The sequence below is a fragment of the Metapseudomonas otitidis genome, from assembly GCF_900111835.1.
Classification (GTDB): domain Bacteria; phylum Pseudomonadota; class Gammaproteobacteria; order Pseudomonadales; family Pseudomonadaceae; genus Metapseudomonas; species Metapseudomonas otitidis.
In genome coordinates, this window is record NZ_FOJP01000010.1 from 54,597 (window position 1) to 110,457 (window position 55,861).

51 protein-coding genes and 1 pseudogene (2 of these 52 only partly in view) are annotated in these 55,861 nt (G+C 67.9%); 18 read left to right on the forward strand and 34 right to left on the reverse strand.

The window, feature by feature from the left end:
- Both BM198_RS14145 and BM198_RS14150 read right to left on the reverse strand, forming a co-directional pair.
- Positions 1–728, reverse strand: a pseudogene (locus tag BM198_RS14145) (sterol desaturase family protein) (it extends 158 nt beyond the left edge of the window).
- A gap of 155 nt (positions 729–883) precedes the next feature.
- Positions 884–1,144, reverse strand: coding sequence for a YebG family protein (locus BM198_RS14150; RefSeq protein ID WP_069559413.1), 261 nt, complete (start codon positions 1,142–1,144; stop codon positions 884–886).
- Positions 1,145–1,401: 257 nt separating this feature from the next.
- On the opposite strand from BM198_RS14150, the gene BM198_RS14155 reads away from it, so the two are divergent.
- Positions 1,402–1,893, forward strand: a complete 492-nt coding sequence (locus BM198_RS14155) for a phosphate-starvation-inducible protein PsiE (protein ID WP_074970753.1) — start codon at positions 1,402–1,404, stop codon at positions 1,891–1,893.
- A 6-nt stretch (positions 1,894–1,899) separates the two neighbouring features.
- Here the strand turns inward: BM198_RS14155 and BM198_RS14160 are convergent, their stop codons facing one another.
- Positions 1,900–2,223 carry a DUF3509 domain-containing protein gene (locus BM198_RS14160; RefSeq protein ID WP_044404397.1) on the reverse strand — a complete coding sequence of 108 codons (324 nt, stop codon included), beginning with the start codon at positions 2,221–2,223 and terminating at the stop codon, positions 1,900–1,902.
- Between the two features lie 226 nt (positions 2,224–2,449).
- On the opposite strand from BM198_RS14160, the gene BM198_RS14165 reads away from it, so the two are divergent.
- The 6 genes from BM198_RS14165 to BM198_RS14190 all read left to right on the forward strand — a co-directional run bounded on the left by BM198_RS14165 (position 2,450) and on the right by BM198_RS14190 (position 8,578).
- Entirely contained in the window at positions 2,450–2,944 is a 495-nt protein-coding gene (locus BM198_RS14165; RefSeq protein WP_074970997.1) for a sigma-70 family RNA polymerase sigma factor, read from the forward strand.
- Positions 2,941–3,894, forward strand: a complete 954-nt coding sequence (locus tag BM198_RS14170; protein WP_074970754.1) for a FecR domain-containing protein — start codon at positions 2,941–2,943, stop codon at positions 3,892–3,894. Before BM198_RS14165 ends, BM198_RS14170 begins: the two co-directional genes overlap by 4 nt.
- A 105-nt stretch (positions 3,895–3,999) precedes the next feature.
- Entirely contained in the window at positions 4,000–6,429 is a 2,430-nt protein-coding gene (locus tag BM198_RS14175; protein ID WP_052807567.1) for a TonB-dependent siderophore receptor, read from the forward strand.
- A gap of 18 nt (positions 6,430–6,447) precedes the next feature.
- Positions 6,448–6,744 carry a DUF3649 domain-containing protein gene (locus tag BM198_RS14180; RefSeq protein WP_044404391.1) on the forward strand — a complete coding sequence of 99 codons (297 nt, stop codon included), beginning with the start codon at positions 6,448–6,450 and terminating at the stop codon, positions 6,742–6,744.
- Positions 6,741–8,258, forward strand: coding sequence for a PepSY-associated TM helix domain-containing protein (locus BM198_RS14185; protein ID WP_074970755.1), 1,518 nt, complete (start codon positions 6,741–6,743; stop codon positions 8,256–8,258). Before BM198_RS14180 ends, BM198_RS14185 begins: the two co-directional genes overlap by 4 nt.
- Positions 8,258–8,578 (forward strand): DUF3325 domain-containing protein, encoded by a 321-nt coding sequence (locus BM198_RS14190; protein ID WP_341865217.1) that lies wholly within the window; start codon positions 8,258–8,260, stop codon positions 8,576–8,578. Before BM198_RS14185 ends, BM198_RS14190 begins: the two co-directional genes overlap by 1 nt.
- Positions 8,579–9,014: 436 nt before the next feature.
- On the opposite strand, the gene BM198_RS14195 is transcribed toward BM198_RS14190, so the two are convergent.
- From BM198_RS14195 to BM198_RS14210, 4 genes are all read right to left on the reverse strand, one after another.
- On the reverse strand, positions 9,015–11,558 hold the full coding sequence (locus BM198_RS14195) for a TonB-dependent receptor (protein WP_074970757.1): 2,544 nt from the start codon (positions 11,556–11,558) through the stop codon (positions 9,015–9,017).
- 107 nt (positions 11,559–11,665) lie between these two features.
- Positions 11,666–12,628 (reverse strand): FecR domain-containing protein, encoded by a 963-nt coding sequence (locus BM198_RS14200; RefSeq protein ID WP_074970758.1) that lies wholly within the window; start codon positions 12,626–12,628, stop codon positions 11,666–11,668.
- Positions 12,628–13,137 (reverse strand): sigma-70 family RNA polymerase sigma factor, encoded by a 510-nt coding sequence (locus tag BM198_RS14205; RefSeq protein ID WP_044404380.1) that lies wholly within the window; start codon positions 13,135–13,137, stop codon positions 12,628–12,630. The genes BM198_RS14200 and BM198_RS14205 overlap by 1 nt, the downstream gene beginning before the upstream one ends.
- Positions 13,138–13,361: 224 nt before the next feature.
- A complete protein-coding gene (locus BM198_RS14210) occupies positions 13,362–14,234 on the reverse strand; it encodes a helix-turn-helix domain-containing protein (RefSeq protein ID WP_074970759.1) in 873 nt (290 codons plus the stop codon).
- 147 nt (positions 14,235–14,381) lie between these two features.
- Between BM198_RS14210 and BM198_RS14215 the strand changes: the two genes are divergently transcribed.
- Together BM198_RS14215 and BM198_RS14220 are read left to right on the forward strand one after the other, a co-directional pair.
- Positions 14,382–15,287, forward strand: coding sequence for a DMT family transporter (locus BM198_RS14215; RefSeq protein WP_044404373.1), 906 nt, complete (start codon positions 14,382–14,384; stop codon positions 15,285–15,287).
- On the forward strand, positions 15,284–15,601 hold the full coding sequence (locus BM198_RS14220) for a cupin domain-containing protein (RefSeq protein WP_074970760.1): 318 nt from the start codon (positions 15,284–15,286) through the stop codon (positions 15,599–15,601). Before BM198_RS14215 ends, BM198_RS14220 begins: the two co-directional genes overlap by 4 nt.
- Here BM198_RS14220 and BM198_RS14225 read toward each other — a convergent pair.
- Complete coding sequence (locus BM198_RS14225) at positions 15,598–16,416, reverse strand: AraC family transcriptional regulator (RefSeq protein WP_074970762.1); 819 nt, start codon at positions 16,414–16,416, stop codon at positions 15,598–15,600. The genes BM198_RS14220 and BM198_RS14225 overlap by 4 nt on opposite strands.
- A gap of 144 nt (positions 16,417–16,560) precedes the next feature.
- Between BM198_RS14225 and BM198_RS14230 the strand changes: the two genes are divergently transcribed.
- On the forward strand, positions 16,561–17,439 hold the full coding sequence (locus BM198_RS14230) for a DMT family transporter (RefSeq protein ID WP_074970764.1): 879 nt from the start codon (positions 16,561–16,563) through the stop codon (positions 17,437–17,439).
- Positions 17,440–17,571: 132 nt separating this feature from the next.
- Here BM198_RS14230 and BM198_RS14235 read toward each other — a convergent pair whose 3' ends face one another.
- The 17 genes from BM198_RS14235 to yaaA all read right to left on the reverse strand — a co-directional run bounded on the left by BM198_RS14235 (position 17,572) and on the right by yaaA (position 38,231).
- Positions 17,572–17,811, reverse strand: coding sequence for a hypothetical protein (locus tag BM198_RS14235; RefSeq protein WP_074970766.1), 240 nt, complete (start codon positions 17,809–17,811; stop codon positions 17,572–17,574).
- 606 nt (positions 17,812–18,417) lie between these two features.
- A complete protein-coding gene (locus tag BM198_RS14240) occupies positions 18,418–18,786 on the reverse strand; it encodes a hypothetical protein (protein WP_074970768.1) in 369 nt (122 codons plus the stop codon).
- Entirely contained in the window at positions 18,783–19,622 is an 840-nt protein-coding gene (locus BM198_RS14245) for an SDR family oxidoreductase (protein ID WP_074970770.1), read from the reverse strand. The genes BM198_RS14240 and BM198_RS14245 overlap by 4 nt, the downstream gene beginning before the upstream one ends.
- A gap of 39 nt (positions 19,623–19,661) precedes the next feature.
- Positions 19,662–20,126: a multidrug transporter gene (locus BM198_RS14250; protein WP_044411784.1), complete on the reverse strand. Its 465-nt coding sequence runs from the start codon at positions 20,124–20,126 to the stop codon at positions 19,662–19,664.
- Between the two features lie 183 nt (positions 20,127–20,309).
- On the reverse strand, positions 20,310–21,758 hold the full coding sequence (locus tag BM198_RS14255; protein ID WP_074970772.1) for a mannose-1-phosphate guanylyltransferase/mannose-6-phosphate isomerase: 1,449 nt from the start codon (positions 21,756–21,758) through the stop codon (positions 20,310–20,312).
- Between the two features lie 283 nt (positions 21,759–22,041).
- A complete protein-coding gene (locus BM198_RS14260; protein ID WP_074970773.1) occupies positions 22,042–22,686 on the reverse strand; it encodes an alginate O-acetyltransferase AlgF in 645 nt (214 codons plus the stop codon).
- Positions 22,687–22,742: 56 nt separating this feature from the next.
- Entirely contained in the window at positions 22,743–23,876 is a 1,134-nt protein-coding gene (locus BM198_RS14265) for an alginate O-acetyltransferase (protein WP_044411776.1), read from the reverse strand.
- A gap of 13 nt (positions 23,877–23,889) precedes the next feature.
- Positions 23,890–25,446 carry an MBOAT family O-acyltransferase gene (locus BM198_RS14270; protein ID WP_074970775.1) on the reverse strand — a complete coding sequence of 519 codons (1,557 nt, stop codon included), beginning with the start codon at positions 25,444–25,446 and terminating at the stop codon, positions 23,890–23,892.
- 173 nt (positions 25,447–25,619) lie between these two features.
- Positions 25,620–26,726 carry a mannuronate-specific alginate lyase gene (locus BM198_RS14275; RefSeq protein WP_074970777.1) on the reverse strand — a complete coding sequence of 369 codons (1,107 nt, stop codon included), beginning with the start codon at positions 26,724–26,726 and terminating at the stop codon, positions 25,620–25,622.
- Positions 26,727–26,740: 14 nt separating this feature from the next.
- Positions 26,741–28,171 carry an alginate O-acetyltransferase gene (locus tag BM198_RS14280; protein WP_044411767.1) on the reverse strand — a complete coding sequence of 477 codons (1,431 nt, stop codon included), beginning with the start codon at positions 28,169–28,171 and terminating at the stop codon, positions 26,741–26,743.
- Between the two features lie 13 nt (positions 28,172–28,184).
- Entirely contained in the window at positions 28,185–29,744 is a 1,560-nt protein-coding gene (gene algG, locus BM198_RS14285) for a mannuronan 5-epimerase AlgG (RefSeq protein ID WP_074970780.1), read from the reverse strand.
- A 26-nt stretch (positions 29,745–29,770) separates the two neighbouring features.
- Positions 29,771–31,222 carry an alginate export family protein gene (locus tag BM198_RS14290; protein WP_074970782.1) on the reverse strand — a complete coding sequence of 484 codons (1,452 nt, stop codon included), beginning with the start codon at positions 31,220–31,222 and terminating at the stop codon, positions 29,771–29,773.
- 10 nt (positions 31,223–31,232) lie between these two features.
- Positions 31,233–32,606 (reverse strand): alginate biosynthesis TPR repeat lipoprotein AlgK, encoded by a 1,374-nt coding sequence (gene algK, locus BM198_RS14295; protein WP_074970784.1) that lies wholly within the window; start codon positions 32,604–32,606, stop codon positions 31,233–31,235.
- A gap of 11 nt (positions 32,607–32,617) precedes the next feature.
- Positions 32,618–33,784: an alginate biosynthesis protein Alg44 gene (locus BM198_RS14300; RefSeq protein ID WP_044411755.1), complete on the reverse strand. Its 1,167-nt coding sequence runs from the start codon at positions 33,782–33,784 to the stop codon at positions 32,618–32,620.
- A 25-nt stretch (positions 33,785–33,809) separates the two neighbouring features.
- The gene (gene alg8 / locus BM198_RS14305) at positions 33,810–35,291 is read right to left on the reverse strand and encodes a mannuronan synthase (RefSeq protein WP_044411752.1); all 1,482 of its coding nucleotides are present in this window, start codon (positions 35,289–35,291) and stop codon (positions 33,810–33,812) included.
- Positions 35,292–35,401: 110 nt separating this feature from the next.
- A complete protein-coding gene (algD, locus tag BM198_RS14310; RefSeq protein ID WP_044411749.1) occupies positions 35,402–36,712 on the reverse strand; it encodes a GDP-mannose 6-dehydrogenase in 1,311 nt (436 codons plus the stop codon).
- Between the two features lie 739 nt (positions 36,713–37,451).
- Positions 37,452–38,231: a peroxide stress protein YaaA gene (gene yaaA, locus BM198_RS14315; RefSeq protein WP_044411746.1), complete on the reverse strand. Its 780-nt coding sequence runs from the start codon at positions 38,229–38,231 to the stop codon at positions 37,452–37,454.
- 180 nt (positions 38,232–38,411) lie between these two features.
- Here yaaA and BM198_RS14320 point away from each other — a divergent pair, with 180 nt between their 5' ends.
- From BM198_RS14320 to moaE, 6 genes are all read left to right on the forward strand, one after another.
- Positions 38,412–39,596, forward strand: coding sequence for a tetratricopeptide repeat protein (locus BM198_RS14320; RefSeq protein ID WP_044411744.1), 1,185 nt, complete (start codon positions 38,412–38,414; stop codon positions 39,594–39,596).
- Positions 39,597–39,664: 68 nt separating this feature from the next.
- Positions 39,665–40,792, forward strand: coding sequence for a polysaccharide deacetylase family protein (locus BM198_RS14325; protein WP_074970786.1), 1,128 nt, complete (start codon positions 39,665–39,667; stop codon positions 40,790–40,792).
- Between the two features lie 311 nt (positions 40,793–41,103).
- Positions 41,104–42,495, forward strand: a complete 1,392-nt coding sequence (locus tag BM198_RS14330; protein ID WP_044411740.1) for a PhoH family protein — start codon at positions 41,104–41,106, stop codon at positions 42,493–42,495.
- A gap of 119 nt (positions 42,496–42,614) precedes the next feature.
- On the forward strand, positions 42,615–43,085 hold the full coding sequence (gene moaC, locus BM198_RS14335) for a cyclic pyranopterin monophosphate synthase MoaC (protein ID WP_044411737.1): 471 nt from the start codon (positions 42,615–42,617) through the stop codon (positions 43,083–43,085).
- 2 nt (positions 43,086–43,087) lie between these two features.
- On the forward strand, positions 43,088–43,336 hold the full coding sequence (locus BM198_RS14340; protein WP_044411734.1) for a MoaD/ThiS family protein: 249 nt from the start codon (positions 43,088–43,090) through the stop codon (positions 43,334–43,336).
- A gap of 1 nt (position 43,337) precedes the next feature.
- Complete coding sequence (gene moaE, locus BM198_RS14345) at positions 43,338–43,799, forward strand: molybdopterin synthase catalytic subunit MoaE (protein WP_044411731.1); 462 nt, start codon at positions 43,338–43,340, stop codon at positions 43,797–43,799.
- Positions 43,800–43,802: 3 nt separating this feature from the next.
- Here the strand turns inward: moaE and BM198_RS30160 are convergent, their stop codons facing one another.
- The gene (locus tag BM198_RS30160) at positions 43,803–43,967 is read right to left on the reverse strand and encodes a hypothetical protein (RefSeq protein WP_167368467.1); all 165 of its coding nucleotides are present in this window, start codon (positions 43,965–43,967) and stop codon (positions 43,803–43,805) included.
- A gap of 293 nt (positions 43,968–44,260) precedes the next feature.
- On the opposite strand from BM198_RS30160, the gene BM198_RS14350 reads away from it, so the two are divergent.
- Positions 44,261–45,037: an ABC transporter substrate-binding protein gene (locus BM198_RS14350; RefSeq protein ID WP_074970788.1), complete on the forward strand. Its 777-nt coding sequence runs from the start codon at positions 44,261–44,263 to the stop codon at positions 45,035–45,037.
- A 287-nt stretch (positions 45,038–45,324) separates the two neighbouring features.
- Here the strand turns inward: BM198_RS14350 and BM198_RS14355 are convergent, their stop codons facing one another.
- The 8 genes from BM198_RS14355 to BM198_RS14390 form a co-directional block, all read right to left on the reverse strand.
- A complete protein-coding gene (locus BM198_RS14355; RefSeq protein WP_044411726.1) occupies positions 45,325–45,966 on the reverse strand; it encodes a helix-turn-helix transcriptional regulator in 642 nt (213 codons plus the stop codon).
- Positions 45,967–46,042: 76 nt separating this feature from the next.
- Positions 46,043–47,167, reverse strand: coding sequence for an NAD(P)/FAD-dependent oxidoreductase (locus BM198_RS14360; RefSeq protein WP_074970790.1), 1,125 nt, complete (start codon positions 47,165–47,167; stop codon positions 46,043–46,045).
- Positions 47,164–48,120 (reverse strand): ornithine cyclodeaminase family protein, encoded by a 957-nt coding sequence (locus BM198_RS14365; protein ID WP_074970792.1) that lies wholly within the window; start codon positions 48,118–48,120, stop codon positions 47,164–47,166. Before BM198_RS14365 ends, BM198_RS14360 begins: the two co-directional genes overlap by 4 nt.
- Positions 48,121–48,293: 173 nt before the next feature.
- Complete coding sequence (gene rhlB, locus BM198_RS14370) at positions 48,294–49,790, reverse strand: ATP-dependent RNA helicase RhlB (protein WP_044411796.1); 1,497 nt, start codon at positions 49,788–49,790, stop codon at positions 48,294–48,296.
- Positions 49,791–49,885: 95 nt separating this feature from the next.
- Positions 49,886–51,049, reverse strand: a complete 1,164-nt coding sequence (locus BM198_RS14375; protein ID WP_074970794.1) for a dipeptidase — start codon at positions 51,047–51,049, stop codon at positions 49,886–49,888.
- A 68-nt stretch (positions 51,050–51,117) separates the two neighbouring features.
- Positions 51,118–52,056 carry a GGDEF domain-containing protein gene (locus tag BM198_RS14380; protein ID WP_044411717.1) on the reverse strand — a complete coding sequence of 313 codons (939 nt, stop codon included), beginning with the start codon at positions 52,054–52,056 and terminating at the stop codon, positions 51,118–51,120.
- A gap of 232 nt (positions 52,057–52,288) precedes the next feature.
- Positions 52,289–54,196: an acyl-CoA synthetase gene (locus BM198_RS14385; RefSeq protein ID WP_074970796.1), complete on the reverse strand. Its 1,908-nt coding sequence runs from the start codon at positions 54,194–54,196 to the stop codon at positions 52,289–52,291.
- A gap of 26 nt (positions 54,197–54,222) precedes the next feature.
- Positions 54,223–54,882 carry an alpha/beta hydrolase gene (locus BM198_RS14390; RefSeq protein WP_074970798.1) on the reverse strand — a complete coding sequence of 220 codons (660 nt, stop codon included), beginning with the start codon at positions 54,880–54,882 and terminating at the stop codon, positions 54,223–54,225.
- 464 nt (positions 54,883–55,346) lie between these two features.
- Here BM198_RS14390 and BM198_RS14395 point away from each other — a divergent pair, with 464 nt between their 5' ends.
- Positions 55,347–55,861: the 5' portion of an amino acid ABC transporter substrate-binding protein gene (locus BM198_RS14395; protein ID WP_074970800.1), read on the forward strand. The gene runs 514 nt beyond the window's last position; the window shows 515 of its 1,029 coding nt (coding positions 1–515); its start codon is at positions 55,347–55,349; its stop codon lies off the right edge, out of view.

A 55,861-nucleotide genomic window follows, 5' to 3' on the forward strand; every position in this document is an offset into this window, starting at 1 on the left:
CGGTGCCGAGCAGCCTGTCCCAGACGCTGAGGAACAGGGCGAAGTTCACGTCGCCGGCGCGGCCGTACTTCATGTGGTGGAAGCGGTGCACCGGTGCCCAGGCGAACAGGTGGCGCAGGGCGCCGATGCGCATGTCGACGTTGCTGTGCTGGAGCAGCAGCTGGAGGGTGATGGCCAGGGCGAGGAGGGCGGCGACCCGTTCCGGCATGCCCAGCAGCAACAGCGGCAGGGTGCCGGCCAGGGCTTCGCAGCCCAGGTGCAGCGGGTGCTTCATCAGGCCGTTGAAGCCGTACATGCGCTTCACGCTGTGGTGTACGGCATGCAGGCGCCAGAGAGCGCCGACACGGTGGCTGGCGTAGTGCATGAGGGTGATGCCCAGGTCGGCGACGATGATGGCAACCAGCAGTTGCAACGCCAGCGGCCAGTGATGGGGCCAGAGCCCGGCCTCCGGCAGCAGCGCCGCACTCAGGGGGGATCACCAGGATGCCGAGGCAGTTGAGCCCTTCGTTGACCACGGCGTGCAAGGCATCGCGCAGGCGATCGCGGTGGCTGCGGTTCCAGTCCCGCTCGTAGGGCAGCCAGGCTTCCGCGATGAAGGAGACGGCGATGGCCGCCGGCACCAGGGCCAGCAGCCCGGTTAGCGGCAGGCGCTCGCTTATCCACAGAGCCAGGGCGAGGAAGCCGAAGAGAAAACCGGGGGCGTAGAGGCGGGCAAGCAGGAATCGCATGGCGGAAGCTCCTTGGTCGAGGGGCTTCCAGCGTGGCGGCCGGTGGTCACCGGGGCTTGAACAAACGGCGCAAGGTGCCGGCGCGGAATAAAAAAAGCCCGCCGGGGCAGCGGGCTCGGTGCAGGACGGGCATCGCCTGCAAGCGGGGGAATCGGTCACTGCGCCTCGGCAGACTCCAGTTCGGCCAGGGCGTCGGGTTGGTTCTTGAAGGCGCGGGCGAAGATGTCGCGGTTGCGGGCCATGTAGATGCCGAGGTCTTCGACCTGCTGCTCGCTGAGGGAGGGCACGGCCTTGTGCAGCACACCGGCCAGGGATTCGGCCAGCTCCAGCATCTTGTCGTAACGATCCGCTTCGGCCTTATCCATGAACAGGCGCTCCGGATCGCGGCTGCTGCGGTACACCACTTCGACGGCCATTCATCACCTCTCACCTTTGCAAGCGTCAATATGGAAATACTGTATGTGCATACAGTATTTGGGGCGTTCCCTTTCGTCAACGATTTCTTTCATAGCCCAGCCTTAGGCTTCGCGCTTGCCGACCTGCGACAACCTGTCCCGTGGCGCAACGTCGCACCTTGGCATCTCATCCGCTGCCGTGGCCTCGCTCGTGCATGGACGAACCGTCATGCACAGGCGCCACGCTAGGCCAACCAGACGTACCGGGGAGTAATGACGTGAAGATCAAATGGGCGGAAGCCTTGCGCGAAAATATGCACGGCCTGGCCGAGTCGCTGGGCAACCTGCTGGTGGAGGCATTCCACTACCTGGCGCTGTTCGCCATCGGCGGGATCACCGCCTGGGCGGCGGTGGTGGCGTTCCTGGGGATGGTGGAGAAGGGGCACATCACGGTGGATGACATCCTGCTGCTGTTCATCTACCTGGAGCTGGGGGCGATGGTGGGGATCTACTTCAAGACCAACCACATGCCGGTGCGCTTCCTGATCTACGTGGCCATCACGGCACTGACGCGCCTGCTGATCTCCGACGTTTCGCACCACAACCGGCCGGACGAGAGCCTGGTGTACGTCTGCGGTGCGATCCTGCTGCTGGCGCTGTCGATCCTGGTGGTGCGCTATGCCTCGTCGCGCTTCCCGGCGGTGGCCAGCGAAACCACCCACCCGCGCCGGCAACTGCTGGATTCGCGGACCCTGGACGACGAGTCCTGATCGGCCTCAGTAACCCGCGCCCAGGCTGCCGCCGGTGCCGCCCACCCGTGGGCGGGCCAGCGGTGGCAGGGGCTTGCCGCTGGTCATGGCGGTGAGCATTTCGCTGACGTTGCCGCCTTTTTCGATGGCGATGCCGAAGCGGATGCTCTCGATCACCCGCTGCAGGCGCTTCGGGTCGTTGCGCTGGGCGGGGCTGATCATCCGCCGGGCCACCACGCCGCTGTCGTCGGCGAGGGTGAGCATGATGTTGCCGTCGAGCCGTTCCAGGCTGAGGTTGACCCGGTAATCGGCCTGGAAGGCATCGGTCAGGATCTGGAAGGGGTTGTACATGGTGAGCCACCTGGTTGATGCACTGGATCGATTGACTGGGGTGGCCGTTGCAAAGTTCGAACCGATTGGACGAACGGAAAGCCGGTTTCACGACGCCTGTCGCAAACGGCAAACCTCGGGTCGCGCGGCCCGGCGGCACTTGCGCTGGGGAAGGGCGGCGTGACAGCATTCGCAACTGCAATTATTTCGCATTTGCGTTGGACGCCCGCCGAGGTCAGCCGTGTCGCTGCAACCTACCTCCCCCATCACCGAGCTCTACCGCGGTCACCACAGCTGGCTGCTGGGCTGGCTGCGGCAACGCCTCGGCTGTCCGCACAACGCCGCCGACCTGGCCCAGGACACCTTCGTGCGGGTGCTGCAACAGCGCGAGTCCCGCGAGGTCCGTGAGCCGCGCGCCTTCCTCGCCACCATCGCCCGGGGCTTGCTGGTGGACCATTACCGCCGCGCCAGCCTGGAGCGCGCCTACCTGGAGGCGCTGGCCAGCCTGCCGGAGCACGAGGCGCCTTCGCCCGAGTCCCGCGAACTGATTCTGGAAACCTTGCTGGAGATCGACCGCCTGCTGGATGGCCTCAAGCCCCGCGTGCGCGAAGCCTTCCTGCTGTCCCAGCTCGATGGCCTGACCTACCCGCAGATCGCCGCGCGCCTGGGGCTGTCGGTGAGTTCCATCCAGCAGTACATGACCCAGGCCCTGACCCATTGCTACACGGCGGTCTATTCATGAGCGCACTCGACCCCCAGGTGGTGGAGCAGGCCATCGCCTGGCGCGTGCGCCTGGCTTCCGGTACCTGCGCGGCCGAAGCCTTCACGGCCTGCCAGCAGTGGCGGAGCGCGCATCCCGAGCATGAACTGGCGTGGCAGCGGCTGGAGGCCCTGGGTGGGCGCTTCGCCGGCATCCCCGCAGCCCTTGGCCACGCAGCGCTGGAGGGCGCCCGGCATGACCCGCAGCGCCGTCGGGCGCTCAAGGCCCTGGCGATCCTGCTGGCCGCTGGTGGCGCCGGCGTGCTGGGCGTCCAGGGGCCGTCCGCCTTCCAGCCCTGGCTGGCCAACCTGCGCACCGGCACCGGTGAGCGCCGTTCCGTTGGCCTGCCGGACGGTGGTCGGCTGCACCTGAACGCCGGCAGCGCCGTGGACATCGACTACGACGCCGACCGTCGCCTGCTGCGCCTGTACCAGGGCGAGATCCTCGTCGAAACCGCCGCCGACCCCTCCCGCCGTCCGTTCCTGGTGGATACCGGGGCCGGCATGCTGCGGGCCCTGGGCACCCGGTTCCTGGTGCGCCAGCGGCCGGACCGCATCCAGCTCGCCGTGTACGCCGGCGCGGTCGAAGTCAGCCCCCGAGAAGGCAGTGCCCGGGTCCTGAAGGAAGGCTGGCAGAGCCAGTTCGACGCCCACGGCATGACCGAGCCCCAGCGTGCCGAGGCGGACCGCGCCGGTTGGCTGGACGGCGTACTGGTGGCCAGGGATATGCGCCTGGACGAGTTCGTCGCCGAATTCGACCGCCAGCGCCACGGCGTGCTGCGCTGCGACCCGGCGGTGGCCGGGTTGCGCATCTCCGGGGTGTTTCCCCTGGACGACAGCGAGCGTGCCCTGGCCGCCGTGGCCCGCACCTTGCCGGTCCAGGTGGTGTACCGCACCCGCTGGTGGGTGACCCTGGCCCCTGCCAGCGCCTGAGTGCCTGGCTGGCTGAAAATAATTCTCATGAAGTTCTGCAGGTTTTCCGAACTCGTTCGGCCTCCCTTCGCATCCCCATTCTTCATGGCTTTCGAAGGACCCAACATGGCCGTTCAACGCTCCCCGGAATCCCTTGCCCGCGCCGTGCGCGCGGCCCTGCTCAGCCTCAGCCTGCCGCTGGCGGCATTGCCCACCCTGGCGCTCGCTGCCCCGGTCGCCCAGGAGTACCGGGTCCCCGCCGGTTCGCTGGACAGCGCCCTCAATGCCTTCGCCCGCCAGGCCGGCGTACTGCTGAGCTTCGATCCGGCGCTGACCGCAGGCCGGCGCAGTTCTGGCCTGCAGGGGCGCTATCCGGTGGAGCAGGGTTTCGCCCAACTGCTGGCCGGCTCCGGCCTGCGTGCCCACCAGATGGCCGATGGCGGCTATCGCCTGGAGCCGGCCCCGTCCGACGACGGGCAACTGGAGCTGGACAGCCTAAACATCACCGGCAGCTCCGTGGGCGACACCGCCGTCGGCCCGGTGGGCGGCTATGTGGCCAAACGCACCCGCACCGGCACCAAGACCGACGCCTCGATCCTCGAAACCCCGCAGTCCATCACCGTGATCAGCCGCGAGCAGATGCAGGCCCGCGGCGTCGCCACGGTGGAGGAGGCCCTGCGCTACAGCCCCAGCGTCAGCACCCCCTACGGCTACGACCCGCGCTACGACTGGATGAGCCTGCGCGGCTTCGACGCCAAGGGCTCCACCTACCGTGATGGCCTGATGCTCAACCGCAGCACCTACGGCCTGGCCCGCCCCGACGCCTACCTGCTGGAGCGCGTGGAAGTGCTGCGTGGCCCGGCTTCGGTGCTCTATGGCCAGAGCGAGCCCGGCGGCATCGTCAACCTGGTGAGCAAGCGCGCCCCGGACACCCCGCTGCACGAAGTGCGCGTGCGCGCCGGCAGTGATGACCTGGGCGAGCTGGCCGGGGATTTCGGCGGCCCCCTCGATGATCAGGGCCAACTGCTCTACCGCGTCACCTTCCTCGGCAATGACGCCAATGGCCAGGTGGACAAGACCGGCAACCAGCGCCAGGCCCTGGCCCCGACCCTCACCTGGCGCCCAAGCGACGACACCGAGCTGACGTTGTTCGGCATGTACCAGAAGGACGAGGGCGACTTCGCCTTCAGCCGTCGCTTCTCCCCGGTGCTGATGAGCGCCTTCCGCCTGCCGGCCAACCGCGACGACGATTTCTACGAGGGGGAACCGGGCTTCAACCGCTTCTACCGTGCCTACACCTCCTTCGGCTACGAGCTGTCCCACCGCCTGAACGACAGCTGGACCTTGCGGCAGAACCTGCGCTACGAGCGGATGAACTTCGACTACCGCTACCTCAACAACAGCGGCGTCTCCTTCGCCGGTACCACCCTGTCGCGCACCGCCAACGACAAGGACGAGCAGTTCGACGGCTGGACGGTGGACAACCAGGCCCAGGTGAACTTCGACACCGGCCCGCTGGCCCATACCCTGCTGATGGGCCTGGACTGGCGCCGCGTCTCGGCCCACGAGATCAGCCGATTCGGCAGCGCCCCCAGCCTGAACCTGCTCAACCCGGTGTATGGCCAGACGGTGCCGTGGCCGGCCAAGGATGCCGACAACGACATCACCCGGCGCCAGACCGGTTTCTACGCTCAGGACCAGATCGCCTTCGACGACCATTGGCACCTGCTGCTGGGGGGGCGCTACGACCTCGCCCGCAGCGAGACCGAGAGCAACCTCAACGGCTCGCGCACCAGCCGTGATGACGAAGCCTTCACGGGCCGTGTCGGCCTGGTCTACGTCGCCGACAACGGCCTGGCGCCCTATGTCAGCTACAGCGAATCCTTCAACCCCAGCACCTCCAGCGACCCGCTCAGCGGCCGGCCCTTCGACCCGGAAACCGGCAAGCAGTACGAGGTGGGCATCAAGTTCCAGCCCGAGGGCGCCCGCAGCTTCGTCAGCCTGGCGCTGTTCGACATCACCAAGCAGAACGTCGTCAGCACCAACCCCAACAACCCCAACGAGCGTCGCCAGGTCGGCGAGGTGCGCAGCAAGGGCCTGGAGATCGAGGCCCTGGCCAACCTGGCCGACGGCCTCGACCTGACCGCCAGCTACAGCCGCACCAATGCGCGCATCCAGAAGAGCGTCAACGCCTGGGAAGAGGGCGCGCGCCTGCAATTCGTGCCCCGCGAGCAGGCCGGCCTGTGGCTGGACTACACCCTCCAGGGCGGCCCCCTGGCGGGCTTCGGCGTCGGGGGTGGTGCACGCTACATCGGCGAGACCTCCTTCACCGGGCAGAACCCCTTCTTCGGGCTGTACGGCCCCCGCGTGCTCGAAGTGGAAACCGGTGGCTACACCCTGTTCGACGCCAGCATCCACTACCAGCTCGACGGCCTGCGCCTGGCCCTCAACGCCAGCAACCTCGCGGACAAGGAGTACGCCAGCTCCTGCGACGCCCAGGCCTGCTACTACGGCTACGGTCGCACCCTGACCGCCAGCGCCACCTACAACTGGTAACCCCATGAAAGGAACGACGTGAGCAACGCCACCCCCTCCACGCGCCGGGCCGTCGCCTCGCGCGTGCTGGCGGCGGTGATCGGCGGATACGCGGTGGCCTACCTGGCCACCGCCTTCCTCACCGTCCACCTGCCGCTGGCCCGTGCCGACCGTGTCACCTTCGCCAGCCTGGGCTGCTTCGCGGTGTACACGGCGGCGATCCTCTATGCCTTTGGTGCCCGCTCGGCCTGGCGTGCCTGGCTGGTGCTGGCGAGTCTGGCCCTGCTGCTGGCCCTCGCGGCCTACCTGCCCGGTGACTACGGAGTGCGTCCATGAGCCTGCGACAATCCATGGCCGGCCTGCACACCTGGGGCGGGCTGCTGCCGTCCTGGCTGCTGTTCGTCATCCTCTTCGGCGGCAGCCTCGCCTGCTTCGACAAGGAACTGGAGCGCTGGATGCGCCCCACGCTGCAGGCGCCGGGCGAACAGGCGCTCTCCCTCGACCGGGTGCGCGAACTGCTGCTGGCCCAGGCCCCTGATGCCCATGCCCTCTGGGTGCGCCCGCCGAGCGAGCGCGAGCCATTCTGGTGGGCCGGCTACGAGCCGGCGGACGAAAGCGAGATCCGCCGCTTCGCCCTCGACCCCGCCACGGGCGAGGTGCTGCCGGACACCCTCGGCGGTCGCTTCTGGTTCACCCTGCACTACGACCTCCACGCCGGCATGGTCGGGCTGTACATCGTCGGCCTGGCCGGCCTGTTCATGCTGGTGGCGCTGGTCAGCGGCATCATCATCCACCGGCGCTTCTTCAAGGACTTCTTCACCCTGCGGCCCAAGGCCAACGGCCAGCGCGCCTGGCTCGACGCCCACAACCTGTTCGGCGTGCTCGGGCTGCCGTTCCACCTGCTGATCGCCTACACCGGGCTGGTCATCTTCGTCGTCTACTACATGCCGGCCGGTATCCAGCGCGCCTATGGCGGCGACGCCAAGGCCTTCTTCGGTGACGTGCTGGGCCGCTACGAACGCGAAGCGGTGCAGCGCCCCGCCCCGCCGCCGGCGTCCCTCGATGGCCTGCTGGCGGATGCGCGACAGCGCTGGGGCGGCGGCGAGCCGGGCTGGATCAGCGTCCACCACCCCGCTGACGAAGCTGCCGTGGTGGACATCCGCCGCAGCGATGCACGGCGGGTGGCGGGCTTCCAGTGGACCCTCTCCTACGACGCCGGCAGCGGCGAGCTGCTGCACGAGCAGAAGCCCTACCTGGCCGGTTATCGCAGCTACACCTGGCTCAGCAACCTGCACATGGCCCAGTTCGGCGGGCAGATCGTCCGCGCCCTGTACCTGCTCCTGGGGCTGATGGGCTGCGCCATGGTGGTGGGCGGCCTGCAGGTGTGGCTGGCCAAGCGCGAGGCACGCGGCAGCCGGGGCATCGGCCTGGTGCGTGCGCTGAACGTTGCGGTGATCGGTGGCCTGCCCATCGCCAGCCTGGCGCTGCTCTGCGGCAATCGCCTGATTCCTGCCGACCTGGCCGAGCGTGCCAGCGCGGAAGCCTGCGTCTTCGTCGGTGCCTGGCTGCTGGTAGCGACCTGGGCGGTGCTGCGACGCAACAGCGGCCGGGTGGCGCGCGACCTGCTCGCCGTCTTCGCCCTGCTGGCCCTCGGGCTGCCGCTGCTCAATGCCTTCACCGGTGACCAGGCCAGCCTGCTGGCCACCGTCGGCCGCGGCGACTGGGCGCTGGCGGGCATCGACCTGAGCCTGCTCGGCTGCGGGCTGCTCTGCGCGGCGCTGGCCTGGCGCACGGCAAGCGAGTGCCGGGCTTCCGAGCCGTACCTGCAGCAGACAGGGGAGCGCGCGTGATGTTGCTTGGATTCGCGTTCTGCTACCTGGCCATGACGGCGCTGAGCCTGGCCATGGCCCGCCACCACAAGGCGCTGTTACAGGGGGCGCTGTCCCAGGCGCGGGCGCGCCTGCTGCGCGGCGTCGCGGTGCTCGCTTTCGGCGTCGGCCTGGTGCTGGCGGTGAGTGACCAGGGCGGCGAGATCGGCACCATCCTCTGGCTCTGCCAAGTGATGCTCGCCGGCCTGCTGGTGGCGGCCCTGCTGGCCTGGCGCGGTCGTTGGGTGCTGCCGGCAGCCGTCCTGCTGCCGTTGGGGAGTGGGGTGCTGGCGCTGCTTTGATGGTCTGCCGCTGGCGGGCCTGCGGCCCGCCGGGCGACTGAAGTCGCCCCTACAGGGATGGCGCGGTGGGCAGATGCTTGGCCCACGCAGAGGTTGTCGCTGCGCAGGGTGGATGGCGCGCTTTCCATCCACCAACAGTGTTGCAGGCGGCTCCGGCGGTGGGCTGAAGCGGAACGCCGCCCGGCCCACCCTACCGCCCCGGTACGGCTTTTCCGTGGGGCGGTTTCAACCGCGAAATCTCCGTGCCACATCCATCGCGAATGAATCCGCTCACGCCCGGCACATCGCGTCCCTGGGCGTAGGGTGGATGGCGCTCTTTCCATCCACCAAGGGCGTTCGCCGTGAGCCCACAGGGTGGACCGATGAAACGCGGTCCACCCTGCGCACCGAGGGGCGATGTAGCCCGGGCTTCAGCCCGGGGACGGGGCCAGGCGGCTCAGAACTCGACGCTGTAGCTCAGGCTGTAGGTGCGGCCACGGCCGTGGTAGTCGAACAGGTCGGCGGTGGCGTTGGTGCCGTAGAACACCTGGGCGCGCTGGCCCCAGACGGTGGTGTAGTCCTTGTCCAGCAGGTTCTGGATGCCGAAGTTGAGGGTGCCCACCGGCAGGGCCTGGCTGCCCAGCAGGTCGAAGGTGGTGTAGCCGTCGATCCTGTGGTCGTTGCCGTCGAAGGTGCCGTTGGCCAGGACGTTGCCGTCGTCGCTGAGGTTGAAGCTGCGCACCGCCTGCAGGCGCAGGCTGGTCTCGCCGTCCTGCCAGCCGGCGAAGGCGGTGAGCTTGGACGGGCTGGCGGCGGTGACGTCCTGCTTCTGCCAACGGTCCGCGATCTTCTGCTGGGAGCGGATGGCCAGGGCGCTGGCGCCGATCTGCCAGTTGTCGTCCAGCCAGTAGGTAGCCTGGCCTTCGAGGCCGTAGTTGCGCTTCTTGTTGCTCAGCTGCTCCACCAGCAGGGTGGTGCGGTTGTAGGTGATGCTCTTGTCCGACCAGGCATAGAAGGCCGCCAGCTGGGCGTCCAGGCCGTCGGCGTAGTGGCGCCAGCCGAGTTCCACCTGCTTGGTCTTGATGCCGTCGAGGGCGGAGTCCTCGACGTTGACGTGGCGGCCCAGGCTCCAGTGGTTGCCCACCCGGGTGTAGCTGCCCTGGCCGTAGTACTTGGCCGGGTCGGGCAACTCGAAGCCCTCGGAGTAGTTGGCCCAGACCTGTTGTGCCTTGCTCAGCTTGTAGACGGCGCCGACGTTGTAGAGGTCTACCTGGTAGTCCTTCGAGCCGCCGGGCACGGCGTCGGCGCTGCTGCCGTTGCCCTTGCTGATCTGGATCTGCTGGGCGGCGGCGACGAAGGAGCCGACGTCGTTGCCGATGCGCTGGTGGCGCACGCCGGCGGACAGGGTCAGGTCGTCGGTGGCCTTCCAGCTGGCCTGGGCGAACAGCGACTTGCTGTCGGTGTCGATGCCCGGGTAGCGGCCGACGCGGGCGTACTCGTCGGCCACCAGCCCGCCGGTGTTGGCGGCGGTGTTGAGGTTGAACAGGGACTGGTCGGAATCGAAGCTCTCCCACTCGAAGTCGGCGCCGTAGGTCAGGCTGACGCGATCCCATTCCTTGACCAGCACGGACTTGAGGCCGAAGTAGTCGGTGTCCTGCTGCGAGGCGGAGTAGTAGGAGCGGTTGGTGTCGATGGCGCCGTTGGTGAAGGTGATGGAGGGGTAGGGCTGGAAGGCCATCTCCTCGCTGCGGTAGTAGGCCTGCAGGTAGAAGTCGTGGCCGAGCACTTCCGGCACGTGCCAGGTGGCGTTGAACTGCTGGCGCTCGGTGTGCGGTTCGCGGTCGAAGCTGGCGCCGCCTTGCACCTCGAAGGGGGACTGGCCGCGCAGGCCCTGGAAGTCGCGCCCCAGGTTCACGCCCTTCTTGCCGTCGTAGCCGGAGTCGTACCACTGCATGCCCAGGTTCAGGGTCTGGCCGTTGTCGAAGGCGAAGTCCAGGCTGCCCATCACGTCCACCGCCTGGTTGTACTGCAGGTCGGTCTGGGTGATGTCGAGCATCACCTGGTCGCCGTTGCCGTCGTAGGCGGCGCCGTTCTTCTGGTAGGCCACCGAGACGCGGCCCTTGACCTGCTCGCTGCCGCCGCTGACCGACTGGGCCACGCGCCAGTCGTGGTCCTGGTGGGTCTCGAAGCCGCTGCGCACGCCGATTTCGCTGGTGAAGCGCGCCTCGCCCGCCTCGGCGCGCTTGGTGACGATGTTGATGATGCCGCCGGTGGCGCCGCCGCCGTATACGGCACTGGCACCGGAGAGCACTTCGATGCGCTCGATGTTGAACGGGTCGATGGAGTCGAACTGGCGGCTGATGCCCCGGGAGCTGTTCAGCGAGACGCCGTCGATCATCACCAGGGCGCTGCGGCCGCGCATGTTCTGGCCGTAGTTGGTGCGGCCCTGGGGACCGATGTCCAGGCCCGGGATCAGTTGGCCGAGGGCTTCCTTGAGGGGCACGCCGCCCTTGGTCTGCTCCTGCAGCTGGTGGCTGTCGATCACCCACACCGTGCCTGGCAGCTCGCTGATGCTCACCGGTGCACGGGAGCCGACCACCACCTGGCGGTCGATCTCCAGGGCCAGGCTGTCGTCGGCATTGCGCAGGCTGAAGCCGCCGTCGCTGGCTTCGGCACGCAGGCCGCTGCCCGCCAGCAGGCGGTCGAGGCCCTCGGCCACGCCGAACTCGCCCTTCAGGCCCTGGGTGCTGCGGCCCTGGGTCATTTCCGGGCTGAAGGCCAGCAGCACGCCGGCTTCGCGGCCGAAGCGGTTGAGCGCGGGCTCCAGGGCGCCGGCCGGGATGTCGAAGGCCTGGCGCTGGTCGGCACCGATCACCGCATCCTGGGCGCTGGCGACGGTGGGCAGCCCGGTGGCGGCCAGGCTCAGGCCCAGCAGCAGCGGTTGCAGGGCGCGGGCCAGGGGCGTGCGGGTGAAGCGGCGGAGGGTCGGGTCGGCGTTCATGGCGGCACTCGTCGAGAGAGGGAAAGGGGTTCTGCCTTCCCTGTCACGCGAGGCCGGGAAAAAGGTTCAGGTCGGTGGAGATTTTTTTCACAGGGCCGATGCGCGGCTCAGGAGGCGGCCCTGGGGTGCACGCTGATCCAGTAGCGGGTGACGCTGCGCACCTCCACCGGCAGGGTGCGCGGCAGCAGGGCGAGGATGCGGTCGGTGTGGTCCAGCGGGTAGGTGCCGGAGAGGCGCAGGTCGGCGATGGCCGGGTCGCAACCGATGCGCCCGTGGCGGTAGCGGCCGAGTTCGGCGAGGAAGTCGCCCAGGCGCATGGAACTGGCCACCAGCATGCCGTTGATCCAGGCCACGCTGTTCTCGTCCACCGCCTGGGCCGCCCCGCTGCCACGGGCGTCGAGGACCAAGCGCTGGCCGGGGTGCAACGCCAGGCGCTGGCCATGGCTGAACACCTGGGCATCGCCGGCGAACAGGCTGACCTGGCTGCGGCTGTCCTGCAGGCGCACGGCGAGGCGACCGCCGTTGAGCAGGACCAGCCCCTGGGGCGTTTCCACCCGCAGCGGGCGTGCCTCGTCCACCGCGTTCACCAGCATCTCGCCCTGGCGCAGGTGGAGCAGGCGCTGGCGGGCGTCGAAGCGGATGTCCAGCGCGCTGTCGGTGTTCAGCGACAGGGTCGAGCCATCGTCCAGGGTCAGGTGGCGGCGCTCGCCCACGGCGGTGCTCTGGTCGGCGCGTAGCGCCAGCATCGGGGCGCTGTCCCGCATCGCCAGGGCACCGCCACCGGCGATCACCAGCAGGGTGAGCAGCTTCAGCGCATCACGCCGGCCGCGTGAGGCCGGCGCATCCAGCGCGGCGAGGGCGGTGGGCGTGTTCAACCCGCGCAGTCCCCGGTTGACCGATTCGATGCGCTGCCAGGCGCGCTCGTGCTCCGGGTCGGCGGCGCGCCAGCGTTGCCAGTCCTCCTCGCGCTGGCGCGAGGGCGTGCCGTCCTGCAGCTCCACCAGCCACTGCACCGCCTGGGCGGCGACGGCGGGGGCGATGCGTGGCTCGCCGCTCTTGCGCAGGGCCATCAGAGGCACTCCGCGAAGTAGCAGCGCTCGGCGGCCTTGGCCATGTAGCGCTTGACGCTGGAGAGGGAAAGGCCGAGCTGCTCGGCGATCTCGGCGTAGGTGCAGCCGTCCACCTGGGCCAGCAGGAAGACCTTCTTGGCCTGGGGCGGCAGGCCGTCGAGCAGGCGGTCCAGTTCCACCAGGGTCTCCAGGATGATGGCGCGGGCTTCCTCGCTGGGGGCCTCGTCCTCCGGCAGCGCGGCGAGGGCCAGCAGATAGGCGCGCTCGATGTCCTGGCGGCGGTAGTGGTTGGCCAGCACGCGCTTGGCGAGGGTGGTGAGGAAGGCCCGGGGCTCGAGGATGCGGTGCGCCTCGCGCCCCAGCAGCACCTTGAGGAAGGTGTCCTGGGCCAGGTCGGCAGCACTCTGCGGGCAGCCGAGCTTGCGTTGCAGCCAGTGCCGGAGCCAGCCGCTGTGGTCGCTGTAGAGCTTGTGCAACGCCTGCTCGGGGGCTGCCGGGCTGTGGGTCAAGGAAGGCTCCGGGAAGGTTCGGAAAGCGATTAAATAGGAATGCTTCGCATTCTATTTGTGCCGAGGGGCGTTACGCAATGCGCTGGGCCATCCGCAGCGAGGCCTCATCCTCCAGAGGGAGTCGCGGAGCCCGTGTGGGAGCGGTTTCAACCGCGATGGCGCTTGCTGCCGTAGCCCGGACTTCAGTCCGGGGTTGCCGAGGGCCGGTCCCGGGCTACGGGGATTCAGCTCATGGCTGCGCGGTATTCGCCGGGTGTGCCGCCGAGTGCGCGGCGGAAGCGGTTGCTGAAGTGGCTGGCGCTGGAGAAGCCGCAGGCGAGGGCGACGTCGCCCAGGGGCAGGGTGGTGCGGGCCAGCAGGTGGCGGGCGTGGGCCAGGCGGCGGGCGAGGACGTACTGGTGCGGCGGCAGGCCGAAGCTTTCGCGGAACATCCGCGCGAAGTGGTACTCCGAGAGCGCCGAGAAGGCCGCCAGCTCGCCCAGGCTCAAGGGCTCGGCCAGGTGCTCTTCGATGTAGGCCATCAGCCGCTTGCGCAGGGCCGGGGCGAGGCCGCCCTTGAGCTGCGGGCCCTGGCGCAGCCCCACCTGGGTGAGCAGGGCGTGGTTGAGCATCTCGTGGGCGAGGCTGGTGGTGAGCAGGCGCTCCCCCGGTTCGTGCCAGTCCAGCTGGACCAGGCGCTGGAAGCGCAGGACCTGCTCGGGGTCGTCGAGGAAGGTCGCTTCGCGCATCTCCAGCTCGCGGGGTTCGCGGTCCAGCAGGGTGACGGCGGCGTGGGCGAACTGCTCCGGCGGGATGTACAGGTGGGCGAGGCGGATCTCGCCGTTGACCACCCAGGACGAGTCGTGCCCCGCCGGCATGATGCACAACTTGCCCGGTGCGCCCTTGGTGTCGGGGCGTTCGCGGCGGAAGGTGCCGGTGCCGCCGGCCAGGTAGCAGGACAGGGTGTGGTGGCTCGGCCCTTCGTAGTCGCGGGCGTCGTGGTGGTTGCTCCACTGCGCGGCGGCCAGGCCGTCGCCCAGCTCGGTGCAACGCTCCAGGCGGGCGTTGGGCGAACTGGCCATCGACTGGAAGACCTGGTGGTGCAGCAGTGGCGACATGGACAAAGCCTCCGTGGGACGAACGCCATGCTAGCGCGGGCGTGGTGTGCGAGGCAGCGGGGCGCGGTGGATAAGCGCAAGTTTTTGCAAGCCGGCCGACGGGCTGCGCGGGAGACTGGCCACTCGACGCACCACCGGAAGACCGCCATGAACCTCTCGCTGTACCTGCTCACCGTGCTCATCTGGGGCACCACCTGGATCGCCATCAAGCTGCAGATGGGTGAGGTGGCCATCCCCGTGTCCATCGCCTACCGCTTCGCCCTGGCGGCCGTGGTGCTGTTCGCCATCCTGCTGCTCAGCCGTCGCCTGCAGAAGCTCGACGGCCGCGCGCAGGCGATCTGCCTGGCCCAGGGGCTGTGCCTGTTCTGCGTCAACTTCATGTGCTTCTACACCGCCAGCCAGTGGATCCCCAGCGGGTTGATCGCCGTGGTGTTCTCCACCGCCACCCTGTGGAACGCGCTGAACGCGCGGGTGTTCTTCGGCCAGCGCATCGCTGCCAACGTGCTGGCCGGCGGCGCACTCGGCCTGGCCGGGCTGGCGCTGCTGTTCTGGCCGGAGCTGGCCGGTCACCAGGCCAGCCGCGAAACCTGGCTGGGCCTCGGCCTGGCGCTGCTGGGCACGCTGTGCTTCTCCGCCGGCAACATGCTTTCCAGCCTGCAACAGAAGGCCGGCTACCGGCCGCTGACCACCAACGCCTGGGGCATGTTCTACGGCGCCTCGCTGCTGACCCTGTGGTGCCTGGCCAGCGGCACGCCCTTCACCCTGGACCTGAGCCCGCGCTACCTCGGCTCGCTGCTGTACCTGGCGATCCCCGGTTCGGTGATCGGCTTCACCGCCTACCTGACTCTGGTGGGGCGCATGGGGCCGGAGCGCGCGGCCTACTGCACGGTGCTGTTCCCGGTGGTGGCGCTGAACATCTCGGCCTTCGCCGAGGGCTATGCCTGGACCGCCCCGGCGCTGCTCGGCCTGGTGCTGGTGATGGCCGGCAACCTGCTGGTGTTCCGCAAGCCGAAAGCGCCGGTGGCCGCCGCGCCCCTGGGGAGCCGGGCATGAGCCAGCGCGTGGTACGCAGCCGCGACTTCACTGCCGAACGTGCCTGGGGCGCGCTGGACATCGCCAACCTCGACGGCACCACGGTGCGCCTGCACTGGACCGACCAGCCGTACATCTGGCACGTCAACGACGGCAGCGAAGTCTTCGTGGTGCTCGATGGCGAGGTGGAGATGCGCTACCGCGAGGGCGGCGAGGAGCACGCGGTGCTGTTGGGCGTGGGCGACCTGTTCCACGCCGGCCCCGGTTGCGAGCACGTGGCGCATCCCTGTGGGGCGGCGCGCATCCTGGTGGTGGAGCGCGAGGGCAGCGTCTAGCCGCGCAGTGCCCGTGCCAGCACACCGGGGGTGTAGCCGTAGGCACGGGTGAAATGGCGGTTGAGGTGGCTCTGGTCGGCGAAGCCGCAGGCGAGGGCGGCCTGCACCGGCGACTCGCCCGCCAGCAACTGGCGGTGGGCCTTCTGCAACTGGCGTTGCAGGCGGTAGGCGTGGGGCGGCAGGGCGGTGGCGGCCTTGAAGGCGCGCAGGAAGTGATGGGGGCTGACGCCGGCATCCCGCGCCAGTTCGCCGAGGCTGACCCCTTCCTCCGGCGCTTCGTCCAGGCGCCGGATGGCCCGGGCCACGGCGCCCGTGGGCAGGCGTGGCGGGTCGGCGCGACGTGCCTCCAGCAGCGCCCCCAGCACCTGCAGCAGTTCCTGCTCGGCCACCTCCCACCAGGGCTCGTCGGCCGGCCCGGTGAGGGCCGCGTGCAGGGTGAGGAAGGCCTGCCGCGTGGCGCTGCAGGGCAGCACCGGGTGGGCCAGCTCGACGCCGGGGCTCTGGTCGAGCAGCCCGGCCGCGCGGGCGATCAGGGCGCTGTCGAAATACAGCATGCGCCAGCTGCGCGGGGCGTCCGCCACGGGGCGGCCGTCGTGCACTTCGTTGGGGTTCACCGAGATCAGGCTGCCCGGTTCGGCGCGCACCTCGCCGCGGCCGCTGGCGGAGTCCTGGGCGCCGTGGAGGATGACGCCGATGCCGAAGCCGTCGTGGGTGTGACGGCCGAAGGCGCGTTGCGAGGTGGCTTCCACGGCCAGCACGCCGGCCAGGCGGCTGGGCTGGATGTCGAAGGCTTCGGTGTGCGTCCCGCCGGCCATGCGCGGCTCCCGGTCGTGTGCGAGGCCGCAGTATAGCCAGGGTGGGCACGGGCCCTGGCAGATCAATTTCGTTCAAGAACCGGGGCGGCGGATGCGCCTGAATGGGGCCTCGCAATCCAGCGAGAGGCTATTCGGGAGGTTGGGGTGTCGAGACGTGCGCAAGGCTATCTGCTGCTGTCACTGGCGATGATGACGGTGGGCACCACGGTCATCGCTTCCAAGGTTCTGGCGGGCAGCGTGCCGCCGTTCCAGGCCACCGCGCTGCGCTTCGCCCTGGCCCTGCCGGTGATGCTGTGGCTGCTGCGGCGCCAGGGCGCAGCGTGGCCGCGCCTGGGGGCGGGGGACCGCGTGTTGCTGGTACTCCAGGCCGCCGCCGGCAGCGTGGGCTACACGGTGCTGCTGGTGATGGGCCTGGCCCACCTGCCGGCGGCGGATGCGGGGGTGATCATCGGCACCTTGCCGGCGGTGTCCGCGCTGTTCTCGGTGCTGGTACTGGGGGAGCGGCCGGGGCTGCGGCAGGTGGCCAGCGTGGCCTTGGCGACCCTGGGGGTGATGGCGGTGGCCTGGAAGGCCAGCGGGCCGGGCAGCGGGTTCGGGATGCTCTGCGTGTTCGGCGCGGTGCTGTGCGAGAGCGCGTTCATCCTGCTCAACAAGCGCATGCGCCAGCCGCTGGGCGCGGTGCAGCAGGCCACGGCCATGGTCGTCCTCGGGCTGCTGGTGTCGGCGCCGGCGGCCCTGCTGGAGGGGCCGTTGGCCTGGCCTGCGCCGGCATCCCTGGGGGCGCTGGCGTGGTACGCCTGGGTGCCGACGGCGGCGGGTTTCCTGCTCTGGTACGCCGGCTCGTCGCGGGTCAGCGGCGGGGAGGCGGCCACCTTCACGGCGGTGGCCCCGCTCACGGCAGTGGCGCTGGCAGCCGTTCTGCTGGGGGAGCCGCTGGGGCTGTCCCAGGGGCTGGGGATTGGGGCGGTGGTCCTGGCGATCCTGGTGCTGGCCGCGCCGTTACGCGACACGGCCAGCCGCTAGCGCTCCACGCAGGTTCATCGCTGCCCGTTCCGTAGCCCGGGCTTCAGCCCGGGAGCGGTGCCGGGTGTTCCCGGACTGAAGTCCGGGCTACGGTCGGGTGCTGGCCTTGGCATTGCCCGGCATGGCCAGCCACTAGCCGCTGGCTTCGTCGGCCTTTTTCGCTCCGCGCAGGTTCATTGCCGCCAGGCACAGTTGCAGGACGATCAGCGCCCAGGCGTGGGCGTGCAGGCCCCAGGCGATCCACAGGGCGTTGCTGGCCAGGAACACCCAGAAACCGATGTGTCGCCGGGCGGGTGTCTTCGAGCCGATCAGCCAGGCGGCGGCCACGGTGACCAGCATGGCCGGCCATTGCAGCAGGTCAAGGTAGTCCATCGAATCCCCCCTTGTTCTCCTGTTTAGTGAGGCAGCGGGGGTGACGGTTCCGACGTTTTCACGGCGCATGGGGTGGGCTTCCATTCGCGTGCCCAGGAATCCCGAAGCCCTTCGTCCGTAGCCCGTCACGATGGGCTTCGCACAGCTCAGCCCATCCTACGGACGGAGCGGGCCGTAGGATGCGGTGAGTTCGGCGAACCGCATCACTGGCGGGGATGCATGAGACCCCCAGCGGCCCATGAGCCCGTCACGATGGGCTTCGCACAGCTCAGCCCATCCTACGGATGGAGCGGGGCCGTAAGATGCGGTGAGCTCGGCGAACCGCATCGCCGACCGGGATGCATGAGACCCCAGCGGCCCATAAGCCGGTCACGATGGGCTTCGCACAGCTCAGCCCATCCTACGGATGGGGCGGGGCCGTAGGATGCGGTGAGCTCGGCGAACCGCATCACCGACCGGGATGCATGAGACCCCAGCGGCCCATGAGCGCGTCACGATGGGCTTCGCACAGCTCAGCCCATTCTACGGATGGAGCGGGACCGTAGGATGCGGTGAGCTCGGCGAACCGCATCGCGGTGATGAGGACCGAGCGAGGCGCAACGCGGGTCAGCGGCGGTGCAGGAGCACGAGGCCGGCGAGGACGGGGTAGCAGAGGTAGTGCAGGACGAACAGGGCGATGGCCATGGGGCCGGGGGCGTTCTGCAGGGTCATCATGCCCAGCAGGCCGAGGTAGAGCACGCCGAGCAGGGCGCCATAGCCGAGGACGATGCGCCAGGCTTCGCCCCGGGTCGGCGGGCGCTTGTACAGCAGGCGGAAGGCGAGGGCGATGAGCAGGGCGGTGACGCCGGCGATCACCAGGGTGGCCAGCAGCCCGCCGAGGTGCACCAGGCTGCGCAGGGCGAGGTTGAGCAGCATGGCCAGGGCCACGCCGCCGATCACCACGTAGCGCAGGACCAGCGGGCGGGGCGCGTTCACGAGCGCTCCAGGGCCACGTTGAGGCCGAAGCGTTTCTTCAGCACCGCTTCCAGCAGGCCCTTGGGCACCAGGCTGGCCAGCAGCGGCAGGGCGCGGCTGCCGTTGCCCAGGCGCAGCAGGCGCGGGCGCGGGTGGTGCTGGATGGCGTTGAACAGGTCGCGGGCGAATTCGGTGGCGGGGGTGGGGTTGTCCTGGGAGGCGCGGGCCCGGGCGCGGATGCCGTCGCGCAGGGGCCACCAGGGCGAGCCTTCGGCGATCAGCGATTCGGCTTCGCGGCTGGCGTTGGCGCCGAAGCTGGAGGCGATGGCGCCGGGCTGCACTTCCATGACCTCGATGCCGAAGGGCGCCAGTTCCAGGCGCAGGGCGTCGGAGAGGGCGTGCACAGCGGCCTTGGAGGCGCAGTAGGCGCCGGCGAAGGGGGTGACCAGCACGCCGGAGACGCTGCCGATATTGACCACCAGGCCACGGCTGGCGCGCAGCACGGGGAAGCAGGCGCGGGTGAGGCCGACCAGGGAGAACACGTTGGTCTCGAACTGCCGGCGCAGGCCCTCGGTGCCGCCGTCCAGCAGCGGGCCCATGGCGCCGTAGCCGGCGTTGTTGATGAGCACGTCGAGCCGACCCGTTTCCTGCTGCAGGCGCTCACCCAGGCGCGCCACGGCGGCTTCGTCGTTGACGTCCAGCTGCACGCCGGTGAAGCCGGCGACGTTCAGGGCGTCCACGTCGTTGGCCTTGCGGGCGCAAGCCCAGACGCTGTAGCCGGCGGCCTTGAAGGCGTCGGCCAGGGCCCTGCCGATGCCGCTGGAGCAGCCGGTGATGAGGGCAACGGGTTGGCTCATTGCGAATTTCCTTGTTGGTCTTGTTGTGGTGGAAGTCGATCAGTCGGCGAATCTGCCATGCAATCGTTCGGCGCGGAACTCCAGCGTGTCGGCTCGATAGCCACGGCGCAGCGGCGGCAGCGGCAGGCAGTCCTGCCAGTCGGCACCGGCCTGCAGGCGCGGCGGGCCGAGGCTGCGCTCGGCCTCGTAGGGGGATTCGGCGAGGTTGAGGTCGTCGCCCGGGCGGTAGGCCTGCACGATCCAGGCGAGGTCCAGCAGGGTGGTGCTGCTGCCGTTGTGCACGCTGATCTTCAGCGGGCGGTCGGCGGGGCACTGGTCGGGCTGGTAGGCGAGGCGGACGTCGAGGCGGGCCAGCTGTTCGTTCACCAGGCGCTCTTCCCACAGCACCCAGGCGGCCATGAGCCCGATGACCAGCACCGCAGCCAGGGAGATGGGCAGCGCCTTGGTCGGGTGGCGGATGACCAGGATCAGCCAGGCGAAGAGGAGGATGGCGCCGAGGAGCATGAGGAGGGCCCATGACGGAAAGGCTGCAATGCTAGCGCAATCCGTGATCAGGCAGGGGTAAAAGGCACGGGGCCGTTGGCCGTTCCTGGCCCGGGCCCCGTGAGGCGGTGCGCGCGGCGGCACCCGCTGGCACAGGCGCCGGGAGCCTCCCGATGGGGGAGGGAGGCTCCGGGGCGTGGCCCCTCAGCGCGCGGTGGACACCTGGCTGACGCGCACGCCGCTGTCACTGCGGCCGTAGACGTCCTCCAGGCGTTCGATGTCGTCCTCGCCCAGGTAGCTGCCGGACTGCACCTCGATGATCTCCAGGGGGATCTTGCCGGGGTTGGTCAGGCGGTGCACCGACGTCATGGGGATGTAGGTCGACTGGTTTTCGGTGAGCAGGAAGGTCTTGTCGTCACAGGTCACCTCGGCGGTGCCGGAGACGACGATCCAGTGCTCGGCGCGGTGGTGGTGCATCTGCAGCGAGAGCTGGGCGCCGGGCTTGACGGTGATGTGCTTGACCTGGAAGCGGCCGCCCATGTCCACCGAGTCGTACGAGCCCCAGGGGCGGTACACGGCGCAGTGGTTCTGGGTTTCCGCGCGGCCCTGGGCGTCGAGGTCGTTGACCAGCTTCTTGACGTCCTGCACGCGGTCGCGGTGGGCGATCATCATGGCGTCCTTGGTCTCGACCACGACGATGTCGTCCAGGCCGATCACCGACACCAGCTTGCCGTTGCCGTGCACCAGGCAGTTGCGGCTGTCGTGCACCACCACGTCGCCCTTGGTGACGTTGCCCTGGGGGTCCTTGTCGTGGACTTCCCAGATGGAGCTCCAGCTGCCGACGTCGTTCCAGCCGGCGGAGAGCGGCACCACGCAGGCGCGGGCGGTCTTCTCCATCACCGCGTAGTCGATGGAGTTGTCCGGGCAGCAGGCGAAGGTGGCGGCGTCGATGGTGACGGTGGTGCCTTCGCGCTGGCTGCGTTCCAGGGCCAGCAGGCAGGTGTCGTAGATGTCCACGTCGTGGTGCTTGAGCTCGTCGAGGAAGCGGCTGGCGCGGAACAGGAACATGCCGCTGTTCCAGAAGTAGTCACCGGCCTCGACGTACTGCTGGGCGCGCTCGGCGTCGGGTTTCTCGACGAACTGGGCGACCCGGCTGATGCCCTCGGGCAGCTCGCCGCTGGCCTGGCCACGGATGTAGCCGTAGCCGGTCTCGGGGCGCAGGGCCGGCACACCGAACAGCACCATCTCGCCCTTCTCGGCGGCGATGGTGGCCAGGGCCAGGGCCTGCTGGAAGGCGCGCTGGTCTTCCAGCACGTGGTCGGCGGGCATCACCAGCATCAGCTCGTCGCGGCCCTCGGCCAGCAGCTGCATGGCGGCGATGGCGACGGCGGGCGCGGTGTTGCGGCCGAAGGGTTCGAGCAGCATGGCCTGCGGGGTGACGCCGATGCTGTCGAGCTGCTCCTGGACGATGAAGCGGTGGTCCTTGTTGGCCACCAGCACCGGCGGCTGCATGCCGTCGAAGGCCAGGCGCTGCAGGGTCTGCTGGAACAGGGTCTTCTCACCGGTCAGGGCGAGGAACTGCTTGGGGTACTGCTTGCGCGAAAGGGGCCAGAGCCGGGAGCCGCTACCGCCAGAAAGGATTACAGGGATCATGGTGTTTCTCCTAAGAAGCTTGTCTGTTTGTGAGTAGTTGCTGCTCATCACATCGATCACTGAGAACATGCCCAAGACCTGCTGCGCGTCGGGTCTGCTGCGTTGAAAGCTCACTCGGAATGCTCATTTACAGCTCGTAAACTGCGCGTCCTCGCAAGCTTTCGCCTTGCATCCCTCTAGCTCGCTAGGCCTTGGGCATGTTCAAACCTCTGTCTTGTAGTCCCACTGTCTCGTGCGGCGGGTACGAAGCGTGGCCCGGGGCCTGGGCCCCGGGCGGGGCGGATCAGGACTCGGCGGGGCGCTTGACCCAGACCGGGGAGAGCTTGCCGCCGCTGCCGGTGATGTAGAGGCAGACGACTTCGCCGCGCTGCAGCGAGACCGGCTTGAGGTCACTGACCTTGCGGGTGCCGTCGAACAGGGCGAGGTTGACCTTCACCGGGTTGATCTCGCGCTCGCCACGGCCCTGGGCGGCCACGTCCTCGACCACGGCGGTCTTGCCGTCGGCGGTCTTCAGGGTGAGCTTGGCGCCGGAGAGGTTCTGCACCCGCAGCAGGGCCTTCTGCTTGTTCTTGAAGGCCGGCTCTTCCACCAGCTTGGGCTCGGCGCCCGGCTGGCTGACCAGGGTGTAGTAGCGGTCGGACTCCAGTTTCACTGGGACGCTGGCGCTGCCCACCTGGGCGTTGTAGTTGCCGGCCGGCAGGAACTTGAAGTCGCTGGAGCCCAGCGGGGCGACGTCGTTCAGGGCGGTGTTGCCGACGCTGACGTCCAGTTCGCTGGCACCGGCGTTGTAGGCGCGGACGAAGGCCGAACCCTTCGGCGCCTGCGGGCCGTAGAGGCCGCCTTCATCGGCCAGGGCGGAGAAGGCGCTGACGCCCAGGGCCAGGGCGCAGGCGTACGACGTCCAGGTGCGTTGCTTCTGTCGGTTCATGGTGTTTCCTCCTTTGGTGCAATGCGCATGGCGCTTGGGACCCGAAGGCCCGTTCGTTAATGGGTGGCGGCGACGCGCTCGCCGGGGGCGCCCTTGCGCAGCTGGGCGATCCACTGCGGGTCGAACTCGCTCAGGTCGTTGGGCATGGGCAGGTAGCGCTCGGGGAATTCCCAGATCACCAGCTCGGGGGCGGCGTCCTTCAGCTCGTCGCTCTTGAGGTACTTGAGCATCGGCAGGATCGGGCCGTGGCCGTCCTCGGCGTGGTTCACCAGGTCGCGCTGCAGGGACTGGCGCAGGGCGCCGGCGAAGTTCCAGTTGGGGTTGGCGCTGTAGCTGGTGCCCACCAGGGCCACCGGCACGCTGCTGTCACCGAACAGGTCGCCGGATTCCTCCTCGCCTGCGGCGCGGGTCTCGCGCTTCTGCAGGGTGTCCGGGGCGGGCATCAGGTCGGCGAACAGCGGGTCGAGCGGCAGGAAGCGGGTCAGGTCGCCCTTGTAGTCCTCGTTCTTCACCGCTTCGGTGACGAAGGCCTGGTCGCTGCCGGAGAGGCTGACGCGCTCGCGCACCACCTGGCCCAGGCGCTGGGCCACCACTTCGGCGCCCTGGGGCGTCCAGTGGGTGTCGGTGCGCAGGAACACCTGGCCGTTGTTCTTGGCCTGTTCCAGCGGGCCGAGCAGGTCCGGGGCGATGATCCCGGCCTTGCGCACGGCGCCACGGAAGTGGGCGTAGAGGTCCTGGCGCAGGGCGGTGGGGCGGGCCTCGCCGACGTGCTCGGGGTAGATCCGCGACTTGGACGGGACGATGGCCAGCACCAGCTTGATGCCCCGGCTGTCCAGCTCGTCGCGCACGCCCTGGATCAGCGCCAGGTTCTCCTGCAGGTGGCGCTCGCCTTCGGCCACCGGGTCGAACTCCTCGTCGGAGAACAGCCAGCCGTCCTGGCCGATCACCACGCCCTGGCGGCCTTCGCCGAACAGGCCGTAGTCCACCAGGGCCCAGAGGTTGGTGCCGATCTGCTTGATGGGGAATTCATCGTCGTAGTGCTTCTCGAAGGCGTGGGCCAGCTTGCCGTTGAGCACGGTGGTTTCCTTGGCGACGCTGAAGCCGACGATGCCGCGCATGGACCACAGGCTCAGGGCCAGCAGCATGCCGGCGAAGGCGACGATGTAGAGGGTGTTTGCAGTTCTGCTCATGTGTGCGCTCCCTTCAGAACTGGAAGTAGAGGAAGGGGGAGAAGCTCTGCGCCGAGAGCTTCAGGATCGACGCGGCGAACAGCAGCAGCAGGGCGACCCGGGTGGCCAGCACCGGCAGCTGGGTCATCCAGGTCTGTTGCCAGACCAGAGCGCCGCTGGGGGAGTAGGCGATGGCGGCCGGGTCGTCGGCAGCGGCCTGCGGGCTGCGCGGCTGGGCGGTGGCCGGGCCGTTGGCGTCGACGTGTTCGTCGGCACGGGCCTTGGGCGCGCCGGTCAGCGGCTTGGCGTGGAACTGGCGGATGCCGAACCAGGCCAGCACCACGTAGGCCAGCACCAGGGTGGCGATCTGCAGGCTGGTGAGCTGGGCGCGGTTGAGTTCGGAGAGGCCCCAGTCACCGAAGCTGAACATGGCGGCGTACATGCGCCAGGCGACGTCGAGGTTCTCGGCGCGGAAGATCACCCAGCCGATCACCACCAGCAGGAAGGTGAAGGCCCAGCGCAGCGGGTTGATCACCTTCGGCGCGGCGTCCACGCCCAGGGCGCGCTCGATGGCCAGCCAGGCGCCGTGCCAGGCGCCCCAGATGATGTAGGTGAAGTTGGCGCCGTGCCACAGGCCGCCCAGCAGCATGGTGAGGAACAGGTTGCGGTAGGTCTGGAAGGTGGTGCCGCGGTTGCCGCCCAGGCTGATGTACAGGTAGTCCCGCAGCCAGGTGGAGAGGCTGATGTGCCAGCGCCGCCAGAACTCGGTGATGGACTGGCTGATGTAGGGCTGGTTGAAGTTCTCCATGAAGCGGAAGCCCATCATCAGGCCGAGGCCGATGGCCATGTCGCTGTAGCCGGAGAAGTCGAAGTACAGCTGCGCGGTGTAGGCCAGCGCGCCGAGCCAGGCGTCGCCCGTGGTGGGGTCGGAGAGGGCGAAGCAGTGGTCGGCGATGGGCGCGATGCTGTCGGCGATGAAGACCTTCTTGATGAAGCCCTGCATGAACCGGGTGCAGCCCTCGGCGAACTTGTCGACGGTGTGGGTGCGGTGGTTGAACTGGTCCACCAGGTCGCGGAAGCGCAGCACGGGGCCGGCGATCAGGTGCGGGAAGATCGCCACGAAGGCGGCGAAGTCCACCAGGTTGCGGGTGGCTGGGGTGTCGCCCCGGTACACGTCGATGATGTAGCTGATGGACTCGAAGATGTAGAACGAGATCCCGATCGGCAACAGGATGTGGGTGATGACGAAGGGCTCCATGCCGAACTGGGTGAAGATCGCGTTGAAGGTCTCCACGCCGAAGTTGGCGTACTTGAAGTAGCCCAGCACGCACAGGTCCACCGCGACGCCGAGCAGCAGCCAGCGCTGCGCGGGCTTGGTGCGCACCCCGGCGGCGCCGATGCGCAGGCCGATCCAGTAGTTGAACACCGTGACGGCGGCGAACAGAGCCAGGAAGTCGATCCGCCACCAGGCGTAGAACACGTAGCTGGCGATGAGCAGGAGCAGGTTTCGATAGCGTGTCCCGACCAGGTAGTACAAGCCGAGGAAGATCGGCAGGAACAGGAACAGGAACACGTTTGAAGAAAAGACCATCCGAGTCTCTCCACTTGTACGTAACTTTCTGGGCCGCCGCCGGACGTTCCAGCCCGGTGTGCGACCCGCCATTCCCTCCCCAGGGTGTGGCGTTCAAATCCTTGCGCCGCCGCGTCTGCTGCGCGGTCGGTTCGTTGCGTCAGGTGGCTCCCCCGGTGGGGGAGGGCACCGGATCAGCTGCCGCTGCCGCCCTCCTTCTTCGGGTGGAACACCTGGGTGATGTCGCCCCCCAGGCGGAAGGTCTTGTAGGGGGCCATGGAGTCCTTCCAGCGCAGGGTCTCGGGCTTGCAGCCGTAGAGGGCGCACCAGGGTTCGAGCCAGGCGAACTTGGCGCGCTTCTCCAGGTCCTCCATGTCCTGGTCCTTGCCGGTCCTGTCGTCGAAGGGTTCCTGGTCATCCACCCCGGCGATGACCTTTTCGCCGAGACGGCGCAGGGCGCCGTCGTTCTCGTTGCGCAGGTCCACGCCGTTGGCCTGGGCGAAGGCGGCGATCATGGCCAGCGGCGGCAGGCTGTAGTTGTGGTAGGCCAGGGCACGCTGCTCGCGCTTGAGTTCGTTGGGCAGGAAGCCGTCCTTGTCCACCTGGCTGGCGGCGACGCGGAACTGGGCGACGGACCAGTCGAAGAGGTCTCGGCGGTTGGTGGCGACGGCAGTGGCCATCACCGACCAGGCGGCCCAGTAGGAGTGGTTGTTGATCTTCTTCAGCGGCAGGCCGCTCCAGTCGTGCACCGTCTGGTCGGCCAGGCGCGAGAACCAGGACTCGATCTGCTGGCTCTGCTGGGTGTAGCCGGCCAGCGGGTGGGAGTTGGAGAACTTCAGCCGCAGGTAGGCCGAGGACAGGCTGCCCAGGGCCCATTTGCGGATGGACTTGCCGGTGTGGTTGTACTCGGTGCTCTGCAGGGCGTTGGCCTGAGCCCAGCTGCCCATCCACTGCAGGGCGCACTCCAGTTGCGCGCGCTGGCCATCGCGCATGTACGCCATGACCATCTTGTTGACCCCGCGCTCCATGCGGGTGATGTCGGCGGTGCTGTCGCGGAAGGCCCGTTCCGCCGTGGGGTTGAGGGTGGCGCGGGCCTGGTTGGAGCCCTCGTACTTGCTGCGGAACTCCAGCTTGCCGGTGTAGGGCGGCGGCGGGGCTTCGCAGCTGTCGGCCTTGTGCTCGTCGACCTCCACCGGGGCGTAGTAGCCCGAGGGCGGGACCAGGTCGCCGGCGTGGGCGAGCGGGCCGAGCAGGGCGCCGCTGAACAGGCAGGGGGCGAGCAACCGGAGTCGGGGTTTCATGATGACCTCCTTCCTCACTCGGCCTTGGCCGCGAGGTGTTCACCCGAGTGGCCTGGGCGCTTGCACAGGGTCACGTCGACGCTGAGGTTCTCAGGCATCTCTTCGGGGCTGTGGATTTCCAGGGCGAGGACGTTGAGGTCCCGCCAGTCGGGGTCGTTGCGCAGTTCGAAGGCGTAGCGGCCGCCGGTGTCGACGCGGTCGCTCTGTTCGATCTTGAAGTTCTCGCGGCGGCCGTTGAGGTACCAGACGGTGGCCTTGGACTCGTGAACGGTCGGGTCGCTGAAGGTCAGGTCCACCTGGTAGTCGCCGCCACGGATGTCCTTGATCGGCTGGTTCTGGCCGTTGACGAAGACTTCGTTGGCGCCGGGCTTCATGCGCACCTTGCGGTGCATCACCGCCGGCTGGCCCTCGCAGCCGTTGTTCACCAGCGGCAGGGCCTGGCGGTAGAAGCTCTTCTGCGCCATGTCGTAGTGGGTGGCGAACTCCCAGATGATGATCTTGGGCGGGTGCTCGTGGAATTCCGGGCTGCTCATGTACTGCAGCAGGGCGCTGTCGAAGCCGCCGCCGCTGACCGCCATGTTGAGCACCTCGGCGCCGCTGTGCTGCTGCAGGAAGCCGGCGAAGTTGTAGGCCGGGCCGCTGTTGCTGGTGCCCACCAGGACGATCTGCGGGTTGGATTCGTCGCCGAACAGGGCATCGCCGGCGGCGCCGTCGCCCGAGGCTTCGGTCTCGTAGCGGTCGACGTACTGGGTGGCGTAGGTGGTGCCGCAGAGCTGGCCGGCGGTCTTGTGCAGGGTGCCGGCCTTGGGCAGCAGGCCGACGACCTTGCTGTCGAAGGTCTTCTTGGGGATCTCGTCGAAGCCGGGCATCTGCTTCAGCGTCTCGGCCACCAGTTTGGCGGTGCGGTTGGCGCCGGCCGGGGTCCAGTGGTGGTCGGCCTTGAAGTAGTAGTCGGTGTCCACGCCCTTCTCGTCGAACAGCGGCGAGAGGTCGGTGACCCAGATGCCGGTCTTGCGGAAGTCGTCCACGGCCTTGAGGTAGTTCTTCTTCGCCAGGTCGTAGTCGAAGCGGGCCTTTTCCGCTTCGGTGAGCTGCTCGCGGTTCACCAGGCCACGGGTCGGCTGGTAGACCACCATCAGCTCGACGCCCTTGGCCTTGAGCGCGTCGCGCAGGCGCTTGAACTCGCTGTAGCCGAAGGCGCTGGTGCCGAAGTCGGTGCGCAGGTCGTAGCGGGTGCGGAACAGCCAGTCGCCACGGCCCTGGACCAGGGCGGTGAAGAAGCTCAGGTACTTGGTGTTGTACACGCTCGGGTCCTGGGCGACGGCGCACAGGGGGCCGGTGCGCTGCACGCTGTACTCGGGCGCGGCCCAGGCCCCCTGGGACGCGGCCAGCAGGGCAGCGGCGAGGGTGGAGGGGGCGAGCCATTTCATGGGGTGTCTGTGCATGGTGGTGTGTGCCTCAATCCTGGAGTTCGGCCTGGCTTTCGACGGGGTCGATGAGCACCGCTTTGTTGCGGCGCACCATCAGGTCGAGGATTTCCTCCTGTTTCTCGCCCAGTACGCCGGCGAAGCTGATGCCGGTGGATTTGCTCGGGGCGAGCATTTCCACGCGGTACAGCTCCACGGAGAGGGGGGAGTCGATGGACAGGGGCGAGGAGCCGTTACCGGCGAGCTTGCCGCCGACCACGATCATCGAGACCTTGGTGTCGAAGGGGTCCAGCTCGATGTCGCGGTCGGTGTTGGACAGGTCCTTGATGTGCCCGTAGACGCCGGTCAGGCCGTTGGCCATGGACAGGTTCTCGTACAGGCGGATGTTGACGCTGTTGCGCAGGCGGATGCCGTGGCGCTGGTTGCCGACGATCTTGTTGCCCCACAGCAGGTTGTTGGAGCTCTCGTAGAGGGTGATGCCGTCGGAATGGTTCTGGTAGACCTCGTTGTAGGCCACCAGGTTGTTCACCGAGTTGCGGTCGATGACGATGCCCGACAGTTTGTTGTCGTAGGTCTTGTTGTTGATGATCCAGCTGTCGTCCACCTCGCGGGAGATGATGATGCCGTGCTTCTTCCTGGTGCCGTGGACGGTGTTCTCGGCGATGACCAGGCCGTGGGAACGGTCGTGGGGGTCGATGCCGTAGACGATGTTGTCGCGGTAGGTGTTGCCCTTGATGACCACGTCGCGGGCTTCGTAGCAGTAGAAGCCGTACCAGTGGTCGACGAACTCCGAGTTCACCAGCCAGCCGGTGGGTTCCGGGCGCTTGAGGCGCTCGTGCATGCCGGGGGTGTACTGGGTGATGGAGACGCCGTAGGACTTGGAGTTGTCGTAGCCGAGGCTGGTGACGGTGCTGTCGGCGATGTACAGCTCGCTGCCGCCCCAGGAGACCAGGAACGGGCGGAACTCCGAGGGCTTGCGGAACCAGGCCGGGGTGTCGTCCTGCTCGCGCCAGGCCGTCAGCCTGGTGCCGGTGATGAACAGCTTGCCGTCGTTGACCAGGAACGCGCCGCGCTCCTGGGACAGGCGGAAGTCACGGATCTCTTCGCCGATACGCAGGCTGGCGCCCTGGGCCACCACTACCGGCAGGCGGGCGATGTAGACGCCCGGTGCGGTTTCGGCGAACTGGCTGTCGGGCAGGGCCTTGGCCAGGTCGGCCGGGGTGACGAAGCCGCCTTCGATGAAGATCGCCTGGGGCATGCCGCGCTGGCGGCTGACCCATTCGCGCATGCGCTCGTTGCCGCCGATGAAGTCCTTCAGGGCGTCCTGCTGGAGCATGCGCCGGACCACCACCTTGCCGGCGGTGCGGCGGTCCACCTTGGCCTCGATGGCTTGGCGGGTGTAGCCGGAGAGGTCGGGCAGCTCGGGCGGGTCCAGGTGGAGCTGGTCCACCGGGGCGCTGGTGACGGTGTAGTTCTTGGTTTCCTTGAGGCCCTTGGCCGGCTCGGCCGCGTGCACCCACGGGGCGCTGGCCAGCAGCGCGCCGAGCACCAGGCCGCTGAGCGGCCGGGGGGTTGCGAGGAGGTTGGGCATGGCTGTTCTCCCTGGGCTCGCTGGCATCAGAAGCGCCAGATGAAGTCGACGAAGGCGCGGTGCATGAGCGAGTCGGTGCCGCTGCCGTAGGCATCGCCCGGCTTGAACACGCCGCCACGGAAGCGCACGAGGGCGGAGGCGTCGTCCAGGTGCTCGGCCATCCCGGCGGGCAGCAGGCCCTGGCGGAAGTAGCGGGTCACCACCAGGTCGACTTCCTGGCCGATGTCCTTCTCGCCGTCCTCCAGCGGGGCGGTGATGCCGGCCTGGCCGACGTCCTGGTTGTCGTCCACGCGCCAGAAGCGGTGGTAGACGAGGCTGGCGTCGTAGTCGTCGTGCAGCTGCCAGGAGGCGAAGGCGGTGGCCACCTGCAGGTTGCTCAGCTCACCGCGGAAGGCTTCGCCGAAGCGGTGCATGCGGGCTTCGGTGCCGGTGAAGTTGGAGCGGTTGCTCTCCATGCCGGTCTGGCGGAACTGGCGGGAGCTGTCGTCGTCACCGCCGCCGCTGCCACGGGCGTAGGCGCCGCCGACCTTCCATTGCTCGGAGAGGTTCCAGCGCAGGCCGAGGTCGACGCCCCAGGCGTTGACGTCGACGTTGCGCGAGCCGTTGGCGAGGCGCTGGTCACCGACCACGCTCTGGGTCAGTTCGTCGGTGTCGCCGGTGAGCCAGGTGGCCTGAGCCCAGTAGTTCAGCGGGGCGGTGGAGCGCCGGTCGAAGAAGCCGCCGTCGGCGTCGATGCCGACCCAGGTGAGGTCGCCGGTGTAGCGCTTGTCCAGGGGCTCCACCACCTCGCCGGCGTCGGGCAGGCTGCCGTTGTCGCGGCTGTGGTGGACCTTGAGGCCGACCCAGTGGCCCGGTGCCCACTGGGTGGCGATGTCGCCGAAGACGTGCTGGCGGTCCTTGTCTTCGGGGGCCAGTTCGTCGAGGTCGGTGCGGTATTCGCTGAAGCGTTCGGCGACGCCGACGTGGGCGGTCAGCAAGGTGGTGTCGAAGCTCCAGCGCAGGGCTTCGATGTTGGTGTCCCACCAGGTGCCTTCGGCGCTGCGCACGCGCTGGCGGCCGAAGCGCAGGTGTTCGCCGGGGTAGGCGGTGAGGCCGCCGTAGTCGACCCAGAATTCGCGCAGGGCGAGGTAGCTCTTGTCCGGCTGGCGGCCGTCGTCGCGCGCGCCCTGTTCGCCGTCGGTGTCGCTGGATTGCAGGGTGTCGGTCTCGACGATGTCGGTGGCGCTGACCGCCTGGCCCATGGCGAAGGCGCTCCAGTCACCCCGTTCGGCGTAGACCCAGGGGCGCAGGTCGATACCCACGCCGCTGACGTCGCCGCCCTTCTGGGTGCCGAGGTCGCGGTCGTCCTCGGACTGGGCGGTGATCTTGATGTCGAGGCCGAAGTTCTTGTCGCTCATCTGCACGGCGAAGGCGCTGCTGGTGGAAAGAAGCGTGAGGCCCAGGCCGAGGCTGGCGGTCGTCCAGAGGTTGAATTTCATGTCGGTTCCTTCAAGGGGTCTGCATGGCCTGCATCTGCGTGGTGTCCTGCAGGGCGACGCCGCGGAACTGGCGTTCCTCGCGCAGGCGCTGTTCGGCGCGGGCACGGTCGGCGGGGCTCAGCTGCTGTTCCACGGTCTGCGCCAGTTCGATGGCCTGCGGGGTGTTCTTGGGCAGCGCCAGTTGGCTGAAGACGTAGGCGTTGACCAGGTCGGGGCGGATGCCCTTGCCCTGGGCGAACAGTTGGCCGAGGGCGTAGTCGGCGTTGATCTGGCCGTTGCGGGCGGCGCTCAGCAGGTAGTCCAGGGCCTTGTCCGGGTCGATGTCGCCGAGGTAGCCACGGATGTAGATCTGCCCCAGCAGGTAGTTGGCGGTGGGCTCGGTGGCAGAGGCCTTGAGCAGGTGGCGCTCGGCTTTCACCGGGTCCAGGGGGACCAGCTTGCCTTCGTAGTAGAGGCGGCCGAGCAGCAGTTCGGCGCGCGGCTGGGCGGCTTCGCGGCCGTGGTCGAGGTACTCCATCATCTTGTCGATGTCGCCCAGGCCCGGGTACTCGTAGAGCAGCTTGGCGAGGCTGACCCAGGCCGGCGGGTAGGCCGGGGCGATGCGTTCGAGCATGTCCTGGGACTTGCCTTCGTCAGGCTTGCCCAGCTCGGCGTCGGCCAGCACCTGGGCCACCGAGTCGACGCGCTGGGCGGGCAGGGTGCCGGCGGCGTAGCGGGCCATGACCTGCTCCACCAGGGCCTGGCGCTCGTCGCCCTTGCCCTGCTTGCTGTAGACGGTGGCCAGTTCGACGTAGCAGGCGTCGGCCTGCTGCAGGTTGCGGGTGCAGATGTCCTCGATCTCGGCCAGGTGCTGGTCGTAGGTGCCCTGGGTCCGGTAGTAGAGGATCTGCGCCAGCTCGGCCTGGGGCTGGCCGTCGGCGCGCCACTGGGCGATGCGCTGCTGCACGTTCACGCCGGGGAAGTCCTGGGGGAAGGTGAGGTAGAGCATCACCAGGGGCAGCAGGCTGTTGGGCTCGCCGGCCTTGTAGGCGTCTTCCAGCAGCTGGGCGGCTTCCTGGCGTTCGGCCGGGGTGCCGTCGGGCTTGCGCGCCAGCAGCTTGCCGAGGCGGGCCTTGGCGCGCGGCGACTGGTCCATGGCCTGGCGGTAGGTCTGCTCGGCCTGGCGCATCTGCTCCGGGTCGCCACTGTCCACCTGCAGGTCGGCGAGGCCGACCTGGGCGTTGACGTAGCCGAGCTCGGCGAGCTGGCGGAAGTTGCGCTCGGCGGTGGCGGTGTCGCCGCGCTTGAGTGCTTCGCTGGCCAGCCGCTGGTCGGGCAGGCCGGCGCAGCCGGCCAGCGCGACGGCGACGCCGAGCAGCAGGGTGCGGGAGGGAAGGGTCGCCACGGGTGTCCTCCTCAGAAGCCGGCCGCCAGGGCGCGGTTGATCATCCAGTCGAAGGAGGGACCGCGGTCGATGCTGACTTCGACGGGCTGCCCGGCGAGCTTGCTGTCCAGTACCTGGTCGGGCTGGATGACGACGCGGATGTCGGAGGACAGGCCGCTGTCGATCAGGCTGGAGCTGATGATCTTGCCGTGGCGCGGGGTGTCTTCGCCGGCCACCTGGAAGGTGACGCTGGCGCCGGGCTTGGCCTGGGCGAAGTTGCGGTAGGGGAAGCGGGCGCTGACGGTGGCTTCGAAGTCCTGGGGCACCAGTTCGAAGATCACGTCGCCCTTGCCGGCGAACTGGCCGTCAGCCACCAGCTGGCGGGCGACCTTGCAGTTGCAGGGGCTGGTGAGGGTGCCCTTCATCTGCTTGCCGAACAGTTCCTCGACGTTGGCGGGGGCGAGCTGGTCGTCGGTCAGGTGGCCCTTGAGCATCTCCAGCATGGTGGCGGAGAAGGAGGCGATCGGGGCGCCCTTCTGCACCACGGCGCCTTCGCCGCCGATCAGGCTCTGCACGGTGCCTTCGCGGGGCATGGTGACCTGCATGGCGGGCACGGCGACCATGCCGGATTCGGCGTGGGTGACGAAGTACAGGCCGTAGAGCGATTTGAAGATGAAGCCGAAGGCGGCCAGGCCGACGAGGAACAGGCCGGCGCTGAAGGTGACGGCGCGCAGGCGGCCGAACATGCCCATGCCGCCGCCGCTGCCGTTCTTGCGCGGCTTGGTGAAGTTCTCGCGCTGCAGGGTGTTGAGGATGTCGCCGGCGCTGACCACTTCGCCCGAGAGGTGGGCGCTGATGAGGTAGCGCAGGGTGGCGATGTCACGCGGCTTGAGGTTGTGGAACTGGCAGCCGGCGCGCTCCTGCTGGGGGTCGAGGAAGCGCACCTGGAACTCGACGTCCAGGCCGAGGCTGAGGTTGTCCACCTGGAACTGCATGCGGCCCTGGTGGTAGTCGCCCACCTGCACCTTCTGCCCCGGTTCCACCTGGAAGGCGAACCCGCCGGCGGAGAGGTCGAGCAGGCGGTGCTCGACGCGCTCCTTGCCCACCAGGTAGCGCACCTTGGCCGGGAGCTTGACCCGGGCGTGCTGGCGCTGGGCTTCGGATTCGTGCACCACATTGACGTTGACGGCTGTATTCATGGTCTGGATTTCCTATCGGGTTCGGTCACACGAACGCCATCAGCGTGGCTACGAAGACGCTGGTGGCGGTGAAGGTCATGGCACGGGAAGACCAGGTGTTGAACCAGCGGGTGAAGCTGGCCAGGTCCCGGTTGAGCTTGGTGTTCTGGCGCGTCCAGGACTGCTGGTCCAGGCGGAAGAAGACGTAGATCTTCACCAGCGCGCCGACGATCTGGTTGTAATAGAGGATCAGCGGGTAGGCCGGTCCTATGGGGTGCCCTGAAACGCTCAGCAGCAGGGTGAGGATGAAGCGGGTGAGGCCGATCCACAGCAGGTACACCAGGAGGTAGGCGATGCTGTACTTGAGGCTGGCGATCACCGCGACGGCCAGGCCCAGCAGGCAGGTCCACATGGACACGCGCTGGTCGCTGAGCACCAGGGTGGTGAACCAGCCGAGGCGACGCGGGCCGAGGGCCAGGGCGCGGGTGTTCTGCCGCAGGTTGTTGCCGTACCAGCGGAACATCAGCTTGCGGCTGGCCTTGATGAAGCTCTTCTCCGGCGGGTGCTCGACGGTGTTGATGGCGGCGTCCGGCACGTAGAAGGTGTCGTAGCCCAGGCGCATCAGGCTGTACCAGCTGGACTTGTCGTCACCGGTGAGGAACTGGAAGCGACCCAGGCGCCAGTGGTCGAGGTGGTCGCTCTCCACGTCGGCGATGAAGCCGGGGTCGGTGACCACCTTGGCGCGGAACACCGACATGCGCCCGGTCATGGTCAGCACGCGCTTGGAGAGCGCCATGGAGCACATGTTGATGTGGCGCTGGGCGAAGCGCAGCTTGTGCCATTCGCTCATCAGGTAGCTGCCGCGGACCTCGCAGAACTCGTTGGTGGTGAGGCCGCCGACGTTGGGGAAGTACTTGAACCAGGGCACGGTCTTCTTCACCACGCCCTGGGTGAGCACGGTGTCGCCGTCCACCACGGCGACCACGGCGTCGTCGTCGGGCAGTTGCCGGGAGATGGCGCGGAAGCCGTAGGCCAGGCCGTCGCGCTTGCCGGTGCCGGGGATGCGCACGAAGTCCAGCTTGACGCGCTCCGGCGGGGCCAGGCGGTTCCACTGGTTCTTGATCAGCAGCTCGTCGGAGAGTTCGACGATGGAGCAGACCACGGTGGTGGGGTAGCCGCAGTCGATGGCTTCCTGGATCACCGAGCGGTAGACCATGGCGGTGGTCAGGGCGTCGATGCGGAAGCTGGTGACCAGCAGGTAGACGTGGGACGGGTCGGCCGCTGCGCCGAGCTTGCGCACCTGGCGGCGCTGCCAGGGGTAGACGACGTAGAGGAACAGGGTGCCGCGCAGGAAGTGCAGGGCGCCCATGGAATAGCGCCAGATGCCGACCACGCCGATGAGCAGCAGGAAGTGCTTGGACTCGGGATCGAACACCGAGCGGGGCAGCGCCAGCGCGAGCAGCATCAGGCCCGTCAGGAAGAACAGCCAGCCGGCTGCCTCGGTGAGGCTTCGCTTGAGCTTGTCCATTGATTCATCCATTCCTTCGTGAACGCTGGACGGACCTCGGGCGTGGGCGCTGCTTGTCATTGTTTCGCTCGCCCAAGGTGCGTCATCGCGTTGCGCTGAAGCGGTCGCGGTTACCAGCAGATGCCTTCGGCGTTGCCGTGGCTGGCCTTGGGCATGAAGCCCACCAGGTCGATCACGTGCTTGCCTTCGGGGGCGCGCTGGGCAAGGGGGGCGAAGAGTTCGTCGCGGTTGCCCAGGACGATCACGTCGGCGTTGTCGACGACGCCGTCGAAGTCACTGTCGAGCAGGGACGAGACGTGGGGGATCTTCGATTCGATGTAGTCCTTGTTGGCGCCGTGGACGCGGGCGTATTCGACGTTGCGGTCGTAGATGCGCAGGTCGAAGCCCTTGCCGATGAGCATTTCGGCCAGCTCCACCAGGGGGCTCTCGCGCAGGTCGTCGGTGCCGGCCTTGAACGACAGGCCGAGCAGGGCAACCTTGCGCTTGTCCTGGGCGGCGATGATGTCGAAGGCCTTCTGCACCTGGGCCGAGTTGCTGCGCATCAGCGAGCCGATCAGCGGGGCTTCGACGTCCAGGGAGCTGGCGCGGTAGCTGAGGGCGCGCACGTCCTTGGGCAGGCAGGAGCCGCCGAAGGCGAAGCCGGGGCGCATGTAGTACTTGGAGAGGTTGAGCTTGTGGTCCTGGCAGACCACGTCCATCACTTCGCGGCCATCGACGCCGACGGCCTTGGCGATGTTGCCGATCTCGTTGGCGAAGGTGACCTTGGCGGCGTGCCAGACGTTGCAGGTGTACTTGATCATCTCGGCGACCTCGATGTCCTTGCGGATGATCGGGGCGTCCAGTTCGCGGTAGAGGGTTTCCAGCAGGTCGCCGGACGTCTTGTCCAGCTCGCCGATGACGGTCATGGGCGGGAAGTCGTAGTCCTTGATGGCGGTGCTTTCGCGCAGGAACTCGGGGTTCACCGCGACGCCGAAGTCGACGCCGGCCTGCTTGCCGGAGCAGTCTTCGATGATCGGGATCACCACGTTCTTCACGGTGCCCGGCAGGACGGTGCTGCGGACCACGACGGTGTGGCGCTCGGCCTTGTCGCGCAGGGCGAAGCCGATCTCGCGGCAGACGCCTTCGATGTATTCCAGGCCCAGGTCGCCGTTCTTCTTGCTCGGGGTGCCGACGCAGATGAAGGACATGTCGGTATCGCGTACGGCGGCGGCGACGTCGGTGGTGCCGCGCAGGCGGTTGGTCTTCAGGCCCTGCTGCAGCAGCTCTTCCAGGCCCGGTTCGACGATGGGGGATTTGCCTTTGTTGATCAGGTCGATCTTGGTGCTGGAAACATCCACGCCGACAACTTCATGACCACGAGCGGACAGGCAACCGGCACATACTGCACCGACGTAGCCCAAACCAAAGATGCTGATACGCATCGCTATCACCTCATTCCATTTAGTACGTGTTAATAAGTGGCTTATTAGCCACGGCCGTTTCTGCAGTTGTCACCAAACAGCAACTTTCTACTGCGTGCAGGCATGACGGATACCGGGCACCGAAACTGCGGGTACCTGAAGCGGAGCCTGTAATGACGCTGGCTCCAGAGAGTCCTGGACTGATCACCTCAACGGCTCTGGCCCTTGGTTTTTATGTCACTCGTCGAAAATGGCGTTGCACTCCTTGTTCAAGTGGAACTTTCCGTTACGCATAACTACCCCCTCGGAGTGCTCCGATAGCGGGGGCAGTTTTCATAGTCAGTAAGAAACGGAAATATGAAGAATTATGTGTCGCGGTTTATGAGTGTGGGGCTGTTTGGATAGTTCCGGCCATTCGTCAATATTTTGCGGCGTTTCACTTTTTCGATGAACGGCAAGTTTGGCATCACAATGATGGCAAAGTTTGCTTACTTCTAACTTGCGAAAAAGTTCAAACTTTCAAACGCCAGGCGTGGCGCGGGTTTGCGCTGTAGGGCGCGTGCTAGAGGGCGCGGAGGAAGTTGGAAAAGTATTCGCTGGTAGGCCGCTACCGTTATTGCACGGTGATATCAAAATCTGCCGGCAAGCGGTGAAGTGGGAAGTGCGTTGGGCGGGATGGTTATAAGACCCTTCATCGGGTCGGGGGCATAAGCGGGGGGTAGGCACGTGCCCCTCCGGGGAGGAGGGGCGAGGGGGCGGGTCAGTCCTGCGGGGTGTCGCGCAGGAACACCAGCTTGTTCTCGCTGGAGGCTTCGGCGGCGAAGCGGTAGCCCTGGTAGTCGAAGTCCTTCAGGCCCTGCGGGTCGGTGAGGCGCTCCTTGATCACGTAGCGGGCCATCAGGCCGCGGGCCTTCTTGGCGTAGAAGCTGATGATCTTGTACTGGCCGTTCTTCAGGTCCTTGAATTCGGTGTCGATGATGCGGGCGTCCAGCACCTTGCGCTTCACGGCGCTGAAGTACTCGTTGGAGGCCAGGTTGAGCAGGACGTTGTCGCCCTGTTCGGCCAGGGCTTCGTTGAGCCAGGTGCTGATGCGCTCGCCCCAGAAGGCGTAGAGGTCCTTGCCCCGGGCGTTGGCCAGCTTGGTGCCCATTTCCAGGCGATAGGGCTGCATCAGGTCCAGCGGGCGCAGCAGGCCATAGAGGCCGGAGAGCATGCGCAGGTGGCGCTGGGCGAAGTCGAAGTCGGCTTCGGCGAAGCTTTCGGCGTCGAGGCCGGTGTAGACGTCGCCCTTGAAGGCCAGCAGGGCCTGCTTGGCGTTCTCCGGGGTGAAGTCGGGGTGCCAGCTGCCGTAGCGCGCGGCGTTGAGGCCGGCGAGCTTGTCGGACAGGTGCATCAGCTCGGCGATGTCGGCCGGGGCCAGGGTGCGCAGCTGCTGGATCAGCTCCTGGGCGTGGTCCAGGTGGCGGGGTTGGGTGTAGCGGTCGGTGACCGGTGGGGTTTCGTAGTCCAGGGTCTTGGCGGGCGAAATCACCATCAGCATCGGCTTGTCTCCTTCGGCAATGGCGCGATTGTAGGGACTTGCCCGGGCAGGCTCCACCTATCGCCCCGATTGAGCGGGCAGGGGGCATGCCCCGCGTCACACACCGGGCCGGGAGGCTGCGCTATAGTGCGCTCCCCTGCGGCCCTGGCCGCCCATTCCCCGACTGACAAGGAGGTCGTTGTGAAGACCCTCTCGCGTATCGCACTTTCCCTGCTGTTCGCTTCCGGTGCCGTGGTGGCCCAGGCCGCGCCGGTCTCCATCGAGGTGCTGAGCGCCGTGGTGAAGGACGAGAAGATTGCCGGCGCCGAGGTGCTGCTGCAGAAGAACGGTGCCCAGACCGTGACCGGCCGCACCGATGCCCAGGGCCGCGTGACCCTGGACAGCAGCTTCGCCGATGACCCGGAAAGCCTGGTGATCGTGAAGAAGGACGGCTACTCCAACCTCGTTGCCAAGTGCCCGTGCACCGGCATGACCTATGCCATCAGCCCGGTGATGAAGGACCTGGACGGCTTGCGCATCGTGCTGAGCTGGGGCGAGAAGCCGGAGGACCTGGACTCCCACATCGCCTACCCGGGCAATCACATCTACTTCGCCGAGAAGGAAGGCACCGACGCCGACCTGGACGTGGACGACACCGACAGCTACGGCCCGGAGACCATCACCCTGCACAAGAAGCGCTACGGCGAGACCTACGTCTACGCGGTGCATGACTTCACCAACCGGGACAACCCGTCCTCCAAGGCACTGGCGGGCAGCCAGGCGAAGGTGTTCGTCTACGTCGGCCAGTCCCTGGTGCGCACCTACTACGTGCCCAAGGAGCAGCGCGGCAACCTGTGGAAGGTGTTCCGCATCACCGCATCCGGTGACTTCCAGGACATCAACACCCTGGAGGGCAGCCAGGCGAAGGACGCGGCCTACGTGCTGGGCGACATCGAGCCGCTGCTCAACGAGGGCCGCAGCGTGGCTGCGCAGGCGGCTTCCCAGGCTGCACAGGGCGATGCCAAGGCGCTGAACCGCAAGGGCGAGGCGGCCTACCACGAAGGCAAGCTGGACCTGGCCATCGACTTCTACCGCCAGGCCATCGAGCTGGATGCCAACTACGGCCAGGCCTACAGCAACCTCGGCCTGGCCTACCAGAAGGCCAACCGCACCGCCGAGGCCATCTGGGCCAACCGCAAGGCCATCGCCCTGGCCACGGGTGCCAACGCGGCCACCGTGCGCGCCAGCTCCTACTACAACATCGCCCGCATCTACGAGGCGGCCGAGCAGTACGACGATGCCCTGCGCCACTACCACCTGGCCAAGGAGCAGAAGGCGAACCCGGTGTACGACAAGGCGATCCAACGGGTTCAGGACCGCCACTGATCCCTCCCTGCTGACAGCGCGCCCCTTCGGGGGCGCGTTCGTTTCCGCCGCCGTGAACGGAGAACGCCATGTTCCGTACCCTCGCTTTCGGTGCCGCACTGCTCGGCGCCACCTTCGCCCAGGCCGCCGGCCCCAGCCGCATCGCCCTGATCGACCGCTCCACCTGGCCCGCTGCGCTGGATTCGCCAGCGGCCTTCGATGACGCCTCCCGGGGCGAGATTCTGGTCTTCGCCCAGACCCTGCTGCAGAGCGAGGGGCTGGACGCCGCCGCCTGGCAGCAACGCCTGGGCCTCAAGGCGGTGGACCTGGACGGCATCGCCACGGTGCGCAAGCGCTTCTGGGCGCGCCTGGCGGAGAACTACCGGCTGGCCAGCCAGGGCTGTGACGCCACGCGGCCGTTCTGCGAGCCGGCGGCTGACGAGGCGGCGCTGCGCGAGCGCGCCCGGCGCTTCGAGGTGACGCCGGATTCGCCGTTCTTCGCCTGGTCCGAGGCCAGCCGGGGCTTCCACCTGCGCTACCTGGACGAGCAGATGCGCCTGGCGGCGCTGTTCCCGCGCATCAGCAGCGAGATCGGCCTGTTCTCCGAGCAGGAGCGCAACGGCGATGAGCTGAAGGACCGGCAGTTCCTGCTCACCTTCGACGATGGCCCGACGCCCCGTGACGGCCTCAGCGATCGCCTCACCACCTGGCTGCGCGAGCAGCACATGAGCGCGACCTTCTACGTGCTGGGGCAGGGGTTCCAGACCCGCCTGGGCAAGTCCTCGCCGGAGGCGATGCGCCAGCTCTACGCCGGCCAGTGCGTCGGGCTGCACGGCTGGGAGCACAAGTCCCACAGCAGCTGGGACCAGTGGCAGGACTCGGTGGTGCGGGTGCGTGACCTGGTGGCCCGCACGCTGCCGGACAACGCCGTGCCGCTGTTCCGCCCGCCCTATGGCCAGCGTCGTGCCGACAGCGGGGCGTTCTTTGCCGCCCAGGGGCTGACGGTGGCGCTGTGGAACATCGACTCGCAGGACTGGAACGCCCGCATCAGCGGCGACGAAGCGGCGCAGCGGGTGCTGAACCTGATGCTGCTGTGGCGCCGGGGCGTGGTGCTGTTCCATGACATCCACCCGAAGGCCCTGGCGGCGGTGCCCTGGCTGAAGGACCGGACGGCCCTGGCGGGGGTGGACTGGATGCCGTGCAACACCTACCGCTGAGGGCAGCGGAGCGGCGAGGGCAGGGGGGACTTCGGACTTTAGCGGCGCCCCTGTCCGGCGCCAAGGGTTATTCGTCGAGGGATAAAAAAAGGTTTTTGCGGACCAAAAAGTTCTTTTTTCTGTCATCTCTCTTGGGTTATTAACGAATCAGACCGCCGAATCCTGAGGACAGGGTGGCGGCCCCAGGCCCTCATCCTCCTCATGGAGTCCCTGGCTCCCGGCATGACCCGGGCAGGCAGGGCGGCAGTCCTTCCTCGGCGGAGCGCCGTACCGGCATTCCGTCGCCCGGACCGACAAGAAGGTGACCGAGTATGGATGACCACGGACGCGCCCGCTCCACCGCTCCAACCCTCTACGCCCTCGATACCAACGTTCTGATCCACGATCCCAACGCCCTCCTCAACTTCGAAGAACACCACGTGGCCATCCCCATGACGGTGCTGGAGGAACTGGACAAGCTCAAGAGTGGCAAGCAGGGCGTGGCCGCCGAATGCCGGCAGGCCATCCGCCTCATCGACAAGATCCTCGGTGGCGCGACCCCCGAGGAGGTGGAGCACGGCGTACCGATCCAGCGCGAGAAGAGCGGCCCCTGCGGCTTCCTCTCGATCCTCATGAGCAAGAGCGCAGCCCCCATCACCTGGCTGCCGGACAACCTCAACGACAACCGCATCATCAACCAGCTGGTGGAGCTGAAGACCCGCCGGCCCGGCCTGTCCGTGGTGCTGGTCACCAAGGACATCAACATGCGCCTGAAGGCGCGCGCCTGTGGCATCGATGCCGAGGACTACCACACCGACCAGCTGGTGGACGACGTGTCCCTGCTGTCCCGTGGTTATCACGACATGCCCGGTTCCTTCTGGGAGCGCGTCAGCAAGGTGGAGACCCGCCAGGACCACGGCCGCACCTGGCACCGGGTGCAGCTCACCGACAACCTGCCGGCGGTGCACGTCAACGAGTTCATCGTCGACGAGCAGGGCTTCGTCGGCTGGATCAAGGGCATCCAGGGCACCGAGCTGACCATCCTCGACCTGCACCAGGAGCCGTTGTTGCACCAGGAGGCCTGGGGCCTGCGCCCGCGTGACGTGTACCAGGCGCTGGCGCTGTACGCGCTGCTGGACCCGGACATCCACCTGGTCAACCTGTCCGGCGCCGCCGGCTCGGGCAAGACCATCCTGGCGCTGGCCGCAGCCATCGAGCAGACCATGGTGACCAAGCGCTACCGGCGCATCATCGCCACCCGCAGCGTGCAGGGGCTGGACCAGGAGATCGGCTTCCTGCCCGGCACCGAGGCCGAGAAGATGGAGCCCTGGCTGGGCGCCATCACCGACAACCTCGAAGCCCTGCACATGGATGACGAGAGCACCCACGGCAGCGTGGACTACATCCTCAGCAAGGTGCCGCTGCAGTTCAAATCGCTGAACTACATCCGCGGGCGCAGCTTCCAGCAGAGCCTGATCATCATCGACGAGTGCCAGAACCTCACCCCGCACCAGATGAAGACCATCATCACCCGCGCCGGCACCGGCTCGAAGGTGATCTGTCTGGGCAACCTCGCGCAGATCGACACCCCCTACCTGTCGGCGCCCAGCTCGGGCCTGACCTACCTGACCGAACGCTTCAAGGACTTCCCCCACGGCGTTCACATCACCCTCCAGGGCGTCCCGCGTTCGGTGCTCGCCGAATACGCCGAAGCCCACATGTAGCCGCCGTCGCCGCCGGGCGCTCACCCGCCCGGCGGCGAAAGCGCGACCGCCGCCGGCTCTTCTGTATACAATTCGCCTCCTGCGGCCCGCTTCCGCCGGGTCGCCCGAGGAGACTTGCAGTGCTGACCCATCTCGATTCCCAAGGCCGCGCCAACATGGTCGACGTCACCGAAAAAGCGGTGACCGCCCGTGAGGCGACGGCCGAAGCGCGGGTGCGCATGCGCCCGGAAACCCTGGCGATGATCCAGGCCGGCGGCCACCCCAAGGGCGACGTGTTCGCCGTGGCGCGCATCGCCGGTATCCAGGCGGCGAAGAAGACGTCCGACCTCATCCCCCTCTGCCATCCGCTGATGCTCACCAGCGTCAAGGTGGAGCTGGCTGCCGAAGGCGATGACGTGGTGCACATCGTCGCCCGCTGCAAGCTGGCCGGGCAGACCGGCGTGGAGATGGAGGCCCTCACCGCCGCCAGCGTCGCCGCGCTGACCCTCTACGACATGTGCAAGGCCGTGGACCGTGGCATGACCATCGAGTCCGTGCGGCTGCTGGAAAAGCTCGGCGGCAAGAGCGGCCACTACCAGGCGGAGGCGTGACCATGATCCGTGTGCAGTACTTCGCCCGTTACCGCGAGGCCCTCGGCCTGGATGGCGAGCAACTGGCCTGGGACCCGGCCTTCGCCCGCCTCGACGACCTGCGCCAGCACCTCGCGGCGCGCGGCGGCGTGTGGGCGGTGCTCGACGAGCAGAACCTCATGTGCGCCCGCAACCAGGAGCTGTGCAGCCTCGACGAGGCGCTGGCCGAAGGCGACGAAGTGGCCTTCTTCCCCACCGTGACCGGAGGCTGACATGGCCATTCGCGTGCAGAGCGCTGCCTTCGACCCGGGCGTTGAACTCAATGCCCTGCACGCCGCCAACGTCGGTGTCGGTGCGGTGGTGGGGTTCGTCGGCTACGTGCGGGACTTCAACGACGGCCAGGACGTGGCCGGGATGTTCCTCGAACACTACCCGGGCATGACCGAGAAGGCGCTGCAGAAGATCGCCGACGAGGCCTCGGCCCGCTGGCCGCTGCTCAATATCGACATCCTCCACCGCATCGGCCGGCTGGAGCCGGGCGAGCCCATCGTCTTCGTCGGCACCGCCAGCGCCCATCGCCAGGCCGCGTTCGACGCGTGCAACTTCGTCATGGACTTCCTCAAGACCCGCGCGCCGTTCTGGAAGAAGGAAGACACCCCCGACGGCCCCCGCTGGGTCGAGGGCCGCTGCAGCGACCAGGCCGCCGCGAAGCGCTGGGATACCCCCGAGGGCTGAGGCTCAGCCCAGCTCGATGTACATCTTGAAGACGATGGGCATGAACATGGATGCCGTGCCCAGCCCCGTCAGCCACACCCCCCATTCCTTCTCCCGGTTGCTGAAGCCGAAGCCCAGCAACAGGAAGCCCACCACCAGCAGCGTGATCATCAGGTGTACGTGGTCCATGGCCTGCCTCTCCCGTTGGGTTGCCTGTAGGCAGCCTAGACGCCCCGTCGGGTCGCGGCATGACCTGGGTCAGCCGTGCCGGCCATTGAGCGGCCGATTGACGATCTGTACATAAAAGTCCAGAGTGGACTGAGATTCCAATAACAAGGTGTCGCCGTGTCGCGCGATCCCCTTCTCCACACCGCCTGCCTGCGCCAGCCGCAGGTGCCGGTCACTGCCCTCCTTCAACGCCCACCACGACAGGGCTCGCCCCTCAGCGGCCGGGCCCACACATGCACAGCGGGAGTCGCACCATGAAGAAACTCGTCCTCCTTGGCAGCCTTGCCCTCGGCCTCCTGGCCTCCACTGCGTTCGCGGCCGACAAGCCGTTGCGCATCGGCATCGAGGCGGCCTATCCGCCCTTTGCCTACAAGACGCCCGACGGGCAGATCGCCGGCTTCGACTACGACATCGGCAACGCCCTGTGCGCGGAGATGAAGGTGCAATGCCAGTGGGTGGAGCAGGAGTTCGACGGCCTGATCCCCTCGCTGAAGGTGAAGAAGGTGGACGCCATCCTCTCGTCCATGACCATCACCGAGGAACGCCGCAAGTCGGTGGATTTCACCGGCAAGTACTACTACAGCCCCGCACGGCTGGCGATGAAGGCCGGCAGCAGCGTCGACGACGGCTTCGCCAGCCTGGTGGGCAAGACCGTCGGCACCCAGCGCTCCACCACCACCGACCGCTTCGCCACTGAGGTGCTGGAGCCCAAGGGCGTGAAGGTGGTGCGCTACAGCACCCAGAACGAGATCTACCTGGACCTGCTCTCCGGTCGCCTGGACGCGGTGCTGGCCGACGTGTTCCCGCTCAACGAGGGGTTCCTCAAGACCGACAACGGCAAGGGCTACGCCTTCGTCGGCCCGGTGCTGAACGACCCTCGCTACTTCGGCGAAGGCGCCGGCATCGCCGTGCGCAAGGGCGACACCGCTTTGCGTGACAAGCTGGACGCCGCCATCAAGGCCCTGCGCGCCAACGGCACCTACCAGACGATCCAGGCGAAGTACTTCGATTTCGATATCTACGGGGATTGATCGGAAGCGAGCTCTGCTCGCGAAGAGCCGGGCGACTGAAGTCGCCCCTACAGGGCGCCGGATGGTTTCCTGTAGCCCGGACTTCAGTCCGGGGTTCGTGTGTATGTCCCGGGCTGAAGCCAGGGCTACGAACGCTGCAGGAGCGAGCTCTGCTCGCGAAGAGCCGGGCGACTGAAGTCGCCCCTGCATGGCGCCGGATGGTGCCTGTAGCCCGGACTTCAGTCCGGGTTTCGTGCGTATGTCCAGGGCTGAAGCCCGGGCTACGGGGTTGGCGCAACGAATGGCCCCTACCTATCCGTTTCGGGTTCTTCCTTGAGTTCGCGCAGGTGCTTGTAGACCGTGGCGCGGCCCATGTTGAGGACGTTGGCCACGTAGTTGGCGGCGCTCTTGCCCTTGAAGGCGCCCTCGGCATGCAGGGCCAGGACCAGCTCGCGCTTGTGCTCGCGGGTCAGCAGGTTGAGGCCGAGCTGGCGCTGGCGCATCCAGCTGTGGAGGAAGGTGTTGATGCGCTCCTGCCAGTCGTCGCGGAACAGCGCGTCCGGCTGGGGAATCAGCTTGCCGGGGGCGAGGAACAGGTCCAGCGCCGCCTTGGCCGACTCGAACAGGGAGATGTTCAGGTTGATGCATAGCACCGCCACCGGCTTGCCCTCGGCATCGCGCAGCACGGTGCTCACCGAGCGGATCTTCTGGCCGTCCCAGTTGAGCTTCTCGTAGGGGCCGATGTTCCGCTCCTCGACCCCCTCTTCGAGCATGTCCTCCAGGGCCGAATCGTCACCCACCGAGCGCTTGGACAGGTTGTGGGCGATGTAGTCGATCGCCTGCGTGCGCAGGTCGTGCACGACCACTTCGGCGTGGGGGAAGAACAGCGTGGCGATGGCGTCGGCGATGGCCCGGTAGTTGTCCAGATCGGGGGCAGGGCTTGGCGTCATGCGGGGCTCCAGGGACGGGAAACGACGCCGGCCCGGTGGCCGGCGCGGGGGAGTGTGGCGCAAAGCGCCGGGGCCGTCATCCCAGGCGGGTGGGGGCCAGCATCGCCTCGCTGAGACCGAAGCGTGCGAGGTGCTCGGGCAGCGGCTGGCGGCGGATCAGCGCGGCGCTGGCCTCACCCATGGCGGCGGAGGTCTGAATGCCGTAGCCACCCTGGCCGGCCACCCAGTAGAAGCCCGGCAGGCGGGGGTCGTAGCCGGAGACCAGGTCACCGTCGGCGAAGAACGAGCGCAGGCCGGCCCAGGTGCGGGCGGGGCGGCGAATGTTCATCAGGGTGTGCTCCTCGATCTGGTAGATGCCCAGGGCGATGTCCAGCTCTTCGGGCTGCACGTCCTGGGGCTCCACCGGGTCGGCGTTGGCCGGGGAGCCCAGCAGCATCCCGGCATCGGGCTTGAAGTAGAAGGATTCGTCGAGGCTCACCAGCGCCGGCCAGGCGTGGCAGTCCATGCCTTCCGGCGGGGCGAAGATGAATGCCGCCCGGCGCTTGGGCTGCAGGCCCAGGGGGCGGGCCCCGGCCAGCTCGGCGACGCGGTCGCACCAGGCGCCGGCGGCGTTCACCACCACGGGGGCGCTGAAGCGGCCGGCGCGGCTGTCCACCTGCCAGGTGTCGCCCTGGCGTTCGAGGGCGGCGACTTCGGCTCCGGTCAGCACCTCGCCGCCGTTGCGCCGGATGCCGCGCAGGTAGCCCTGGTGCAGGCCGTCGGTGTCGATGTCGGCGGCGCTGGGGTCGAGCATGGCACCGTGGACCTTCTCCCGGCGCAGCACCGGCACCAGGCGGCAGGCTTCGTCGGCGTCCAGCAGGCGCACGTCGGGCACCTGTTCCCGGGCGCTGTCGAACTGGCGCTGCAGTTCGTCACGGTCGCCGGTGAAGTCCACCACCATTTCGCCCCGTGGGGTGAGGATTGGGTGTTCGCAGAAGCCTTCCGGCGGTGCATCGAAGAAGGCCCGGCTGGCCGCCGTGAGGGCGCGCACCTGGGGTGTGCCGTAGGCCACGGTATAGAGCGCGGCGGAGCGTCCGGTGGCGTGGTAGCCGGCGTGCTCTTCGCGCTCCAGCAGAACGACCCGGCCGTGGCGCGACAGCCAGTAGCCGGTGGAGGCGCCGGCGATGCCGCCGCCGATGATGATGAAGTCCGCCTGGGTCATGCCGTTTCCTCGTTGCTGAGCCGGTGCAGGGCGTGGGCCAGGGCGACGTCTTCGAGGCCCAGGCCGATGGAGCGGAAGAATACCGGACGCTGGTAGTCCGGGCGGGGCGCACGACCGGCCAGCAGCTCGGGCAGGTCGCCACGCAGGGCATCGATCTGCCAGCCGTGGTGTTCGGCCGCCAGTTGCATCTCCCCGGCGCTGGCGGGGGTGGTGGCGCGGTAGTCGCAGTACACGTCCATCGCGGCCAGGGCCTCGGGCGGCACCTCGTGGGCGCGCGGGGCATTGGTGCTGATGGAGGTGACCAGCGGCGCATGGCCGAGGCTGCGCGGGTCCAGCACCGGCCCGGCGGAGGAGGTGCAGAGCAGGATCACTCCGGCACCGGCCACGGCGTCGTCCTGCCGGGTGCAGAGGATCACGCGCGGGTCCAGCGCGCGCAGGGCGTCGGCACGCTCGCCCTCGGCCTGCAGGCGCGGGGAGTGCACGCGGATGCGCTGCCAGGGTCGCAGCGCCAGGCAATGGCGAATGTGCGCGCGGGCCACGGCGCCGCTGCCAATGACGGCCAGCTCGGTGGCATCGGCCGGCGCCAGGGCATCCACCGCCAGCGCCGTGGTGGCGGCGGTGCGCTCGGTGGTGAGGGTGGCGGCGTCGCAGAGCAGCAGCGGCTGGCCGTCCTGCATGGACATCAGCAGGGTCCAGGCGGTGACCACCGCCCCTTGCGGTTTGGGCAGGTAGGGCGAGGTCTTGACCCCGTAGACCTGCTCGCGGGCCAGTACGCCGAGGTAGTTGATGAAGTCGCCACCGCCGGGGAACGGCACCAGTTGCTGGGGCGGCTGCACGGCCTCCCCGGCGGCGAGGTCGAGGAACATGCCGCGCAGGGCGGCCTGGACGTCGATCCGTGGCAGCAGGCGTTCGGCTTCGTGGGCGGGGATGACCCGGGGTAGGGCGCTGGACATGGTGGGACTCCGCTGTAAACAATTTGTCTATAGTGGAATTTATTGTATCGATCAGCAAGGGCCGGACGATGGAGGGCGAGGAAATGGTGAGGTTTTTACATCGGGCTGCAGGGGGCTGAAATGAAAAAGGCGAAGCCCGGGGGCTTCGCCTTTTTCTGTCGCCTGGTGGCGGATCAGTGCTTGTTGCGCGGAACCGACTTGAGCAGTTCGGCCGGCGGCATTTCGCAGTTGATCTTGCGGCCCAGCAGCTCTTCGATCGGCGGCAGGGCGAAGGCGTCGTCCTCGCCGGCGAAGCTGATGGAGGTGCCGCTGGTGCCGGCGCGGCCGGTACGACCGATGCGGTGCACGTAGTCGTCCGGGTCTTCCGGCAGGGTGAAGTTGATCACGTGGCTGATGCCGTCGACGTGGATGCCACGACCGGCCACGTCGGTGGCGACGAGGACGCGGATCTTGCCTTCGCGGAAGCCTTCCAGGGTCTTGATGCGCTTGTGCTGGGGCACGTCACCGGACATCTGGGCGGCGCTGATGCCGTCCTTGGTGAGGCGCTCCTCGATGCGGCGCACTTCGTCCTTGCGGTTGGCGAAGACCATCACCCGTTCCCAGTTGTTCTGGGCCACCAGGTTGTAGAGCAGCTTGTACTTGTCGCTGCTGGCCACGGCATAGACGTGCTGCTCGACGGTGTCGCTGGCGACGTTCTCCGGCTCGATCTCGACGATGGCGGGGTCGACGGTCCACTGCTTGGCCAGGTTCATCACGTCGTCGGTGAAGGTGGCAGAGAACAGCAGGGTCTGGCGCTCGCCCTTGGGCGGGGTCTGGCGAATGATCTGGCGGACCTGGGGGATGAAGCCCATGTCGAGCATGCGGTCGGCTTCGTCCAGCACCATGACTTCGACCATGTCCAGGTGGACTTCGCCGCGCTGGTTGAAGTCCAGCAGGCGGCCGGGGGTGGCCACGAGGATGTCGCAGAAGCGGCTTTCCAGCTGCTTGAGCTGCTTGTCGAAGTCCATGCCGCCGACGAAGCTCATCACGTTCAGGCCGGTGTACTTGGTCAGCGCCAGGGCGTCCTTGGCGATCTGCACCACCAGCTCGCGGGTCGGCGCGATGATCAGCGCACGGGGCTCGCCCATGTAGCGCTCTTTCGGCGGCGGGGTCTGCAGCAGCTGGGTGATGATCGAGATCAGGAAGGCGGCGGTCTTGCCGGTGCCGGTCTGGGCGCGGCCGATGGCGTCCTGGCCCTTGAGGGTGAAGCCCAGTACGCCGGCCTGGATCGGGGTGCAGTAGGGGAAGCCGAGGTCGTGGATGGCGTGCATCAGGCTCGGTGCGAGCTTGAAATCGTGGAAGCGGGTCTTGCCTTCCATCGGCTCGACCACGAAGTCTTCCAGCTTCCAGGTGTCCACCGGCTTGGGTGCGCGCTCACGGCGCGGCTTCTCGCTGCGGGGCTTGTCGGTCTTGGGCTTGTCGGCGCGGGGGGCGTCGGCGGTCTTCTCGGCGCGCGGCTTGCGCTCGCCACGGGGGGCGTTGTCGCGGGCCGGCTTCTCGGCGCGTGGCGCCTGTTGCGCCGGTACGGGGCTGTTTTCACCTTCGCGGGTGGGGGTGGCCGGTGCGCTGGGTGCGCTACCGGCAAAGGGCGCTTCGCCCTTGCCGAATATCTTTTTGAGTGCTTTGAGCACGGTCATCTCGTCGATTGGTTAAGGAGTGAACGGGCGCCAGTGTAAAGCAAGAAGCCATCGCGGCGAAGGCCCCGGACTTTCCGGGGCCTGCAGCCTCACTCGGTGGGCAGGTTGGCCTGCAGCAGGCGGCGCACGTTGCCGCCCATGATGGCGGCGATATCGTCCTGGCTGAAGCCGGCCTTCTGCAGGCCTTCGGTCAGCAGGGCCAGGCCGCTGGTGTCGAACGGGGTGTGCACGGTGCCGTCGAAGTCCGAGCCCAGGGCGACGTGCTGGACGCCCGCCCGGTCGGCGGTGTAGCGGATGGCCTTGACGATGGCGTCCACCGAGGTGTCGCAGACGGCGGCGTCCCAGTAGCCGATGCCGATCACCCCGCCGGTGGCGGCGATCCGTTTGATGTGGTCGTCGGTGAGGTTGCGCGGCCCCTTGCAGGTGCCCTCCACACCGGTGTGGGAGACCAGCACCGGGCGCTCGGCGATCTTCAGCACGTCATCGATCAGGGCGCGGGAGGCGTGGGCCAGGTCCACCACCATGTGCTTCTCTTCGAGGCGGGCGATGACCCGGCGGCCGAAGCGGGTCAGGCCGCCCTTTTCCATGCCGTGGGCGGAGCCGCCGATCTCGTTGTCGAAGAAGTGGGTCAGGCCGGTGATGCGGAAGCCCGCGTCATACAGGCGGTCGACGTTCTCCAGCTTGCCCTCCAGCGGGTGCAGGCCTTCGGTGGCGAGGATCGCGGCGACCCGCTGCGGGTCCTTCTGCCAGGCGGCGAGGAAGCCTTCCAGGTCGCCCCGGGTGCGTACCAGCACCAGCTTGCCGTCGCTGCGGCGGGCGGCGTCCTCCAGCTTCTCGCCCTGGTACAGCGCGCGTTCCAGCAGGCTGTGCCAGGTGCGCGCCGGCCAGCGCTGGGCCATGGCCAGCAGGGTGATGTTGTCGCTGTCGCTGTCGTTCTTCTCGTAGTTGATGCCGCGCGGCGTCTTGGTGACGGTGGAGAACACCTGCAGGCCGACGTGGCCTTCCAGCAGGCGCGGCAGGTCGCTGTGGCCGTAGTCGTGGCGCTCCAGCAGGTCGCGCTGCCAGAGCAGGGCGTCGTCGTGCAGGTCGGCGACGAACAGGGTCTTGTGCAGGTCGGTGGCACTGGCGCCGGCCTGGTAGGGGCCGGGCTGGGCCACGGTGTTCATCCGCCGGTCCAGCAGGTTGGGCAGGGTGAAGAACACCGCCAGACCGAGCACGGCCACGACGGCCAGCGCGATGAGGACTTTGCGCATGGGAGCATCCCGCTTCTGTTGTTGTGGAGGCGCACTCTAGCAAGCCGTCGGGGCCGATGCAGCGGGGCTCAGCCGCTAAGGCAGTTTCGTCCCCGCATCTTGGCGTCATAGAGGGCCTGGTCGGCCCGGGCGATCAACGACTTGAGGTCGTCGCGCGGGTCCATCTCGGTGAGCCCGATGGAGACGGTCACCCCCGGCAGCACGCCGACCGGTGAATAGAAGGAGGAAATCTGCTCCAGGCTGGCGCGCAGGCGCTCGCCGATGCGGCGGGCCTCGTCCAGGGCGATGTCCGGCAGGAGGATGACGAACTCCTCGCCGCCGAAGCGCGACATGCTGTCCTTCGGCCGCAGCTGGTTGCGCAGGGTATGGGCCACCAGGCACAGCGCGTAGTCGCCGGCCAGGTGGCCGTGGCGGTCGTTGTAGGCCTTGAAGTGGTCCACATCCAGCATCAGCAGGCACAGCGGCTGGCCGTTGAAGGCGCAGCGGGTGCTCTCGCGGGCGTACACGTGTTCCAGCCAGCGCCGGTTGTAGAGGCCGGTGAGGGTGTCGACGTTGGCGTTCTGCTCGGTGTCGAGGATGACCCGGTTGCCGCCGCGCACCCGCTCGCAGAGCAGCTCCAGCAGGTTCTGCATCATCTGCGGGGACTGCTGGAACAGCTTCAGCAGCGCCTCCCGGTGCAGGCGCAGCACGGTGCTGGGCTCGGCGGCGACCACGTAGGCAGACGGGTGCTCGTGGTCGATGAAGCTGATTTCCCCGGCGCAGTCACCCACGCCCAGGGTGGACATGGGCTGGTTGTCCAGCGAACCGAGGTAGACCTGCAGGGCGCCGCGCACCACCAGGTAGAGGTACTGGTTGCGGTCGAAAGGGGAGAGCAGCACCTCGCCCTGTTCCAGGTCGTAGGCGGTGAATTCGCGCAGGACCTGCCGGAGGCTGTGGGCGGCGACGTTCTGGAACAGCCGTTGATCCTTCAACTGCTGCACATCGGCCTGCCAATGGGCGTTCTTCATGGATCACCTCCATCACGGAGGCCAACGGAAGGGGACATTGCAGAACGGTCCGTGTCATCGCGGGAATTGCATGACCCGACATTATTGCTGCGCAGAGGCGCTTTCAACGCACGCCGGAAGTCGGGCCGACCGGTGGCCGGCGAAAATCCGAAAGGCGTCACAAACCGGCCATTCCATCGGCCGGTTGCAGGGTGGGGAGGCCCCCGTCCGGGTGGTCCGGGGGCGGTGGATTTCAGTCCGCGAGGTACAGCGCGTAGCGCACGGCGAAGCCGGCCAGGCCCTGCTCCAGAGCGCTGCGTCGGGCATCGTCCAGGCCCGGTACATGGATGTGGGCCAGCTGGCCGTGGCGGTCATCGCTGCGCACCTCGACCCGTATGCCGGGGGCGACCTCGGCCAGGCGTTCTTCGAACACGCGACGGATGGCGTCGTGGCGCAGGGCCGGCTTGAAGGTCTTGCCCACGGCGGTGACCGGCAGGGCGTCGATGATCCACACATCCTTGGGCACGGCGGCGCGCTCCGGCACGTGGGCGGCGGCGTGGGCCAGCAGTTCGTCCTCGCTGGCCTGCTGGCCGGGCTTGAGCTGCACGTAGGCCACCGGTAGTTCGCCAGCCTTCTCGTCGGGCTTGCCGACGGCGGCGGCCATGGCCACGGCGGGGTGGCCGTGGAGGGCCTCCTCGATCATCTGCGGGTCGATGTTGTGGCCGCCGCGGATGATCAGGTCCTTGCTGCGGCCGGTCAGCCATATATAGCCGTCGGCATCCATGCGCCCCAGGTCGCCGGTGTTGAACCAGTCCCCATCGACCCAGATGCCGGCGTTCTTGCCGGCCTGCAGGTAGCCCTTGAACACCGTCACGCCGCGCAGGCAGACGTTGCCGATCTCGTTGGCAACGGCATCGCGCAGGTAGCGACCGTCCTCGTCCAGCACCTTGATGCTCACCTCGCAGTAGGGCATGCGCAGGCCGATGGAGCCGGGGCGGCGCTCGCCGGCATTGGGGTTGCCGCAGCTGCCGCAGGTACCTTCGGTGAGGCCGTAGCCCTCGATGAGCTTGAGGCCGGTCTTGGCCTCGAACTGGCGGATCAGCTCCACCGGCATCGGCGCGGCGCCGCATAGGGCGTAGCGCAGGCTGGAGAGGTCATGCCCCTCGCTGGGCACCTGCAGCAGGCCGGCGTAGATGGTGGGCACGCCGCTGAAGAAGCTCACCCGGTAGCGCTCGATGACCTTCCAGAAGTTCTGGATCAGCGTGGTGCTGCGGTAGCCCTGGGGCGTGGCCAGCAGCACCTGGGCGCCGACGAAGAAGGGCGCCAGGCCGGTGACCATCACGCCGTTGACGTGGAACAGCGGCAGGCCGCAGAGCGTCACGTCCTGCGGACCGAGGTGGATGGTGTAGGCGAGGATCATCGCCATCGCCACCTCGTTGCGGTGGGTGTGCGGCGCCAGTTTCGGCGTGCCGGTGGTGCCGCCGGTGTGGAAGTACGAGGCGATGTCGTCCGGGGCGATCACCCGGCCGCTCTCCAGGTGGTCGGCCGGGCAGTCGGCGATCAGCGTGTCGAAGTCCAGCACGCCTTCCGGCAGCGGGCCGCGCTGGGCCTTGAGGGCGCTGCGCTGGGGTTCCGGCAGGTAGTTGGCCAGGTCCACGGTGACGATGGCCTTGAGCGAGCCGAGGTGGTCGCGCAGGCCGGCCACCTTGTCCCACAGGTCGGTGCCGGGGAAGGGCGCCAGGGTCACCAGCACTTCGGAGTCGGCGGCGCGGACCAGTTCGGCGATGTGCTCGGGCTCCAGCAGCGGGTTGATGGCATTGACGATGCCCGCTGCCTCGCCGCCCCACAGGGTGAAGTGGGTGTGGGGCAGGTTCGGCAGCAGGAACGACACCGCCTTGCCCGGGCGCACGCCCAGGCGGTGGAAGGCGTTGGCGGTGCGGGTGACCTGGGCCAGCAGCTCGGCATAGGTGAGCTGCCAGGGCGCTTCCTCGGCGCTCCCCTGGAGCAGGAAGCTCATCGCGATGGCGTCGGGGCTGCGCTCGGCGCTCTGGCGGATCAGCTCGTAGGTGCTGGCGGGCATGCCGCGCTCTTCGAGCGGGGTGCGCTCGATCGCTTCGATGTCGCGCAGGGTGACGATGGGCGTGATGGGCGTCTGGGTCATGGCCGGCTTCTTGTGGGTTGTTCGGGTCAGCGGACGAGGCGCTCGGCCAGCCAGGCGCCGATGTCGCGCACTTCCTCGGGCAGCACTTCGTGGCCCATGGGGTAGTCGCGCCAGGTCACCGGCACGCCGGCAGCGGCGAGCTTGTCATGGGCGGCGCGGCTCATGGCCGGCGGCACCACGTCGTCGAAGGTGCCATGCAGGCAGAGGGCCGGCAGTTGTAGTTTTGTATCCGCCAGCTCCAGCGCATCGGGGAAGGTGGGCGCATAGGTGGACAGCGCCATCACTCCGCCCAGGGGGCCGTTCCAGCGCAGGAAGGCGGTGTGCAGCACCACCGCGCCGCCCTGGGAGAAGCCGGCGAGGATGATCCGCGCGGGGTCGACGCCGGCATCTCGCTGGCCTTCGATCAGGTCGATCACCGTCTGCGCCGAGGCTTCCAGCTGGTCCTGGTCGATGGCCCGGGCCGGGGTCATGGCGAGGATGTCGTACCAGGAGGGCATCGCCCAGCCACCGTTGATGGTCACGGCGCGGGTGGGCGCCTGGGGCAGGATGAAACGGGTGCCGGTGAGCTGCTGCTGCAGGGCCTCGGCCACCGGCTGGAAGTCGTAACGGTCCGCCCCCAGACCGTGCAACCAGATGACGCACGAATCGACGGAGTGTGTAGGTTCCAGGATCAGGGATTCACGCATGTGGGGCTCCGGTTTGGGGCGTGCGCACCAGTGTGGTGCTGGCGCATTGCAGGGTTGTGGTCTATCTGTGAAGAACATGTCGCACCATCAAAACTTTTCCTATTGACCTATCGGAAGAGTCCTTCGGAAAAGGTACTGGTACGGGCCTTGCTAAGGCCGTAGCAGACTGCTGGCACCGGCCGTGAGGTAACACTCCGGGCGGCGGCCCAACGGGTTGGGGCACGGTTCGCCGTGCCCTTGCAAACGTCCGCTGGCTGCGGGGTTCCGCGAAGCCTGTGGACGAAAATCCGTCTCCAGCCCATTTGACCAATGGGCGGGGAAAGCGCGGGACGAGTGGAGCGATGCATCCCCGCTTTCCTTAGGTCCGATTCCCCGGTTGGCCGCCCAGGCGGTTGAACCTGCCTCACGAGGGTACGGCGGTAGGACCGAGACTCCAACACAAATAAAAGCAACTGGAGGTTTTGATGAAGATGGTGAAATCCACCCTGGCTGTGCTGACCGCAGCTGCTGTGCTCGGCGCCAGTGGTTTCGTGCAGGCCGGCGCCACCCTGGACGCAGTGAAGAAGAAAGGCTACGTGCAGTGCGGCATCAGTGACGGCCTCCCGGGCTTCTCCTACGCCGATTCCAAGGGCGAATACAAAGGCATCGACGTGGACGTCTGCCGTGCCGTTGCCGCTGCAGTCTTCGGCGACGCCAGCAAGGTCAAGTACAGCCCCCTGACCGCCAAGGAGCGCTTCACCGCGCTGCAATCCGGCGAAGTGGACATCCTCTCCCGCAACACCACCTGGACCAGCTCCCGCGACGCGGCGATGGGCCTGAACTTCACCGGCGTGACCTACTACGACGGCCAGGGCTTCCTGGTGAACAAGAAGCTGGGCGTTTCCAGCGCCAAGGAACTGGACGGCGCCACCGTGTGCATCCAGGCCGGTACCACCACCGAGCTGAACCTGTCCGACTACTTCCGCGCCAACAACCTGAA

What these genes read in the sequence shown, in the direction of transcription:
- BM198_RS14150 (WP_069559413.1), bottom strand. Translation starts at nt 1,144, where the DNA reads ATGGCCGTCGAAGTGGTGTACCGCAGCAGCCGCGATCCGGAGCGCCTG.
- BM198_RS14160 (WP_044404397.1), bottom strand. Translation starts at nt 2,223, where the DNA reads ATGTACAACCCCTTCCAGATCCTGACCGATGCCTTCCAGGCCGATTAC.
- BM198_RS14170 (WP_074970754.1), top strand. Translation starts at nt 2,941, where the DNA reads ATGAGCGCACTCGACCCCCAGGTGGTGGAGCAGGCCATCGCCTGGCGC.
- BM198_RS14175 (WP_052807567.1), top strand. Translation starts at nt 4,000, where the DNA reads ATGGCCGTTCAACGCTCCCCGGAATCCCTTGCCCGCGCCGTGCGCGCG.
- BM198_RS14185 (WP_074970755.1), top strand. Translation starts at nt 6,741, where the DNA reads ATGAGCCTGCGACAATCCATGGCCGGCCTGCACACCTGGGGCGGGCTG.
- BM198_RS14190 (WP_341865217.1), top strand. Translation starts at nt 8,258, where the DNA reads ATGTTGCTTGGATTCGCGTTCTGCTACCTGGCCATGACGGCGCTGAGC.
- BM198_RS14195 (WP_074970757.1), bottom strand. Translation starts at nt 11,558, where the DNA reads ATGAACGCCGACCCGACCCTCCGCCGCTTCACCCGCACGCCCCTGGCC.
- BM198_RS14200 (WP_074970758.1), bottom strand. Translation starts at nt 12,628, where the DNA reads ATGGCCCTGCGCAAGAGCGGCGAGCCACGCATCGCCCCCGCCGTCGCC.
- BM198_RS14210 (WP_074970759.1), bottom strand. Translation starts at nt 14,234, where the DNA reads ATGTCGCCACTGCTGCACCACCAGGTCTTCCAGTCGATGGCCAGTTCG.
- BM198_RS14215 (WP_044404373.1), top strand. Translation starts at nt 14,382, where the DNA reads ATGAACCTCTCGCTGTACCTGCTCACCGTGCTCATCTGGGGCACCACC.
- BM198_RS14220 (WP_074970760.1), top strand. Translation starts at nt 15,284, where the DNA reads ATGAGCCAGCGCGTGGTACGCAGCCGCGACTTCACTGCCGAACGTGCC.
- BM198_RS14225 (WP_074970762.1), bottom strand. Translation starts at nt 16,416, where the DNA reads ATGGCCGGCGGGACGCACACCGAAGCCTTCGACATCCAGCCCAGCCGC.
- BM198_RS14235 (WP_074970766.1), bottom strand. Translation starts at nt 17,811, where the DNA reads ATGGACTACCTTGACCTGCTGCAATGGCCGGCCATGCTGGTCACCGTG.
- BM198_RS14245 (WP_074970770.1), bottom strand. Translation starts at nt 19,622, where the DNA reads ATGAGCCAACCCGTTGCCCTCATCACCGGCTGCTCCAGCGGCATCGGC.
- BM198_RS14250 (WP_044411784.1), bottom strand. Translation starts at nt 20,126, where the DNA reads ATGCTCCTCGGCGCCATCCTCCTCTTCGCCTGGCTGATCCTGGTCATC.
- BM198_RS14255 (WP_074970772.1), bottom strand. Translation starts at nt 21,758, where the DNA reads ATGATCCCTGTAATCCTTTCTGGCGGTAGCGGCTCCCGGCTCTGGCCC.
- BM198_RS14260 (WP_074970773.1), bottom strand. Translation starts at nt 22,686, where the DNA reads ATGAACCGACAGAAGCAACGCACCTGGACGTCGTACGCCTGCGCCCTG.
- BM198_RS14265 (WP_044411776.1), bottom strand. Translation starts at nt 23,876, where the DNA reads ATGAGCAGAACTGCAAACACCCTCTACATCGTCGCCTTCGCCGGCATG.
- BM198_RS14270 (WP_074970775.1), bottom strand. Translation starts at nt 25,446, where the DNA reads ATGGTCTTTTCTTCAAACGTGTTCCTGTTCCTGTTCCTGCCGATCTTC.
- BM198_RS14275 (WP_074970777.1), bottom strand. Translation starts at nt 26,726, where the DNA reads ATGAAACCCCGACTCCGGTTGCTCGCCCCCTGCCTGTTCAGCGGCGCC.
- BM198_RS14280 (WP_044411767.1), bottom strand. Translation starts at nt 28,171, where the DNA reads ATGCACAGACACCCCATGAAATGGCTCGCCCCCTCCACCCTCGCCGCT.
- algG (WP_074970780.1), bottom strand. Translation starts at nt 29,744, where the DNA reads ATGCCCAACCTCCTCGCAACCCCCCGGCCGCTCAGCGGCCTGGTGCTC.
- BM198_RS14290 (WP_074970782.1), bottom strand. Translation starts at nt 31,222, where the DNA reads ATGAAATTCAACCTCTGGACGACCGCCAGCCTCGGCCTGGGCCTCACG.
- BM198_RS14300 (WP_044411755.1), bottom strand. Translation starts at nt 33,784, where the DNA reads ATGAATACAGCCGTCAACGTCAATGTGGTGCACGAATCCGAAGCCCAG.
- alg8 (WP_044411752.1), bottom strand. Translation starts at nt 35,291, where the DNA reads ATGGACAAGCTCAAGCGAAGCCTCACCGAGGCAGCCGGCTGGCTGTTC.
- algD (WP_044411749.1), bottom strand. Translation starts at nt 36,712, where the DNA reads ATGCGTATCAGCATCTTTGGTTTGGGCTACGTCGGTGCAGTATGTGCC.
- yaaA (WP_044411746.1), bottom strand. Translation starts at nt 38,231, where the DNA reads ATGCTGATGGTGATTTCGCCCGCCAAGACCCTGGACTACGAAACCCCA.
- BM198_RS14325 (WP_074970786.1), top strand. Translation starts at nt 39,665, where the DNA reads ATGTTCCGTACCCTCGCTTTCGGTGCCGCACTGCTCGGCGCCACCTTC.
- BM198_RS14330 (WP_044411740.1), top strand. Translation starts at nt 41,104, where the DNA reads ATGGATGACCACGGACGCGCCCGCTCCACCGCTCCAACCCTCTACGCC.
- BM198_RS14340 (WP_044411734.1), top strand. Translation starts at nt 43,088, where the DNA reads ATGATCCGTGTGCAGTACTTCGCCCGTTACCGCGAGGCCCTCGGCCTG.
- moaE (WP_044411731.1), top strand. Translation starts at nt 43,338, where the DNA reads ATGGCCATTCGCGTGCAGAGCGCTGCCTTCGACCCGGGCGTTGAACTC.
- BM198_RS30160 (WP_167368467.1), bottom strand. Translation starts at nt 43,967, where the DNA reads ATGGACCACGTACACCTGATGATCACGCTGCTGGTGGTGGGCTTCCTG.
- BM198_RS14350 (WP_074970788.1), top strand. Translation starts at nt 44,261, where the DNA reads ATGAAGAAACTCGTCCTCCTTGGCAGCCTTGCCCTCGGCCTCCTGGCC.
- BM198_RS14355 (WP_044411726.1), bottom strand. Translation starts at nt 45,966, where the DNA reads ATGACGCCAAGCCCTGCCCCCGATCTGGACAACTACCGGGCCATCGCC.
- BM198_RS14360 (WP_074970790.1), bottom strand. Translation starts at nt 47,167, where the DNA reads ATGACCCAGGCGGACTTCATCATCATCGGCGGCGGCATCGCCGGCGCC.
- BM198_RS14365 (WP_074970792.1), bottom strand. Translation starts at nt 48,120, where the DNA reads ATGTCCAGCGCCCTACCCCGGGTCATCCCCGCCCACGAAGCCGAACGC.
- BM198_RS14375 (WP_074970794.1), bottom strand. Translation starts at nt 51,049, where the DNA reads ATGCGCAAAGTCCTCATCGCGCTGGCCGTCGTGGCCGTGCTCGGTCTG.
- BM198_RS14380 (WP_044411717.1), bottom strand. Translation starts at nt 52,056, where the DNA reads ATGAAGAACGCCCATTGGCAGGCCGATGTGCAGCAGTTGAAGGATCAA.
- BM198_RS14385 (WP_074970796.1), bottom strand. Translation starts at nt 54,196, where the DNA reads ATGACCCAGACGCCCATCACGCCCATCGTCACCCTGCGCGACATCGAA.
- BM198_RS14390 (WP_074970798.1), bottom strand. Translation starts at nt 54,882, where the DNA reads ATGCGTGAATCCCTGATCCTGGAACCTACACACTCCGTCGATTCGTGC.